We start from the raw sequence: 57,671 nt of genomic DNA, 5'->3' as shown, positions 1-57,671 counted from the left end.
CCCGCCACGTTAATCTGAATCGCCGGAACGGTAGTGGTGGTGTTGTTGGTCACCAGCGAGGCGGCGTTTTGCACCAGCGAGCTGGCATCAATGCGGATTTTACCGGTTGAGGCGATCACGTCATTATTCAGCGTGATGCCCGCCAGGGCGTTCATGATAATGTCGTTTTTCGCCTGAACGCCGGAAGTGGACTTGTTCAGGGTGATATTCTTGCCGGAGAGCGACAGGTTCTTCTCGCTCGACAGGCTGGCGAGCGTAATGTCGCCATCCGCGCTGATGTCCAGGTCGCTGCTGGCGATAATGCCGCCAGCATGGCGGACGCCCGCCCCGGATTCGGTGCTGATCAGCTGGATCTTGCCGCCGTACATGGAGCCAAGCGCGCTACCGTCGATAGCAACGGCCGGACCCCGCCCGTCGCCTTTGTTACGCACGGTGTGGCTACGGGTCGCAAGATCGTAATCGTTCTGGCCCGCCAGCACTTTGATGTCTGCTTTACCGGCAATTTCGCCTTCCAGCTGCGCGCTGCGGCTTACGATGTCGAAGTAGCCCAGCCCGTCGGTATTAATGCCCTGACCGGTGACGGATACCGCCCCTTTTTCGACTGCCAGCTTATAGGAGCCGTCGTTATTTGCCTGCACCTTACCGGTGCTGAGGGTCAGGCTGTTGGCATTGATGGTGGTTGCGCCGTTCACGCTAATGCCGTTTTCGTTGGCAATGATGATGTCGGCCTTTTTACCGAAAACTTCCATCGTGCCGTTAATGTAGGACGCTTTCGCGCCCGTCACTTCGCTGATAATGGCGCTGGCTTCGTGCTGCAGCTGGGCGTTTTTTACCGCATAGCCGCCAATTTTCGTCACGCCGTCCTGCATGCTGTTGTTAAAGATCATCCCCTGTTTTTCAACGTTAAACTCGTTGAATTTATTCATGGAGATACCTTTCGCATTAGGATCGGCAATATTGACCACCGGCGTACCGTTGGCCGCCTGGCCCATGGTTGGACCTTTAGCCTGACGTGTATCAGGCGTTGTTGCCGCATCAGCGGTGGCCGAGAGAATGCCTGCCAAAGACAGATATAAAGGACAGAGCCGCTGATGCAAATTGCGCGTGGTTATTTTTCCGCTGCGTGTGTTTTTGTTTTTCATTATTCTTCCCTTTGTTAGAAGTTAATTTCCGTTTTGTAATAAACCACCGTGTTATCGATGGTTTCTTCTTCCATTGAGTCTGGTTTTTTAACGGGCCATCCTGCCATCACATAGGAAGAGAAATGGCTGCCAGTGGCTTTAACACCCACGGATGCGCCCATCATGAATTGGCTGTCGCAGACATTGACGCCTTTCGGGCAATTATCTTTTGTAAAGCCAAAGTCGTAGCCAATATAAGGCGTCAGCTGGTAAATACCGGCCAGTCCAATATCGAAAGGAAACTGCAGGCTGTTGGCAATCCACGCGCCGTTGTCGCTCATCACGTTGTCGTCTTTGAAACCACGAACGGTGTATTCATCGCCGATAGTGACTTTGGCATCACTCACCAGCACATCCGGCGTGTACTGAAAACCGCTGTTCAGCTCATAGGTCATGCCGAGTCTGCCGAACTTGGCGAGCGGGCGCGTCCAGGAGGCAATACCGTTGTACTTCATGTAATCGACGTCGAAACCTTCCAGGTCTTTATCGCCATCGCGGGCGGAACCAAACCACGGCACCGCCGCGGTGACGCTCAGATCGCCATAGAACCAGCCGCCGCCCATTGCGCCAACGTAGGTCAGGCCCGACGCCAGCGAGGTGTAGGTTTTTGAGCTAACGTCAATGCGCGCGTTTTCGATGCCGTTGTAGTTATCCCGGCGTTCGACCTTCATCCAGGCGCTGGTTTTACCCGTTGCGCCACGCACCAGCATGCGGCTGATACGCAGGGATGCACGTTCGGAGGTACCATCGGAATCGTAAATGCCGAAACCGCCGTCGATGCCTTTTTCGTATTCAGATTTGTAATAGCTGGTATCAAAACCCCAATAGCCCAGCGGCACGCTGTAGCTAAATGACCAGGAGTCCTGCTTATCATTCGTATTTTTCAGGTCGTTCCAGGAGTAATACGCATTAAAGATGTCGTTCAACCCGGCAATATTCTTTGCCGTCAGGCTGCCGTAATATTGCTGCCAGCCGTCTGATTTATTCCCGGAGTTATTTAACCCCGCCGCCGCGTCAAGCGGGAATGAGGGCTGACGAATCAGGTTAAGATCGGAATAACCATTAATGATTGAGGGCTCGACGTGAATATTATCCCCCTGCGATACCCGCATCAGGTTCTCAACCATCTGGTCGACATCCTGCATATTCAGGATCTTGTCTTTGGCAAACGGGTAGGCAGTAAAAAGACGCGTGCTATCACGCAGCCCCGGCGCCTGGCCGTTAACCTTAAAAGCGTTGATCTTTCCCCACAGCACGCGAAGCTTGAGCGTACCGCTCTTGATGTTGCCGGGATCGATGCTGATAAGTGTGGTGGCATAGCCACGGGAAATATAAAAATCCGTTAACTCTTTCACTAAGGTGAAGATGTCAGATTTGCCCAGATCTTTACCCAGATAGCGCTGGACGATCTCCTCGCGCTGCGGCGAACCGTCGAACAGATGATCGTCGAGGATCTCGATGTGGGTTACGTTGAACTTCCACGATGAGTCAGCCGGCAGGCCGGACTCCGCGTCTTCTCCACGACTGGCGCGCTGTTGTTGCAACAACGCTTCCGTTCTTTTCGCCTCTTCAATCAGATACTGGTTGCTCTGCCGCTCCAGGCGGTCAAGCTCCTGCTTGTTCTGAACAGAGGGCAGCGTGGCGGCATGGGCCACCTGCAGTAAAGGCAGTAAGAACAGGACTTTTTTCATTTTAAAATGACAACGCATCTCTCTCTCCCTGAGCGTTATTTAATGCGAACGGTGTATTGAACGGCGCCGACAACTCTGCCGGGGGTGAGGGCGGTCTTACGATCGACCCCACTGCCAACGTAGATTTGTGCCTGATAGTTTTTGGTGAGCGTGGAGGCGGTATAGATCTTCTCATTACCCAACACGATCGCGGATCCGTACTTCTCAAAAAGGCGAATACTAAAATTGCTTGCATAACCGTCGCCGCTTTCAACGCCGATCACGCCGGACAACGCGCCTAATGGGGTGTTAATTAAGGAGTTGAAGGTGATGCCAATATCTTCCGTGGAAGGGCAACCCACGGTGATGCTGAAATCTTTTTTAACACCCTGAAAACTGTCGTTGTTTTGAAAGTCGGCGATGTTATAGGTGCCCAAATCGATGTTTGTTGCCGAGGGGTAGATTGTGCACGCGGCGGTAATCACCTTTATGGCAACACCAAAGTTGATGGCCATAATCGGCAGTTTTTCGCTCGCATCGGCGGTCGGGATCACCATTGCTTCAGCCACCTTACCGGCTGGAATGACGTATTCCCCTTCAGGCATCGCGCCGGTCTGGACCATTTCCACCAGCACCGTGCTGTTTCTCACCCCGCAGCCGGTGGAACAGGTGGTCGGCGAACCCGAGTTACCCGGCAGCCAGGAAGATTCGGTCTGCGTAGGCCAGCGCATGCGAATACCAATCCCCGGGATTTCGGTGTTATAGACATGATCAAGCTGCGAACGGATATAGCTTCGCGAGTAGCTTGAATGCCATGAGGATTGTGTGGAGGCGTCACAGGTGTAGCTAACGTCCGGCACCTGGTAGGACTTGCTCCATAAAACTTTGCCGACCTCACGCTGCTTAATGACGTTAAGCGTGATGTCGTCCATGATATTCAGCGTCGCCAGAGGGGACGTGCGGGTGCACAACGCCGCATAGGCGCTGGTGCATGTTAAAGATAAAAACGCCGTGGATAAAAGAATCAGCGCAGCCGTAAAGATCCGTCTCATGGTGTTGCCCCGTTATTGATGCAGGTAATTTCAGTAGCCTTAAACGCCTCTTCCTCGGATGGCTGATCCTCAGCGCCTTGTTTCACATAACGCGCAACGCACTGTGCGGGCTGTTTATTTTTCTTCCACTGGAGGGTGAAGTCGTTTTGGCCTTCCTTGAGCGACACCATCGCCACGCCGTTTTGCCCGACCATGCCGATGGCGTTGTGCGATGCATCCAGCACCGACGCACCGAAGGGGATCACCTCCCCGGAAGGCTGCACAAAGCGCACAAAGCTCTGGCTATTGGCCTGGGTGTCCATTTTGATCAGCACGGCCGCGCCGGAGGTAGGCACGATGGTTCGGCGGGTATCGTCTACCTCGACGGTATACGCGGTGCCTTTCGGGTCGGCGTACACCTCGTTGTACTTGTAAGGCACCAGATACCCGACAATGCCGTAGCCGTTGTCTTTGATGACGGCCTGGGAATCCGGGTAGATGCGGGAGCCTTCTGCGCCTTTTGCTTCTACGATGCCGATGGTGTCTGCCAGGGTAGGTACCAGGTTGATGCCGCCTTCATGCACCACCACGCCGCCGTTCAGGTTGACCCCACCCATAAAGGAATCCCGGGACTGGCTGTAGGTCATCCCGCCCGAGGCGCTTTCGCCCGTGTAGGAGAGGTTCATGCCGAAGTTGGTTTCCGGCGTGTTGGACTGGCTGAAATAGCCGCCAAAGCCAAACTGCGAGCGTTCCCCGGCGGAGCCGTTCAGCGAGGTACGGAAGTTAGCTTCATCACTGTTATAGCTGAAGTTCGCCCCCAGGCGAGCCTGCTTCTCGTAGTGGTGGCCGAGCGGCATACTCATGTTCAGATAGAGCGTATCTTCGTGGCCGCCATCGTCGTTATTGGTCCGGCCAAGGGAGATCCCCCAGGTCGTGATGCCAAACTGGTTGTTGTAGCCCAGCACGAAGTTCGACTTTTCATTCCGGCCCTGTTCGTTGTTCCAGACGTTGCCCACAAAACCACTGACGTAGAAGCTTCCCCAACCGGCGGGAAGCGTCTGGTTGATGTTGGCTTCCAGGCGCTCGCGATAGCGTTCCGGGAGATAGTCATCCTCATCGGCTTCAATCGAGCGCTTCAGGCTGACCGCATCGCTCAGGGAGTAGAAGTTCGCGCTGGAGTAGCGATAGCCAATCAGGCTGAAGTTCGTCCCGGTGGTCGGGAGCGTCTTCGCCAGGCTAATGCGCAGGCTCATATTGCAGAAGGTGCCGCAGTCGGCGGTGTCCGGCTGTCCCTCGAAGCGGGTAAAGGAGCGCGTCACGTCCACGCCTAGCGCGCCCAGTCGGGTGTTAATCGCAAAACCGGTCATCAGCGACGAGTAGTCGCCTTCGAACGCGCTCTGCCCGCCAACGTATCCGGTAAAGTTATTGAATAAGCCGTACTGAAACGTGCCCTCAACCGCTTTCGGGTCCTCTTTCAGCCAGGTATCGCGAATTTCACCGGCGGCCACAGAGTAGCGAGAGTAACCTTCGCGCAGCAGCTGCGGCACGCTGGAGTAGGGGACCACGAAGTAGGTCTCTTTGCCGTTGGTCTCTTTTACGGTGACCTCAAGATCGCCGTTATAGCCGGTCGCATAGAGATCGCTGATGGCGAACTCCCCTGGCGGCACCACCTTTTCATACAGAGTGTTGCCAGCCTGCTTGATGGTCACCGTGGCATTGCTGTTGGCGATGCCGCGCACCACCGGAGCATAGTTGCGGACGGAGTCGGGAAGCATGCGATCGTCCGTGGCGAGACGAACGCCACGCAGGGCAGTGGTGTCGAAAAAATCCCCAGTGGTATTCATATCGCCCAGCACAATCTGCGATTGCAGCGGCGCAATCGCCCGCTCTGCATAGGCCTGGATATGCTGCACGCCGGTATTTTCAGTGTCGCTGCCGGAACTCAGGCTGTCGTAAGTCGTAAAGCGCCACGCGCCCAGCGCAAGGGTGTTGTGCAAATTGCTGTAGAGATAGGTCGCGTTATCCTGGGTGGGGCGATAACGTGAACTGGTAGCGCTCAGCGTATAGGAGGACATCAGCGCCGGCACGCCGTTATCCCATAACTCCGGGCTTACGTAACCCGCAGGCGTGTTAAGCAGCATCGCCTGGGGAATAGTGACATCCAGCTGTTCTTCTACCGCGTTATAATTAACCGTCGCGCCTTTAATCAGCTCAGGAAGAATAATGCAGCTATTCAGCTTCCAGTCAGGAGGAAGTTTTGATGTGTCGACGTCAAAGCGGACGACCATTTCGGGCGTCATGCAGGCGTTAAATCCCTGCTCGTTATTTGCCGCCACAAAGGTGACGGGCCAGGTATCAACAGGCTTGAGATTGCTATATACCTCAAGCGTATATTTACCCGGCTGTATTTTTTCTACGCCGTCAAATTGCGTCAGATCGATTCCGCTATCGTAATACTTCATAAACCCATGAGAAAATGTCATCGGCTTACTGGCATCACTGGCAAAAACTGTGGATGGTGCGCTTGTCACCGAAATGACAAAGCCACTCACCACCCAGAGAGTGTAAGTTTTTTTGAAAAACATCGACATATCACCGTCCTGGTCAATATCCTTGCTAATCAGAAGTTATACGTGCGCTTAATATAGGCACCCAGATCGGTAATATAATTGTATTGGAATGTCCCTTTTCCCTGCACGGCATTAACCTGCGGGAAGTGATACACCATCGTGCTATATGGCGCGATCATCTCTCCATCAATCATGACATCTTTGCCCTGAGCATCTTTGAGCCAGACGTTCGTCATGCTTACATGGAAAGGAGAATTATTTGTTCCAACGACGTCATAACCTTTGGCGGTTTTTTTCAATTGCCAGGTTAATTCGTCCGCCGCTTTCATCGGGTTACCTTTCAGGCCAACCGGACGATAGAAAAATTTAATCAGCGTTCTGAACGCCATTTTTAGCTGATTTTTATCCGCGTCTTCTGCCATTTCAGGTGGAATATCCAGGACGTTGAGCCACAGTACCGTCTCACGATCTTTTGGATATTTCGCCGCTGCGCCTTCCGTCTGGAATATACGGAACACTTTCCCCTTTTGGCCGTTAATTCTGGCCGCCGGTGGGGTGATAAAGAAAGGCACATCTTCTTTGGCGATGCCGTCAGTCTTATCGGTGCTGGAAAGCCACACCTGAACCAGTTCGGGCGTTTTGCTGACGTTGTTAATACGAATCGTTTGTTCTTTCTCCCCGGCGTTAAATGCCACGCGGGTCGTCATAATTTGAATCGTTGCACTGGCCGCAAAGGAAAAGGCCAGCGTCGTCATGAATACAGAAGATATAACAAATTTTTTTAACATCTGGCCTAATCCTTTAGGTATTACTCTCAGCGGTTAATGCCGCTAAATGCGCGATTACTGATATTTAATGGAGTACACAACCTCGGTAGATACCTGGCCGGCAGTAGATGCCCCGCCCGTCGCGACATATTGTGCCCAGTAATCAAAGCGAGCCGTATTACCAGAAACCGTAACGGTTTTAGCGTTATTGTTTGCGGTATTCAGGTTCAGAATGGCTTTTGAAGAATCCAGTAAACCAACCTGAACTTTCTCCGCACCGCCTGACGCTTTCGCCACGGTATTTTTCAGGTTACCGGTGGTGGCATCAATATTGGTGCTTTGCGCCAGTTCGAAAAATACGTTGGCAATTTTGCCATTGGTGCAGTTTGCGCCGCTTAAGGTAATGTGGAATGGTGTGTCGCCTGCGCGCTGTCCATCCGTTGCAAGCGCGGTAGCACTAATAGAAGGTAAATGAACGGTAAAATCAGGGGTAGAAGAGTCGCCCTGTGCGTCGCCGCCGGTAATAGTACAGGTGGCGTCGCTGATAGTACCTTCAAAAGTAATAGTGCCATCTTCTGCTGCCGCGGCGGTACCGATGGTTGAAAGAACGGTCAGGATTGCCAGCTTAGACAACTTATTCATAAAAATATCCATATCATGTCATTGGGGGGGGTATTGTATAGAGGTCATCTCCTCCACCGCTATCGTCCAGGCCTAAATATATTCCTAGTTTTAAAATGATATATTTATTAAATTTATGAGTTATTTTTTGCTTCGGACTTTTATGAACAAATGATGCGGAAAAATGGCTGGCTTTAGAAAATATAAATTATAAAAATGAATTTTATTTGCGCGGTGAATATTTGGGGGTCGTATAAGTCTGGTAACGCGATTGATTTCTGTTTTGAAAAGTGAGCTTGAATCTTCACCTTCCAGAGGCTAGCATTAGGCAAAAGCAGTAAGGACATCAATCCCTTCCTCGTCGGGTTTAACGACGCGGAGGGGATTTTTTTTCATCTGTATCTAATGCAACGACTTTATAAGAGGTCAGGACATGAGCACTTTAGGTCATCAGTACGATAACTCCCTGGTATCTAACGCGTTTGGTTTTTTACGTTTACCAATGAACTTCCAGCCGTACGACAGCGACGCTGACTGGGTCATCACCGGCGTTCCATTCGACATGGCCACCTCCGGTCGTGCCGGTGGCCGTCACGGCCCGGCGGCAATTCGTCAGGTATCCACTAACCTGGCCTGGGAGCACAACCGTTTCCCGTGGAACTTCGACATGCGCGAGCGCCTGAACGTGGTGGACTGCGGGGATCTGGTGTATGCCTTTGGTGACGCGCGTGAGATGAGCGAAAAGCTGCAGGCCCATGCCGAGAAGCTGCTGGCTGCCGGTAAGCGCATGCTCTCCTTCGGCGGCGACCACTTCGTAACCCTGCCGCTGCTGCGCGCCCACGCCAAACACTTCGGTAAAATGGCGCTGGTGCACTTCGATGCGCACACCGACACCTACGCGAACGGCTGTGAATTCGATCATGGCACCATGTTCTTCACCGCGCCGAAAGAAGGGTTAATCGACCCGAATCATTCCGTGCAGATCGGAATCCGTACCGAGTTCGATAAAGACAATGGTTTCACCGTGCTGGATGCCTGCCAGGTGAACGATCGCGGCGTGGACGACATCATCGCCCAGGTGAAGCAGATCGTTGGCGATATGCCGGTGTACCTGACCTTTGATATCGACTGTCTGGATCCGGCGTTTGCACCGGGTACCGGTACGCCGGTCATCGGCGGGCTGACCTCCGACCGCGCCATCAAGCTGGTGCGCGGCCTGAAAGATCTGAACATCGTGGGCATGGACGTGGTGGAAGTTGCACCGGCATACGATCAGTCCGAGATCACCGCGCTGGCTGCGGCGACCCTGGCGCTGGAAATGCTTTACATCCAGGCCGCGAAAAAAGGCGAATAACCTTTACGCGCTGAGTGCTGCTGCGCGACGCATGCGCAGCAGCAACACGCCGCCCGCCAGCAGGGTGATCGCCTGCGACACGACCAGCACCGAAAAGCCCGAGCTGACCGACCCCATCGATTTCATCACCATCCCCATCAGCAGCGGAATAAAAGCGGCGCAGAGATTACCGATGCCATTAATAATGCCGTACGCGCTGCCGACCGCCTCCCGCGCCGCGTGATGCTGGATCACCGCAGGAATGGCCGCCCCCTGAAGCCCCCAGAAGATATTTGCCGAGAGCATAAACAGCGCAAGCCACACCGGCTGGTGGCTCAGCATCAGCGCGATGACGGACAACGCCGTCAGCAAGCCGCCCACCACAAACAGCACCGGGGCCTGCTCCGGGCGCATTTTATCGAGCAGCACGCCGCCGAGAAATTTTGAGCCAAGGCTTAACAGGAAGGGGACCGCGGCAAGCAGCCCGGTCGCGTGCAGCGAGAAGTGATGCTCATCGCGCAGCCAGGCGGGGAGCCATGCGCTGCTGCCCCAGAGATAGCTCAGCGTGGCGATTTCAACCAGCAGGATCAGGCCAAGCAGCGGGGTTTGCCAGGCGAGCGTAAAAGTCTGCATAAAACCCGGTTTTAGGGTGGCCTTCACCTCACGCGGCGCGGGGAGAAAACGCCAGACCGCGCCGCCGCCCAGCACCAGGTTGATTGCCGCCAGCGCGTAAAACGATCCGGCCCAGCCGAGGTGCGCCATTAGCCAGGTGACCAGCGGAAAACCGATCGCCAGCCCCAGCGAAACGCCCAGGGCGGTCACGGCGTTGGGTTTGCCGATCGCCTCCGCGCAGAAGTTATCGCTGATAAAGCGCGTTTTCAGTGAAAAGAGCGGCCCTTCGGCAACCCCTAAAATCACGCGCGCGATGAGCATTCCCATCAGCGATCCGAGCAACGGTGAAATGGCACACACCGCAGCCCAGATGGCAATGCTGACCAACAAACCCTGCCGATAATGCAGTTTGCTTTCGATAACCGGCGTTAAGAGTAACGCGGAAAAACCATAGCCCAGGAGAAAGCACGTCATCAGCATTCCCTGTAACATTCTGTTTTCATTTAACTGAAAGTGTTCGGCAAATTCCGGGTTTAAAATCATCACCGAAATATTTACCCTGTCGACATACGAAATAATAATCAGCAATAACAATGCCATCGTACCTTGCCATCTTGCCGTCATCATGCCCGCCTTATGAATTGATTTTTTATTAAAGTGATTGTCACGCAGGTAAAATGGTTCACCAGTGAAACTCTTTGTTTATAAACAGTAAATGCAAAATTCGTTTCACAGGTGAAACACCCAGGTCATCCCTTTTATTTATTTCTAATGATCAAAGATAAAATAAGTCAATATCTTTTAGAGAACATTTCTTCCCATCACTAAAACGTATTCCCTCACGCCTGAATAATGAAAATTTCATATCGCTGCATTTTTTCGTGATCCTTTGCACACTTAGTTAATTAATTGCCATTCGGTTAACAAATTCTTCACATTGGCGCTTGACGAAAGATTCATCGCTTTTATATTGACCGTATTAAATAAGAAACAGAGTTTCATATATGAAACAAAAGCCTGGAGGATCGTGATGAGCTGGATAGGCGTATGTGACGCAGAACAAGTACAGGAAGATTTCCCATTTAGCGGCAACGTCGAGGGTAAAGAGATCGGCGTTTATTTAATTGACGGTGAATATTACGCGCTGGAAGACGTCTGTCCGCACGCCTACGCGCTGCTGAGCCAGGGCTTTGTGGAAGACGGCAAAGTGGAGTGCCCGCTGCATGAGGCGGTTTTTGACGTCAAAACCGGCCAGTGCCTGCACGGCCCCGGCGGTCGCAACCTCAACCGCTACCCGGTTCGGGTCTTTGAAAACCAAATCCAGATTACCTTTGTCGAGGAGACCGTGGCATGAGCGAGACCCTGAACTTTAACCCGGCGTTGCCGGAAAGCCGCCAGTTTACCCCTCCGGCAGAGGGCGGTAACGGCGCGATCCACAAGCCGGGTGAATACCAGAACCTAATCTGGCAGACCCGCAGTCGCGAGCCGGAAAACTGGGAGCTCCACCTTATCGCCACCCTGGAAGAATTGTTTGAGCAGGGCGCGGAAACCCTGCCGGAGCTGGTGAACGGCCTGAACGCCGTTCGCCTGCACGACCAGCAGGGCGAGCCCTGGAGCGAGAACAGCTTCCAGGCATTCTTACAGGTTAACGGCTACTGAGGACAACGCGATGACGACTCCCGTACAACACTATCTTGATAAAGGTCTGCGCGGCCTCTGGTATCCGGTTCTGGCGAGCTGGGAAGTGCAGTCTGCGCCGGTGGGCATTACCCGCCTCGGCGAGCAGATTGTGGTCTGGCGTAACAAAGACGGCCAGGTACAGGCGCTGGAAGATCGCTGTCCCCACCGCGGCGCACGGCTGTCGATGGGCTGGAATCTCGGCGACCGCATCGCCTGCTGGTATCACGGCGTGGAAGTGGCGGGTAACGGCGAGGTGAAAGATGTGCCTGCGGTGGACAAATGCCCGCTGGTCGGCCAGCAGTGCGTACGCAGCTACAACGTGCAGGAGGCACACGGGGCCATCTTCCTGTGGTTCGGCGTTACCGCTGGCCAGCAGCCGGACGAGCTGAGCTTCCCGGATGAACTCGCCGACACCGACAATTTCAGCAACTTCCTCTGCACCGCCGGGTGGAAATGCAACTACCAGTACGCGCTGGAAAACGTGATGGACCCGATGCACGGTACCTATCTGCACTCGTCGTCGCACTCGATGGCGGAAGGGGACCGCAAGGCGGACATGGTGCTGCAGCCGACCAAAACCGGCTTCATCTTTGAGAAAAAAGGGCAGAGCGGCATCAACTTCGACTGGGTGGAGCTGGGCAACAGCGGCACCTGCTGGATGCGCCTGTCCATTCCTTATAAGAAGCGTTTCGGGCCGGGCGGCCACTTCTTCATCGTCGGCATGGTGGTGCCGGAAGATAACGACAACTGCCGCGTCTTCTTCTGGCGTATCCGCCGGGTGCAGGGCTGGCAGCGCGACATGTGGCGCTTCATGTACCGCAACCGCCTGGAGAAACTGCACTGGGAAGTCCTCGAGCAGGACCGCGTTGTGCTCGAAAGCCTCGCCCCGAACGCCCGCGAGCATGAATACCTGTACCAGCACGACGTCGGTCTCTCCCGCCTGCGCCGTATGATGCAAAAGGCGGCGAAAGAGCAGCTGGCGATGCGTGAAGAACAGCAGGGAGCCGCCTGATGAACGGCCTGCTGAACGGGAAACGCATCGTGGTGACCGGTGCTGCGCGCGGCCTGGGCTATCACTTCGCCAAAGCCTGCGCGGAGCAGGGGGCGGCGGTGGTAATGTGCGATATCCTGAAAGGCGAGCTGGCCGAAAGCGCGCACGGGCTGCGTAAGCAGGGCTACGCGATCGAATCCCACATTATCGATCTGGCCGATCCGCACGCCATTGAGCAGGTATTCAGCGCCATCGGCGAGCAGGGCCAGATTGACGGGCTGGTGAATAACGCGGCCATGGCGACCGGCGTGGGGGGCAAAAACATGTTCGATTACGATCCGGATCTCTGGGATCGGGTGATGAGCGTGAACGTCAAGGGCACCTGGCTGGTGACGCGCGCCGCCGTGCCGCTGCTGCGCGCGGGGGCCGGGATTGTGAACGTCGCTTCCGACACCGCGCTGTGGGGCGCGCCGCGCCTGATGGCCTATGTCGCCAGCAAGGGCGCGGTGATTGCCATGACCCGCTCGATGGCCCGTGAGCTGGGTGAAAAACGTATCCGCATCAATGCCATCGCGCCGGGGCTAACCCGCGTCGAGGCGACCGAGTATGTGCCCGCCGAACGCCATCAGCTGTACGAAAATGGCCGCGCGTTAACCGGCGCGCAGCAGCCGGACGATGTGACGGGCAGCGTGGTCTGGCTGTTAAGCGATCTGTCGCGGTTCATTACCGGGCAGTTGATTCCGGTCAACGGCGGTTTTGTCTTTAACTGAGGCCTGATGAATATGGAAAACGATCGTGAAGTGAAGTATCTCGTGCCGGGGCTGGAGCGCGGTCTCCAGCTGCTGTTGGCCTTCGGCGAGCAGCACCGCGATCTGACCTTTGCCGAGCTGCACCGGCTGGTGGACATGCCAAAAGCCACCGCCTACCGCGTGGTGCAGACGCTGGAATACATGGGCTTTCTGGAGCGCAACGCGCGCACCAATACTTTCTCGCTCGGCATGAACGTGCTGCGCCTGGGCTTTGAATACATCGCCTCGCTGGATGTGGCCCAGGTCGGCCAGCCGGTTATCGAACAGTTGCGCGACGTCAGCCAGTGCAGCAGCCATCTGGCGATCCGCGACGGGCGCGACATCATCTACGTCGCCCGCGTCAGCGCTGCCGGTTCGCGCATCAACCAGGTGAGCATTGGCACCCGCCTGCCGGTGCACTGCACCTCGCTTGGCCGCATGCTGCTGACCGACATTTCGCGCGCTGACTTTGAACACCTGTTCCCGCACGAGCGCCTGCCGGGCAACACGCCGGGGCAGCTTCACGACCGCGAAGCGCTGTGGCAGATGGTGCAGCAGGACAAAGCCCGCGGGTTTGTCATCGGCGAATCTTTCTTCCGTCACGGTATCTCCTCCATCGTCTATCCGGTGTATGACCGCAGTGGACGGGTGGCAGCGGTGGTCAGCATTCTGGTGCCGTCGGAGGAGATCCCCCAGCCCGACCGCGAGCGCCTGCAAAACGAGGTCCGTCTGGCGGCGGATAAAATCTCTGGCTTCTTAGGGTATTTGTCACAGGCCAGTTAAATCAGTGAGTTAACGTCAGGCGCTTTGCTGCGTCGGGCATGTTTTACGCCCAATTTGGGCCAGATGAGGCAACGAACGATGAGTGTAACCGGAATTGAAAAGCTGGAATTTGGCGTCGACAACCTGACGCACTGCGCCAAATTCATGCGTGATTTTGGCCTGACGGGCGATGCCAGCGGCCAGCGTTTTACCACCCTGAGCGGCGCGCGCGTCGAGCTAAACCCGATTGACAGCCCCGACCTGCCGCCGGCGTTTGAAGCGGGCAACACCCTGCGCCGCATGACCTGGGCGGTGACAACTCAGGACGAGCTGGATGCCTTGCGCCCGACGCTGGCGCAGCAGCCCGGTTTTCGCCAGGTGGGCGATGCGCTGGAGTGCCGCGATCCGAACGGCATGACCCTGCGCGTACAGGTGAGCCAGCAGGTGCCGGTTGAGCTGAACGTCGAGCCGATTAACCAGTGGGGCGACGCCCGCCGCATCGACACGCCAAGCCCGGTGTATGACCGCGCCCAGCCGATCAACGTCGGCCACGTGGTGTTCTTCGTCGAGGAGCTGGCGGCGGTAGAACAGTTCTACCGCGAGGTGCTTGGCTTCCAGGTATCCGACCGCTACATCAACCGCGCCGTGTTCCTGCGCTGTGGCCCGCGCGGTGGCCATCACAATCTGTTCCTGCTTCAGCTACCGAACCGCAAGCGCGGCCTGAACCACGTCGCCTTTACTGTGCGCGACATTCACGAGGTGATCGGCGGCGGCATTGCGATGAATAAAAACGACTGGAGCACCTTTATCGGGCCGGGCCGCCATCCGGTGTCGTCCGCCTACTTCTGGTACGTCAACAGCCCGACCGGCGGCGCGTTTGAGTACTACACCAACGACGACTACCTGACCGAAAACTGGCAGCCGCGCGAGCTGGAACACTCCCTGATCTCCTTCACCGAATGGGCGGTAGAGGGCGGGATTGACCATGACACGCGCCGCCAGCAGAAAAAGCCGGAGGCGGTATGACCTCGCGCATTGTCATTATCGGCGGCGGCCAGGCGGGTGGCTGGGCGGCGAAAACCCTGCGCGACGAGTGCTTCGACGGCGAGATTTGCGTGGTGGCGGAAGAGGAGTGGGATTTTTATGAACGTCCGCCGCTCTCGAAAGCCGCGTTGCTGAACGCCGATGCCGCGCTGCCGCGCCTGTTTTCGGAAGACGCTCAGCAGGCGCTGAATCTGACCTGGTACCGCCCCTTGCGCGCCATGCAGATCGATCGCGCCGCGAAAAGGGTACATTTGAGCAACGGCGAGCTTCTTAGTTACAACATCCTTTTGATTGCGACCGGTGGGCGGGCGCGTCTGCCGGGCGAGGCGTGGGGAAAACATCCGCAGGTCTACACCCTGCGCCACTGGCAGGACGCGCAGCGTCTGAAGATGCGTCTGGCGCAAAGCAACACCCTGGCGATTGTCGGCGGCGGCTGGATCGGCCTGGAGATTGCCGCCTCGGCGCGTAAAAGCGGCGTGGCGGTCACGCTGTTCGAGCAGCAGCCTGCCCTGTGCATGCGCTCGGTAAGCGGCGAGGTGTCCCGACAGCTGGAGCGGATCCACCGCGAGCAGGGCGTGGATATCCGCACTGGCTGCGGCGCGCTGGAGCTTGACGATCACCACGGTCTGCCGGTGATCCACTGCGACGGCAAACGCGAAACCTTCGATGCGGTAGTGGTGGGGATCGGCGTCGATCTGAACCTTGAGCTGGCCCGCGACGCCGGGCTGAACACCGACCGCGGGATCGTGGTCGACGCGCAGGGACGCACGTCGGATCCGGCCATCTTTGCCGCGGGCGATGTGGCGCAGCATCACCACTACGGGCTGTGTATCCAGTCGTGGGCCTTCGCCCAGAATCAGGCGGTGGCGACGGCGAAAGCGATGCTTAACCCCGACGCGCCGGGCTACGACGACGCGCCGTGGCTGTGGTCGGATCAATATCAGCACAACATTCAGATCCTCGGCATTCCGCAGCCTGACGGCAAAACCGTCGTTCGTGATAACGCGCTGTTCTTCTCGCTGGACGACGGCGGACGGTTGACGCAGCTGGTGGCCTTTAACGACGCGCGTACCGTCAAGCTGGCGAAGCGCTGGATGGCGGCGGGACGAGACTTATCGGACGTGCCGCTGAACGATCCGGCCTTTTCACTGATGTCACTGCGATAGCTAACCCGCACCCGTAGGGGGAGACATGACCACATTCGAGACCAACGCCGCGCCCGCAGAGGCGAGCGGCGAGGGGACCCGCACGCCTGAAAACGCGGTGCGCTGGGCTATCCCGCTGTCGCTGCTGGCCTGCGTACTGCTGGCGTTTTTCGACAAAATCAGCATCGCGGCGCTGTTTTCCGATGGCCATTTCCAACAGGCGATGGGCATCGATTTCGACACCACGCGCCTCGGCATCCTGATGAGCGCTTTTCTGCTGAGCTACGGCTTTTCATCGGTCCTGCTCAGCGGGCTGGGGGACAAAATCCCGCCGCTGCGCCTGCTCACCGGCATGATGGCGGTGTGGTGCGTGCTGATGGTGGCGATGGGCTTCACCCATAACTACACGGTGATGATTGTCCTGCGCATTCTGCTGGGCATCGCCGAAGGGCCGCTGTTCCCGCTGGCGTTCGCTATCGTGCGCCATAACTTCCCGCAGCATCTGCAGGCACGCGCCACCATGCTGTGGCTGCTCGGCACGCCGGTGGGGGCGGCAATTGGCTTCCCGCTCTCCCTCTGGCTGCTCAACACCTTCGGCTGGCAAAGCACCTTCTTTGTCATGGCGATGCTCACCGTGCCGGTGCTGATCTTCGTGCGCATTGGCCTGCGCGGTATTCGTCTCGACGTGAAGCCGACAACCGCGCAGGCGTCACAGGACGAGCGGCGTGCGGCCCGGCGCGAGCTGTTTGTCAGCCCGCACTTCTGGGTAATCTGCGTCTTTAACGTTGCGTTTCTCACCTACCTGTGGGGGATCAACGGCTGGCTGCCGGGCTACCTGATCAAGGGCAAGGGTATTCATCTGGAGCACGCGGGCTGGCTGTCGTCGATGCCGTTTATCGCCATGCTGGCGGGCGAGGTGATTGGCGCCTGGCTCTCGGACCGCGTCGATAAGCGCGCGGCCGCCTGTTTTATCTCCATGGCGGGCGCAGCCGTCGGGCTGACGGCGGTGATGCACCTTGATACGCCCCTGACGATTATCGCGGCAATGAGCTTTAGCACCTTTATGTGGGGCACGGGCGCGCCGAACATTTTTGCCCTGCTGGCGAAGGCCACCCATCCCCGGGTGAGCGCGACGGCGGGCGGCATTTTCAACGGGCTGGGGAACTTTGCCGGGGCGCTGTCGCCCGCGGTGATGGGGGCGCTTATCGCCTTCACCCACAGCATGGATTCCGGGCTGATTTTTCTGGCGGTGATGGCGGCGGTGGGCTGCGTCCTGTTACTGCCGCTGCTGAGACGTTACTGAGGAGAGTGTCATGACTGATTCAACCGTAACTGCAAAACCGGGCGTTAAGCCTGAGCATCTGACCATGGAAGAGTGGGTCGAGTCGCGCATTGCGCGCTTTGAAGGCCGCAAGTACGACTGGAACGCCCTGAAGTTCCAGGCCGACTATGACCCGAAATACCGCCGCGCGCAGATGCGCTATATCGGCACCGGCGCAACCGGCGTGGCGAACGACACCAATACCGTTCAGGCCGACCACTTCACCTTCTCCACCATGGTATTGCCGTCGAAGTGCGAAGGGCCGCTGCACCTGCACGACGACGTGGAAGAGGTCTTCTTCATGCTCAAAGGGCAGATCACCCTGATGATCCAGGACGGCGACAACTACACCGAAACCGTGCTGCGCGAGCGCGACCTGATCTCCGTTCCGCCGGGAATCTACCGCGGGCTGTTTAACCACGGCGAAGAAGAGGCGCTGATGTGCGTGATGCTGGGAACCAACAAGCCGGAAATCCCAACCTATCCGGCCGATCACCCGCTCTCTAAAGTGAAGCGCGGGTAAGGGGGCGGTATGACGGGCTTTCGCGAACAGGGAAGCGGCACTCCGCTGATGCTGCTGCACGGTATCAGCTCCGGCGCGGCCTCCTGGCATAAGCAGATGGCGCTGAGCGGTTTTCGCGTGCTGGCGTGGGACATGCCCGGTTATGGCGAAAGCCCAATGCTGGCGACCGAACGCGCGAACGCGGGCGATTACGCCGACGCGCTGGCAGCGATGCTCGATCGCGCGGGCGTCTGGCAGGCGGTGCTGGTCGGGCACTCGCTGGGGGCGCTGGTCGCCAGCGCCTTTGCCGCGAAATTTCCGCAACGCGTGCTGCATCTGGTGCTGGCGGACGCGGCGCAGGGCTACGACCAGGCCGCGCCAGAGCAGCGCGAGCAGGTGTGGCGCAACCGCGAGCAGCAGATCGCGCTGGGCGGCGACATACTCGCCCAGACCCGCGCGGCGAAGCTGTTGCGCCCCGGCGCGCGCGTGGAGGACATCGCGACCGTTGCGACGGGCATGCGTGCCCTGCGCCCGGAAGGCTATCTCGCCGCCGCGTGGATGCTGGCGCACGACGATATACACGGCTGGCTGACGCGCTATTCGGGCACCTTTGAAGTCTGGTGCGGCGAACAGGATGCTATCACCCAACCCGAGCTGGTGCAGGGGCTGGCGCTGCGCTACGGCATGCCGTTCACCGCCATTCCGCAGGCCGGACACGCCAGCTATCTCGATAACGCGGCGTTTTTTAATCAACAGCTTTTACGTATTCACCAGGAGATAGGCGATGAATGCACACATTGACGGACGCGTAGCGGTAGTCACCGGCGGATCGTCCGGCATTGGCTTTGAAACGCTGCGCCTGCTGCTGGGCGAGGGGGCAAAAGTGGCTTTCTGTGGCCGCGATCCGGACCGGCTCGCCAGCGCGCACGCGGCGCTGCAAAACGACTACCCCGAGGGGGAGATCTTCGCTTACCGCTGCGACGTGCTCGACGCCGATGAGGTGCAGGCTTTTGCCCAGGCGGTTCAGGCGCGCTTTGGCGCGGCGGATATGCTGATCAATAACGCCGGGCAGGGCTACGTGGCGCACTTCAACGACACTCCGCGCGAGGCGTGGCTGCACGAAGCCGAGCTGAAATTGTTTGGGGTGATCAACCCGGTGCAGGCGTTTCAGCCTCTGCTGGAGCAGTCCGATATCGCCTCGATCACCTGCGTCAACTCCCTGCTGGCATTGCAGCCGGAGGAGCACATGATCGCCACCTCCGCCGCCCGCGCCGCGCTGCTGAACATGACGCTGACGCTCTCAAAGGAGCTGGTGGGCAAAGGTATTCGCGTCAACTCCATTTTGCTCGGCATGGTGGAGTCCGGCCAGTGGCAGCGCCGCTTTGAGAACCGGGCTGATAAAAGCCAGAGCTGGGCGGCGTGGACGGCGGATATTGCGCGCAAGCGGGGCATACCGATGGCGCGCCTCGGCAAGCCGCAGGAGCCTGCACAGGCACTGCTGTTTCTCGCCTCGCCGCTGGCCTCGTTTACCACCGGTGCCGCGCTGGACGTTTCCGGCGGCTTCTGCCGTCACCTGTAAGGACGCATCATGAAAAAAATCATGTTAATTGGCTTTGGCGCGATGGCGCAGGCGGTAATTGAGCGCCTGCCTGATGGCGTCAGCATCGGCTGGATCGTGGCGCGCGAGGCTCACCACGAGGCCATTCGTGCGCAGTTCGGCGGTGCGGTAGCGGCGCTGGCCTCGCCGGTGGACTGCGCTGAAGCGCCCGACCTGGTGCTGGAGTGCGCCAGCCAGCAGGCGGTGGCGCAGTACGGCGAAGAGATACTGCATCGCGGCTGGCATCTGGCCGTGATATCCACCGGTGCGCTGGCGGACAGCGCGCTGGAACAGCGTCTGCTCAGCGCGGGCGGAAAACTCACGCTGCTCTCTGGCGCGGTGGCGGGCATCGACGGGCTCTCCGCCGCCAAAGAGGGCGGCCTGGAGCGTGTGACCTATCGGTCGCGCAAAAGCCCGGCCAGCTGGCGCGGCAGCTACGCCGAGCAGCTTATCGATCTTAACGCGGTGTCGCAGGCGCAGGTGTTTTTTGAGGGCAGCGCCCGCGAGGCGGCGCGGCTGTTCCCGGCGAACGCCAACGTGGCGGCGACCGTGGCGCTCGGCGGCGTCGGGATGGATGACACCCGCGTGCAGCTGATGGTCGATCCGGCGACGACGCGCAACACCCACACGCTGCACGTCGAAGGGCTGTTTGGCGAGTTTCATCTGGAGTTGAGCGGCCTGCCGCTTGCCAGCAACCCCAAAACCTCCACCCTGGCGGCTCTGAGCGCGGTGCGCGCCTGCCGCGAGCTGGCCCTGAGCTGAGGAGTCACGATGGACGATCTGAAGATTTTTATCGGTGGCCACTGGCGACACGGCGGCGGCAACCTGATGCAGAGCCAGTTCCCGGCGGACGGCTCAATCAACGCGACGCTTAACGCCGCAAGCCTGGACGATCTGGAGGACGCCATCGACGCAGGCGAACGTGCGTGGCGCGATCCGGACTGGCGCAACCGCCTGCCGCACGTGCGGGCGAAGATCCTGCACAAGGTGGCCGATCTGATTGAATCCCGCATCGATGAACTGGCGCAGATGCAGAGCCGCGATAACGGCAAGCCGCTGGCGGAAGCGCGTGGCCTGGTGATGAGTGCGGCGGGCACGGCGCGCTATTTCGCCGCCGCCTGCGAGCTGCTGGAAGGCGAACTGCCCACGCCGCGCCAGCCCGATCTCCTGACGCTGAGCCGCTACGAGCCGCTCGGCGTGGTGGCGGCCATCACGCCGTGGAATTCGCCGATTGCCAGCGAAATGCAGAAGGTTGCTCCGGCCATTGCCGCCGGAAATGCGGTGATCCTCAAACCTGCCGAGGCCACGCCGCTGATGGCACTGGAGCTGGCGCGTATTTTTGAACAGGCCGGGCTGCCCGCCGGGCTGCTGAGCGTGCTGCCGGGCAAAGGCTCGGTGATTGGCGACGCGCTGGCGCGCCACCCTCGCGTGCGGAAAATTTCCTTTACCGGCGGTACGACCACGGGGCGGCATCTGGCGCACGTGGCGGCGGAAAAGCTGATCCCGGCGTCGCTGGAGCTGGGCGGGAAATCCCCGACCATCGTGCTGGAAGATGCGGACGTCGAGCAGGCCGCGCGCGGGATCTGCTACGGCATTTTCAGCTCGGCGGGGCAGGCGTGCATTGCCGGTTCACGACTGTTTATGCACGAGAGCATTTACGCTCCGCTGATGGCGCGGCTGCTGGAGCTCACGCGCGGCCTGCGCGTCGGGCATCCGTTTGCCGACGGTACGCATATCGGGCCGCTGATTAACGACAGGCATCGCCAGAGCGTGCAGGCGTACGTAGAGCTGGCGCAACGCGAAGGAGGCCGCGTGCTGTGCGGCGGGGAGATCCCGGCCGATCCGGCGCTTGCCAGCGGAAGCTTCTTCCAGCCAACAATCATCGAGGGTCTGACCAACGCCGCCCGCGCCTGTCAGGAGGAGATCTTCGGCCCGGTGCTGGTGGCGATGCCGTTCAGTGACGAGGCGGCGCTGATCCGCGAGGCCAATGACTCGGTGTACGGCCTGGCGGCGGGCATCTGGACGCGTGATACCGGACGCGCCCTGCGCCTGAGCGAGCAACTGGAAGCGGGCACCGTGTGGATCAACACCTACAAAGTGTTTGCGATTTCGACCCCGTTTGGGGGCTTTAAAGAGAGCGGTCTGGGCCGCGAAAAGGGCATTCAGGGGCTGAAAGCCTGGATGCAGCAAAAGAGCATTTATCTGGCGACGGGTAATAGCGTCAACCACTGGTGCGACTGAGAAAGGGTGAGCAATGAGCGAAATGATAACCGTCGGCGACGCCATCGCCAGAACGCTGGAGCAGTATCAGGTTGAGGCCATCTACGGCGTCATCTCTATCCACAACCTGCCCATCGCGGATGCGGTGGGGCAGCGGGGCAACATCCGCTTTGTGCCCGCGCGCGGCGAAGCGGGTTCAGTCACCATGGCCGACGCCCACGGACGTTTTTCCGGCCTTGGCGTGGCGCTGACCAGCACCGGCGCAGGGGCGGGCAACGCGGTAGGGGCGCTGGTGGAAGCCATGAACGCCTGTACGCCGCTGCTGCACCTGACCGGCCAGGTTGAAAAAGCCTGGCTGGATGCCGACACCGGGTTTATCCACGAAACCCGCGATCAGCTGACCTTCCTCAAGGCCAGCTCGAAACGGGCCTGGCGCATCAGCAATGCTCACCAGGCGGTCGCTATTCTCCATAAGGCCATTCAGGAGGCGCAGACGCCGCCGTGCGGGCCGGTTTCGGTGGAAATTCCGATTGATATTCAGGGGGCGAAGATCCCGGCCTCGCTGGTGACGGCACCGGTGAAATCCTCCGCGCCGGACACCGTTGATAACGCTGTGGTCGAGGCGCTCTGGGCGCAGCTTAAGCAGGCGAAACAGCCTCTGCTGTGGCTGGGCGGCGGGGCTCTGGGAAGCGCTGATGCCGTGCAAAAGCTGGCGGATGCGGGCGTCACGGTGATCTCCAGCACCCACGCGCGCGGCGTGCTGCCGGACAGCCATCGCGCCAGCCTGCGGGCGTTCCATAATTCACCGTCGGTCGAGGCGCTGATCGCCCGGTGCGACTTTACGCTGGTGGCAGGCTCGCGCCTGCGCAGTAACGAAACCCGCTCATGGACGCTCGAGCTGCCGCATCCCCGCGTGCAGATTGATATCGATCCGGCGGCGGCGAGCCGTAACTATCTGATGGATAACACCCTGGTCGCCGACTGTTCTGTGCTGCTGGCGGCGCTGGCGAACAAAGCGCAGGGGCGCGAATGGGGCAATGCCCAGTGGGATGGGCAGGTTCAGCAGGCGGTGGCAACAGCAGAGCAGGGGCTGCGTGAGCAGTGCGGGGCGTATGCGAAGCTCAACGATGCGATTGAAAAGGCGCTGCCGAACGACGGCCTGCTGGTGCGGGATATCACCGTTTCCGGCAGCCTGTGGGGCAGCCGTTTGTTCCGCGCTAACGGCCCGCTGATGAACATTCACTCTCTGGCGGGGGCGATTGGTATGGGGCTGCCGATGGCGATCGGCACCGCGATTGCCAACCCGCAGCGCAAGGTGGTGGGGCTGGTGGGCGACGGCGGCCTGAGCCTTAACCTGGGCGAGTTGGCAACGCTTGCCCAGGAGAAAGCGAACGTGACGCTGCTGATCATGAACGACGGCGGCTACGGCGTAATGCGCGGCATCCAGGATAAGTATTTCGGTGGTCGTCAATATTACAACGAACTGCACACGCCGGACTTTACCCTGCTGGCGCAGGCGATTGGCCTGCAGGCTTGGAGCGTGGAGCGGGCCGAGGATTTTGACGCGGTGATGACGGAGGCGCTGTCAATGCCGGGGCCATCGGTGGTGGAGGTGCGGATGGGGCAGATTGGCGCGCTGAAGTTTGCCGGGCCGCCGCAGAAGTCGCTGTATTGATATGGTGGATATCGCCCGGTGGCGCTGCGCTTACCGGGCCTACGTTTGTTGAGGTGCGGACTGTTTTCCCTCACCCCGGCCCTCTCCCAAAGGGAGAGGGTGATCGCGTTCCCTCTCCCTTTGGGAGAGGGTTAGGGTGAGGGGACAAACTCAGAACACCTTAAACGGATATTCCACATACGCGCGGATCTCATCCCCGCCGACGTTATAGTCGCTGGCGTTGCTGGAGACGCGCAGCACGGAGTAGCGCAGCTTCAGCGTCAGGTCTTTTGCCGGGCCGTCCTGCACCTGATACTGGACCTGGTTAAACCACTCGTGCTCTTTACCATTGCTGGTTTCAGACGTTTTGATGTTATCGCCGCGCACGTAGGCCGTGGTCCAGCTCAGGCCCGGCAGGCCGAGCCCGGCGAAGTCCAGGCCGTAAGACGCCTGCCATGAGCGTTCATCTTCCCCGTTAAAGTCAGACCAGTAGGAGTTCGCCAGCCAGATGGTGTTACCGCCGTCACCCACGCCGCCGCGATCGCGATAGCCACCGTAGTTATAGCCGGTGCTGCCGCTGCTCTGCTGATACGCCACCTTAAAGGTATGAACGTCCCAAATGTAGCTCGCCGCCAGGCTCCAGATGGTATTACTGCGCCCGGTGTCGAGGCTGTCTGCGTAGCGTTGATCCAGACGCGAGTTATAGCCGTTAAAGTCCAGAATCAACTGCTGCCCGGTGCTGAACGGCTGGTTGAAGTTTATGCCCAGATACTGTTTATTCATCACCTCTTCGTTGTGAGAGGCGTACAGCGCGCCGCTGAACTGGTCGTTGAACTGGTAGCTTGCGCCGCCGAAGGTCAGGCTTTTCAGGCCGCTGTCGTGGCGGTCATCGCTTTTACGCTGCTGGTCAGTGAAGTAGCCAGCGTTTACGTCCAGGCCGTCGATCTCTTTCGAGGTCAACATCGTGCCGGTGTAGCTTTCAAACAGCAGACGCGAGCTGTCGGCGGTGACAATCGGCAGCGCCGGGCGCTGGTTGCCGTAGCTCAGCACGGTATTTGAAAAACGCATTTTTGCCGTGGCGCCAAATTTTGCCAGGTCGGATTTTGCCCGGCCATCGTCTTCCTGTCTGAAGAAGTCGATACCGCCCGCGCCGCTCTTGCCGCGCCCGCCGTCGAGACGCACGCCGTACTGGGCGATACCGTCGATGCCAAATCCTACCCGCCCTTGGGTATAACCGGATTCAAAGGTCGCGATGAGCCCCTGACCCCATTCAGCTTTGTCCTGCTGGCCCTGATGGTAGTCCCGGCTGATGTACGCGTTACGGAAAAACAGGTCCAGATGGCTGTCATCAATAAAACCCTGGCTGTCAGACTGCTGGCTTGCTACGGCGGGAAGGGCCGAAAATAAACTTAATGCGATTAACGATAATTCTTTTTTCACGGAGGGAACGTCTCTGTCTGGATATATTAATTTGTATTGCTGCACATTGGATAATTACCGGAAAGGTTAATGATTGCAATCAATAAGTGACCAGGCGTTTCAGTGGGCGAGGGCAGGCGTGGCGCGGTGTTGAGGGGCGTTACCGATACGTGCGGTTATATTAGCAATTCATGCGAAATAAAAAGGAGGCCATTACGCCTCCTTTCAGGATTATTTAATTCCGTCTGCCGCCATGCGGTCGCGAATATGCTGCGCACGTTCAACGGAGGCCGGGTGATCGTCAAACATTGAGCTTTGACGACCCTCTTCCAGCTTCGCCAGTTTTTCAAAACTGGTGGCCAGGCCTGATGGATTAATTCCGCGTTTGCGCAACAGATCGTAGGAGTAGTCGTCGGCCTCAGACTCCTGACGCTGGGAGAACTGGGAATTCACCAGTTTTTCACCCATATCGCCAATCTGCGACTGGGAGAGGCTGCCGACGATCCCGCCCGCAGAGGCTGCCGCCGCGCGAACCGCGTTGGTTCCGAGCGCGACCTGCATCCCTTTCTTGACGTGACCAAGCGCAACGTGGCCCATTTCGTGGCCGATAACCGCTTCCACTTCGTTGTCGGTCATGATGTCCATCAGTCCGCTGTAGACGCGGATGCAGCCGTTCGCCATTGCGAAGGCGTTCACGTCTTTTGCCACGTAAACCTTGTAGTTCACCGGCTGGCCGTTGATGTTGTCACCAAGCGCAGAAGCAATCTTGTTCAGACGCTGCGTGTAGGTGCTGTTAGCCGGGGCGATAGTGGCTTTTGCATCCATATCTTTACAGGCCTCGTCGCTCAGCGCTTTCACCTGCGCGTCGCTCAGGGAGTATGCCTGGAAGGCCTCTGCGCCTGAGCTCATCAGGCCGTTAGAGTCCATATTCTGACAGCCGCTTAGCAGGAGCGTTGTTCCCAGGGCCAGCACTATTGCACGCATTTTCATGATGTTGCTTCCGTACTCGTTAACATGAATTAAATCCGAAAAATGCACCGTCAGCGAAGCCGGTGTCGCGCTAAGTATAAGGAATATCTGCAGGGGCGGGCGAGAAGATTGCGCAACTTGCGAGCATGTTCCAGAGATTTCTTAAGCGGCAAAAGAATGGTCCATGTACATGCCCTACGGCTTGGGTTACATTGTTGGCACTTTTTTCCGGCGTAGCCCAAAACGCGCTGTCGTCAAGGGCATGGCCTTTAACAGTCCGATCTGGAGTTAAAATGTCCTCACGTAAAGAGCTTGCTAATGCTATTCGTGCGCTGAGCATGGACGCAGTACAGAAAGCCAAATCCGGCCACCCGGGTGCCCCTATGGGCATGGCAGACATCGCCGAAGTCCTGTGGCGTGATTTCCTTAACCACAATCCGCAGAACCCAGCATGGGCTGACCGTGACCGTTTCGTGCTGTCCAACGGCCACGGCTCTATGCTGATCTATAGCCTGCTGCACCTCACCGGCTACGATCTGCCTATTGAAGAGCTGAAAAACTTCCGTCAGCTGCACTCTAAAACTCCAGGTCACCCGGAAGTGGGTTACACCGCAGGCGTTGAAACCACCACCGGCCCGCTGGGTCAGGGTATTGCCAACGCTGTGGGTATGGCGATTGCTGAGAAGACGCTGGCAGCGCAGTTCAACCGTCCTGGTCACGACATCGTTGACCACTTCACCTACGCCTTCATGGGCGACGGCTGCATGATGGAAGGCATTTCTCACGAAGTGTGCTCCCTGGCCGGTACCCTGAAGCTGGGCAAACTGGTTGCGTTCTATGACGACAACGGTATCTCCATCGACGGTCACGTTGAAGGCTGGTTCACCGATGACACCGCTGCACGTTTCGAAGCTTACGGCTGGCACGTGGTGCGTGGCGTTGATGGTCACGATGCTGACTCGATTAAACGTGCAGTAGAAGAAGCACGCGCAGTAACGGACAAACCGTCCCTGCTGATGTGCAAAACCATCATCGGCTTCGGCTCTCCGAACAAAGCGGGCACCCACGATTCCCACGGTGCGCCACTGGGCGACGCGGAAATTGCACTGACCCGTGAGCAACTTGGCTGGAACTACCCAGCATTCGAAATCCCGTCTGAAATCTATGCGCAGTGGGATGCGAAAGAAATGGGTCAGGCGAAAGAGTCTGCGTGGAACGAGAAATTCGCTGCCTATGCGAAAGCCTTCCCTCAGGAAGCGGCTGAGTTTACCCGTCGTATGAAAGGCGATATGCCGTCTGACTTCGATGCGAAAGCCAACGAGTTTATCGCTAAGCTGCAGGCGAACCCGTCCAAAATCGCGAGCCGTAAAGCGTCCCAGAATGCGATCGAAGCGTTCGGTCCATTGCTGCCTGAATTCCTCGGCGGCTCCGCTGACCTGGCACCATCTAACCTGACTCTGTGGTCTGGTTCTAAGCCAATCAACGAAGACACTGCCGGTAACTACATCCATTACGGTGTACGTGAATTCGGTATGACCGCGATTGCCAACGGTATCTCCCTGCACGGCGGTTTCCTGCCATACACCTCAACCTTCCTGATGTTCGTTGAGTACGCGCGTAACGCCGTGCGTATGGCTGCGCTGATGAAACAGCGTCAGGTGATGGTCTACACCCACGACTCTATCGGTCTGGGCGAAGATGGCCCAACTCACCAGCCGGTTGAGCAGGTAGCGTCCCTGCGCGTGACCCCGAACATGTCTACATGGCGTCCATGTGACCAGGTTGAATCCGCGGTAGCGTGGAAATACGGTGTTGAGCGTCAGGACGGCCCGACCGCGCTGATCCTCTCCCGTCAGAACCTGGCACAGCAGGAGCGTACGCCTGAGCAGCTGGCGAACATCGCGCGCGGTGGTTACGTGCTGAAAGACTGCGCAGGCCAGCCTGAGCTAATCTTCATTGCTACCGGCTCTGAAGTTGAACTGGCCGTCGCGGCATGGGAAAAACTGACTGCCGAAGGCGTGAAGGCGCGCGTGGTATCCATGCCGTCTACCGATGCGTTCGACAAGCAGGATGCGGCATACCGTGAATCCGTACTGCCTAAAGCGGTTTCCGCTCGCGTGGCGGTGGAAGCCGGTATCGCGGACTACTGGTTCAAATACGTGGGCCTGAACGGCGCTATCGTCGGTATGACCACCTTCGGTGAATCTGCTCCGGCAGAGCTGCTGTTCGAAGAGTTCGGCTTCACCGTTGAGAACGTTGTCGCTAAGGCGAAAGAACTGCTGTAACGGCTATTTTGCCCGGTGGCGCTATGCTAACCGGGCGTACAAATGGCACTAAAGTAGGCCGGGTAAGCGCTAGCGCGCCACCCGGCTTTTTTTCAGGCATTATTCCATCAGAAATGTGACCCAAGTCATATAGCTCGCTTATTCCGCTGGGCAAAAGTTCCTTTTATTCCCCGTTTCGCTTATTCTTGCTGAAGCGTTTCAGTCGATTAAATGTTCGACAAATGACCAATCAATCGCAGTTTGTGACAGGCAAGGATTCCCCTCAGAACGTAGCTGGATTACTCTTTCAGCCACCTCAAACCCAGGGATAGCTTTGCAGGAGATCTATGACCGTACGCGTAGCGATTAATGGCTTCGGTCGCATCGGACGTAACGTGGTTCGTGCTTTATATGAATCCGGGCGTCGTGCGGAAATCACCGTGGTGGCAATCAATGAACTGGCGGATGCTGCGGGCATGGCGCATTTATTGAAATACGACACCAGCCATGGGCGCTTTGCCTGGGACGTTCGCCAGGAGAGGGAGCAGCTGTTTGTCGGCGACGATGTCATTCGCGTGCTGCACGAGCCTGCTCTTGAGTCGCTACCCTGGCGCGAGTTGGGAGTGGACGTCGTGCTGGACTGTACCGGCGTGTACGGCAACCGTGAGCACGGTGAAGCACATCTGAACGCCGGTGCGAAAAAGGTGCTGTTTTCCCATCCCGGCAGTCACGACCTCGATGCCACTGTCGTTTTCGGCGTCAACCAGCATGAGCTGCAGGCCGAACACCGCATTGTCTCCAACGCCTCCTGTACCACCAACTGCATTATTCCGGTCATTAAACTGTTAGACGATGCGTATGGCATTGAGTCCGGTACCGTGACCACGATCCACTCCGCTATGCACGATCAGCAGGTTATCGACGCGTATCACCCGGATTTGCGGCGCACCCGTGCGGCGAGCCAGTCCATCATTCCGGTTGATACCAAACTGGCGGCCGGGATCACCCGAATTTTCCCGCAGTTTAACGACCGTTTTGAAGCGATTGCCGTGCGTGTTCCCACCATTAACGTGACCGCAATCGACCTCAGCGTGACGGTGAAAAAACCGGTAAAAGCCTGTGAAGTCAACCTGTTGCTGCAAAAAGCGGCACAGGGTTCATTTCATGGTATAGTTGACTATACGGAATTACCGTTGGTCTCAGTAGATTTTAACCATGACCCGCACAGTGCCATTGTTGATGGCACACAAACGCGAGTCAGTGGTGCACACCTTATCAAGACGCTGGTCTGGTGTGACAACGAATGGGGCTTTGCTAACCGGATGCTCGACACCACGTTAGCAATGGCCGCGAAAGGTTTCAGGTAGAGCGCACGTTGCGCTTGCAAAACTTTAAGAATCAACGAGAGGATTCACCATGTCTGTAATTAAGATGACCGATCTGGATCTGGCAGGTAAACGCGTTTTCATCCGTGCCGATCTGAACGTACCGGTTAAAGATGGCAAAGTGACCAGCGATGCGCGTATCCGTGCTTCTCTGCCAACCATCGAACTGGCACTGAAACAAGGTGCAAAAGTGATGGTCACCTCCCACCTGGGTCGTCCAACTGAAGGCGAGTACAACGAAGAGTTCTCCCTGCTGCCAGTTGTTAATTACCTCAAAGACAAACTGTCCAGCCCGGTTCGCCTGGTAAAAGATTACCTGGACGGCGTTGAAGTTGCTGCCGGTGAACTGGTTGTTCTGGAAAACGTTCGCTTCAACAAAGGCGAGAAGAAAGACGACGAAACCCTGTCTAAGAAATACGCTGCTCTGTGCGACGTATTCGTGATGGATGCATTCGGTACGGCGCACCGCGCTCAGGCTTCTACCCACGGTATCGGTAAATTCGCAGACGTAGCTTGTGCAGGTCCACTGCTGGCTGACGAACTGGAAGCGCTGGGTAAAGCACTGAAAGAGCCAGCACGTCCGATGGTGGCTATCGTCGGTGGTTCTAAAGTCTCCACCAAACTGACCGTTCTGGATTCTCTGTCCAAAATCGCTGACCAGCTGATCGTCGGTGGCGGTATCGCCAACACCTTCGTAGCGGCTCAGGGTCACAACGTGGGTAAATCCCTGTACGAAGCAGACCTGGTTGACGAAGCGAAACGCCTGCTGACTACCTGTGATATCCCGGTTCCAACTGATGTTCGCGTGGCCACCGAGTTCTCCGAAACCGCAACCGCGACCCTGAAATCTGTCAACGACATCAAAGATGAAGAGCAGATTCTGGACCTGGGCGACGTTTCTGCACAGAAACTGGCTGAAATCCTGAAAAACGCAAAAACCATCCTGTGGAACGGCCCAGTTGGCGTGTTCGAATTCCCGAACTTCCGTAAAGGGACTGAAATCGTTGCTAATGCTATCGCAGACAGCGAAGCGTTCTCTATCGCAGGCGGTGGTGACACCCTGGCAGCAATCGACCTGTTCGGTATCGCTGACAAAATTTCCTACATCTCCACTGGTGGCGGCGCATTCCTCGAATTCGTGGAAGGCAAAGTTCTGCCAGCAGTAGCAATGCTCGAAGAGCGCGCTAAGCAGTAAGCCATTCAAGGGCAGGGAAACCTGCCCAATTTTCAGCGCGCTTTTAAGAGCACGCACCTTTTCTAACGGCCGAAGATACAGGACTAAGCAACATGTCTAAAATTTTTGATTTCGTAAAACCTGGCGTTATCACTGGTGATGACGTACAGAAAGTGTTCCAGGTAGCTAAAGAAAACAACTTTGCTCTGCCAGCAGTTAACTGCGTCGGTACCGACTCTATCAACGCCGTACTGGAAACCGCTGCTAAAGTAAAAGCACCGGTTATCGTTCAGTTCTCTAACGGTGGTGCTGCGTTCATCGCAGGTAAAGGCGTGAAAACTGACGTTCCTCAGGGCGCTGCAATCCTGGGTGCTATCTCTGGCGCACATCACGTACACCAGATGGCTGAGCACTACGGTGTTCCAGTTATCCTGCACACTGACCACTGCGCGAAGAAACTGCTGCCGTGGATCGACGGTCTGCTGGACGCGGGTGAAAAACACTTCGCAGCGACCGGTAAGCCACTGTTCTCTTCTCACATGATCGACCTGTCTGAAGAGTCACTGCACGAAAACATCGAAATCTGCTCTAAATACCTGGCGCGCATGTCCAAAATGGATATGACCCTGGAAATCGAACTGGGTTGCACCGGTGGCGAAGAAGACGGCGTGGACAACAGCCACATGGACGCTTCTGCCCTGTACACCCAGCCAGAAGACGTTGATTACGCGTACACCGAGCTGAGCAAAATCAGCCCACGCTTCACCATTGCAGCGTCCTTCGGTAACGTACACGGCGTTTACAAACCAGGTAACGTGGTTCTGACGCCAACTATCCTGCGTGATTCTCAGGAATACGTGTCCAAGAAACACAACCTGCCGCACAACAGCCTGAACTTCGTCTTCCACGGCGGTTCCGGTTCTTCTGCTCAGGAAATCAAAGACTCCGTCAGCTACGGCGTAGTGAAAATGAACATCGATACCGATACCCAGTGGGCAACATGGGACGGTATCCTGGGCTACTACAAAGCTAACGAAGCTTACCTGCAGGGCCAACTGGGCAACCCGAAAGGCGAAGACCAGCCGAACAAGAAATACTACGATCCACGCGTATGGCTGCGTGCTGCACAGACTTCAATGATTACGCGTCTGGAGCAGGCATTCAAAGAACTGAACGCGGTTGACGTTCTGTAATTTGAGCTGCTGAAAGCGTTATAAGGCCCGCAATCGCGGGCCTTTTTTTATGGTTTTTCAATATCCTGCAATACCTGTTTTTGTGATCTGCTTGGCAATACGCATACTTTTTGTTTACCCTTTACTGACCTGCCTGTCTCGCTATGGGATGGTTTTTGTTGTTTATAAGAGCATAAGGAAAGATAAATGGAAGATCTCGGTGTTGTAGATAGCATCAATAACGCTGGCTCCTGGCTGGTGCGTAATCAGGCGCTGCTCATTAGCTACGCCGTGAATATTGCGGCGGCAATTGCCATTATTGTCGTGGGGATGATTGTTGCCCGTACCGTTTCCCGGGCCATCAATCGCGTCATGCTCACTCGCCACATTGACGCCACGGTTGCTGATTTCCTGTCAGCGCTGGTGCGCTATGGCATTATCGCGTTTACCCTCATTGCGGCATTAGGCCGGGTTGGCGTTCAGACCGCCTCCGTTATTGCCGTGCTGGGTGCCGCCGGTCTGGCCGTTGGTCTGGCGCTTCAGGGCTCGCTCGCTAACCTGGCGGCTGGCGTTCTGCTGGTCACCTTCCGTCCGTTCCGCGCGGGTGAATATGTCGATCTGGGCGGCACGGCGGGCACTGTGCTGAACGTGCAGATTTTCTCCACCACGCTGCGTTCGGCGGACGGTAAAATCGTTATTGTGCCGAACAAGAAAGTCATCGACGGGAACATCACCAACTTCTCCCGTGAGCCGGTTCGCCGCAATGAACTGGTGATTGGCGTGGGTTACGATTCCGATACCGAGCTGGTTAAAAAGCTCATCACCGATATTATCGAGTCTGACGAACGTATCCTGAAAGATCGCGAAATGACCGTACGCCTGAACGAGCTGGGCGCATCGTCAATTAACTTCGTGGTGCGTATCTGGAGCAAGAGCAGCGATCTGCAGAACGTTTACTGGGACGTGCTTGAGCGCATCAAACGTGATTTTGACGCCAACGGCATCAGCTTCCCGTATCCGCAGATGGACGTGAACTTCAAACGCGTAAAAGAAGCCGAATAACGCGTGTCGATTCAGTCAACGCCCGCCGGAAAAGCGGGCGTTGTGCTTTATGGCTGTTTGCGCGCGCTTTCCTCCAGAAGCTGGCTTACCTCGCGCATCAATGTGCCCGCGTCCGCATTACCTTTTCTTTCCTGCTGAATCACCCACTCACGTTGTACTGCTTGATACTGAGTCACTCTCTGCCATTTCTCCAGCTCGCCACGGCTAAGAAGATGAAACTGAGCGCCTTCCTTTTCCAGCATAGCGGTCAGAGATGCCAGCCCCTTGTCCAGGGTCGCGCCGAGCTGTTTCTCTGTGATGTTAGCCGCGCGATAAATAGCCTCTCGATCCTGCCCGGACATGGCGTTCCAGGTGTCTTTATTCATCACCAGAAGATAGACATGTCCAAGCCAGAGCGCTGGGGAAGAGTAGATATAAGGTGCCTCGCGCTGAGCATGAATGTCATACCCGCTGTCGAGGTTGACCATCAGCCCGTTCAACTGTCCGGCGCGCAACGCGTCGGTAATGTTGTCGTTCCAGGGCATTGCCATGGTGGTTGCGCCAGCGTTGCGTAAAAATGACTGATGCCAGAAGCTGGCGGTTCGCCACGTTGTTCCCTCTAACTGACTTAACTTCACACCTGGCTGACGCGTAAAAAAACCTACCGGATAACCCAGGAAGAACTGCAAATTTACCAGGTTATTTTGCTCCAGTTCCTGGGCAAACTGTGGATGTTGCCCGAAGACGCGATGAAAGAACGTCACCTGTGCATCACCGTTATCTGGCCCCAGAGGGAAGCTTTTAAATATCTGATGCAGCGGAAGTTGTTCAGCCGTATATTCGGGCACGACAATGCCGATGTCAGCTTCTTTACCTTGACTCAGCGTCCTTAGCGCATTGTAGCTACTTGATATTTCCCCGTTCCAGTGGGCATCAATTTTCAGGCGCCCTTGCGACTCTTTTTCGATCTCACGAAAGAAAACCTGTTTGATAAATTGAGTGCGCATATTGCCGTACGGTTCGTGGTCAGTGTACCGCAGGATCTTTTCCGCGCTCGCGGTGGCCGGAAAGGCAGATAACAGCGCGAATGTGGCATAGACGAACGCTGCAAGGCCTTGATGCTTCATAGTTTTCCAGGAGAAGTTTAGTGAGTCAGGGAGCGCATAAGGATACGCCGGTTAATGGAGCAGGGGACTTGATAAAATCTGAATATTGCACCCTGCACAGGGTTTTATTAATTGTTCTAATTAATCATTAAAATTATCAATTTTCTCTAATGTCTCGCTCGCAGTATAGTTTGCATATAGAGAAAACCTGATGAGAGTTATGCTATGTTATCTTATTATTTTCAAGGGCTTGCGCTAGGCGCAGCAATGATCCTTCCTCTCGGCCCGCAAAATGCGTTTGTCATGAACCAGGGCATTCGCCGCCAGTATCATCTGATGATTGCCCTGCTGTGTGCGGTGAGCGACCTGCTGCTGATCTGCGCCGGCATTTTTGGCGGCAGCGCACTGCTGATGCAGTCGCCATGGCTGCTGGCGCTGGTAACCTGGGGCGGCGTTGCATTCCTGCTCTGGTATGGGTTTGGGGCGCTGAAAACGGCGATGAGCAGCAACCTGGAACTCGCCAGCGCCGAGGTGATGAAGCAGGGGCGCTGGAAAATTATTGCCACCATGCTGGCCGTAACGTGGCTGAACCCCCATGTTTACCTCGATACCTTCGTGGTGCTGGGTAGCCTTGGCGGACAGCTCGACGTGGAGCCTAAGCGCTGGTTTGCGCTGGGAACCGTGAGCGCGTCATTCCTGTGGTTCTTTGGCCTCGCCATTCTGGCTGCGTGGCTGGCACCGAGGCTGCGTACGGCAAAAGCCCAGCGCATCATTAATACGCTGGTCGGGCTGGTGATGTGGTTTATCGCGTTCCAGCTGGCGAAAGAGGGCGTTCACCATGTTCAGGCATTGTTCAACTAAGCGTTGTCTTATGGACATCTGAATAAGACCCGCTAAGCTTGCTGGCATGAGCCCTGTTGTTAGGGCACTCTTCGCAACATGGAGGAATAACAGTGAAGTTTAACGTGATAGCCCTGGCGGCGTTAGTGAGTTTAGGTGCGGTTTCGGCGCAGGCGAATGAACTGCCTGCGGGTCCGCACATCGTCACGTCAGGCACCGCAAGCGTGGATGCGGTACCGGATGTTGCAACCCTGGCGATTGAAGTGAACGTCGCGGCAAAAGATGCCGCGTCCGCGAAGAAGCAGGCGGACGATCGCGTTGCGCAATATCTCTCCTTCCTGGAGCAGAACGGTGTGGCGAAAAAAGATATCAACTCCGCGAACCTGCGCACCCAGCCGGATTATGACTACCAGAACGGTAAAAGCATTCTGAAAGGCTACCGCGCCGTGCGTACGGTGGAAGTCACCCTGCGCCAGCTGGATAAGCTGAACTCGCTGCTGGACGGCGCGCTGAAAGCGGGGCTGAACGAAATCCGTTCCGTCTCTCTGGGCGTTGCGCAACCGGAAAAATACAAAGACGAAGCGCGTAAAGCCGCTATTGATGACGCCATTCACCAGGCGCAGCAGCTGGCGTCCGGCTTCAAAGGCAAACTCGGCCCGGTGTATAGCGTGCGCTACCACGTCTCTAACTACCAGCCAAGCCCGATGGTGCGTATGATGAAGGCCGATGCCGCACCGGTATCCGCGCAGGAAACGTACGAACAGCCGACGATCCAGTTCGACGATCAGGTTGATGTGGTGTTCCAGCTGGAGCCAACGCAGACTCAGCAAACTGAGGCGGCTAAGGCGCAGTAATTTGCCCTCACCCTAACCCTCTCCCACAGGGAGAGGGAATTCAAGCGATTAATCCTGTCTCAACACCTTGTGACCAAATGCCAGCAGCGCGTCGGTGACGTTGCGCATCATGCGGCTTTCCGGTGCAAAACGGTGCCAGTAGAGCATCCGGCGCTGATACAGCCCCGGCGTTAAATCAATCAGCTCACCGCTTTTCAACTCTCTCTCAATCTGCAAATGCGGGATCATGCAGCAGGTGGTTCCCTGACGCGCAAGCTGCACAAAGGCCTCCGACGAGTTCACGATGTGGCACGGCACGCTGCCCGGCGGCAGGTCGAAGTTTTGCTGCAGGAAGGCCTGATGCATATCGTCGAGATGGTCGAACGCCACGGCGGGCGCTTTCAGCAGCGCGGCGCGCGTTACGCCGTTCGGGAAGTAGCGTTCGGCAAAGGCTTTTGAGCCTACAAACAGGTAGTCCAGCGCACCCAGCTGATCGACCAGACAACTTGGCAGCGCCTGAGGCTGAATACTGACCGCGCCGACCACTTCACCGCGACGCAAACGCTCCTGGGTGCGGGTTTCATCTTCTACCTGCAAGTTGAGCCGGATAGGGGAGTCGGCCAGCACCGGCGCAAGGGCAGGCAGCAGCCAGGTTGCCAGGCTGTCGGCGTTCACCGCCAGCGACAGCAGCAGCGGCGTGGAACCGGTCTGTTCATCACCCAGCCATTCATCTTCCAGCAGCTCAACCTGGCGCAGCAGGGCGAGCAGCTTTTGGCCCTGCTCGGTCGGGCGTGGCGGCACGGTACGCACCAGCAGGGGTTGTCCGAACATGTTTTCAAGCTGTTTGATACGCTGTGACACGGCGGATTGGGTGATGCACAGCTTCTGCGCCGCGCGTTCAAAACCACGTTCGCGAATGACGGCATCAAGGGCCTGTAATGTTCTGTAATCCGGACGTTTCATTGCGGGTCAATACTCCTGAATTTTACTTATTCTGCACTATGACACAATTTTCCCCTCGTGACAGACGAAATCCATTCCGCGTGTTCTATAATGCGGCCTGAGTTTTCACACCACAGGCAAAACGATCATGACGCAGGATGAACTGAAAAAAGCAGTAGGATGGGCCGCTCTCCAGTACGTACAGCCAGGTACCATTGTGGGTGTTGGTACAGGGTCAACGGCGGCACACTTTATCGATGCCCTGGGCACGATGAAAGGGCAGATCGAGGGCGCGGTATCAAGCTCCGATGCTTCCACGGAAAAGCTGAAAAGCCTTGGTATTACCGTTTTTGATTTGAACGAAGTGGACCGTCTCGGCATCTACGTTGACGGCGCGGATGAAATCAACGGCCATATGCAGATGATCAAAGGCGGCGGCGCGGCGCTGACGCGTGAAAAGATCATTGCCTCCGTTGCGGACAAATTTATCTGCATTGCCGATGCGTCCAAGCAGGTCGATATTCTGGGTAATTTCCCGCTGCCGGTCGAAGTGATCCCGATGGCGCGCAGCGCAGTGGCGCGCGAGCTGGTGAAGCTGGGGGGGCGTCCGGAATATCGTCAGGGCGTGGTGACGGATAATGGCAACGTGATCCTCGACGTGCACGGCCTGGAGATCCTCGATGCGGTGGCGCTGGAAAACGCCATCAACGGCATTCCCGGCGTGGTGACGGTAGGGCTGTTCGCCAACCGTGGCGCGGATGTGGCGCTGATCGGAACCGCTGACGGCGTGAAAACCATCGTAAAATGATCTGACGGGGGGAGCCTTCCCCCCACTAAAAAAATTTTGAACCGCTAAATTCGGTGACTTGTGTCACGTTTTTACGCCTGTTTTGCCGATCCTGCCGCTTTCGCAATCTTCCTTAGCATTTTCCTCTGCCATTTTGCCCTGTATGACTTTTCTTCAGAGTGCCGACGCAAACGTTCATATTGCTGCAATAGTTTTTTTTGATATGTTGGCTGGAGCGGATGCATATCCAGCACAACATCAGTTCAGACAAAAACAGGGTCGGGTAAATGGCAAAGGTATCACTGGAGAAAGACAAGATTAAATTCCTGCTGGTCGAGGGCGTGCATCAGAAAGCCATCGATAGTCTTCGTGCGGCAGGCTACACCAATATCGAATTTCACAAAGGGGCGCTCGACACCGACGAGCTGAAAGCGTCCATCCGTGATGCCCATTTCATCGGTCTGCGATCCCGTACCCACCTGACTGAAGACGTTATTGCTGCGGCGGAGAAGCTGGTGGCTATCGGCTGTTTCTGCATCGGTACCAACCAGGTGGATTTAAACGCGGCCGCCAGACGCGGTATTCCGGTCTTTAACGCCCCGTTCTCCAACACCCGTTCCGTGGCGGAACTGGTCATTGGTGAACTGCTGCTGTTGCTGCGCGGTATCCCTGAAGCGAACGCTAAAGCGCACCGTGGCGTGTGGAACAAACTGGCGTCCGGCTCATTCGAAGCGCGTGGCAAGAAGCTCGGGATCATCGGCTACGGTCATATCGGCACGCAGCTGGGGATCCTGGCTGAGTCGCTGGGGATGCACGTCTTCTTCTATGATATCGAAAGCAAGCTGCCGCTCGGCAATGCTACTCAGGTACAACATCTGTCCGATCTGCTGAACATGAGCGACGTGGTGAGCCTGCATGTGCCGGAAAATGCGTCAACCAAAAACATGATGGGGGCGGAAGAGCTGGCGCTGATGAAGCCGGGCTCCCTGCTGATCAACGCCGCGCGCGGCACCGTAGTGGATATTCCGGCGCTGGCAGATGCCCTGAAGCGTAAACACCTGGCGGGCGCTGCCATCGACGTTTTCCCGACCGAGCCTGCGACCAACAGCGATCCGTTCACCTCTCCGCTGTGCGAATTCGACAACGTGATCCTGACGCCGCATATCGGCGGGTCAACCCAGGAAGCGCAGGAGAATATCGGTCTGGAAGTGGCGGGCAAGCTGAGCAAATACTCTGACAACGGTTCGACGCTTTCCGCCGTGAACTTCCCGGAAGTGTCTCTACCGCTGCACGGTGGCCGCCGTCTGCTGCACATCCATGAAAACCGTCCGGGCGTGCTGACTGCCATCAACCAGATCTTCGCCGAGCAGGGCGTGAACATTGCCGCACAGTATCTGCAAACTAACTCGCAGATGGGTTATGTGGTTATTGATATTGAAGCGGATGAAGATGTCGCTGAGAAAGCACTGCAGAGCATGAAGGCGATTCCGGGGACGATCCGCGCGCGTCTGCTGTACTGATAGTGCGGGCTGTGGTGTCGGGTGGCGCTTACGCTTACCCGACCTGGAAGGTCCGGGGAGTTATGTAGGCCGGGTAAGCGTGAGCGCCACCCGGCTTTATTCTACCAGGTCCAGGTTTTGCCGGGCGTCACCACCGCAGGCAACGGGATATCCCATTTCTCTACCGGCAAGGCCTCTACAGCCTGACAATCGTGCGCATACCCTACCGGCTGAAAGCCATGCTGCTGCCAGTTTTGCAGCGTTCTGTCATAAAATCCCCCGCCCATACCCAGGCGCTGACCCTGCTCATCAAACGCCACCAGCGGCGTGATCAGCACGTCCAGACCTGCCAGCGGCAGCACATCGCGGACGTCGAGTTTGGGTTCGGTAATTTTCAGACGATTCACCACCAGTTCGCTGCGCGGATGGTAGTGCAAAAACAGCAGGTTGCCCTTGCTGAGCGGGTGTAGCACAGGCAGGTACACCTTCTTTCCGGCGCGCCAGAGCTGGTCGATAAGCGGTTGGGTATCCAGTTCACCATCAAAAGAGAGAAACAGCGCGACCGTACGCGCCATCACAACAGGAGGATACGCCATCATACGCGCGGCGGCCTGCTGGGCAAAAAGCGCTTGCTGTTCGGGGGTTAACGCACGACGACGTTGACGGATAAGCTGACGAATAGCCTGGCGAGACGCGGGTACTTCAGGGAATTGTGTCATGGTAGTCGGTAGAGAAGAGAGAGGGAATCTCCGAGATGCCGCCGCAGGCTGTAACCCTTGAACCCTTGGTTCAAGGTGAATGTGTCGTCATAGTTTTAAGGCTTCTCGGACGAACCGAGCATGCTCACCAACCATGGAGCGCCACATTCTTGTGGTATGAAATATCGGCTCAGGGGACTGGCCCGCTTGCGAACATCTCAGAGAAATTTTGTCTTCACAGTTACTCTACCATAGTCAACTGAGAAGTGTTATTCAAACTTTGGTCCCGGTCTTTCGGGATTGCGACCCTGATCAAGCAACGCCTGTTCAATGGTCTGCTGGAGCATTTTAATGCGCTGCTCCATGCTTGCCGCGTAGTCGCGGGTCTTCGTTTTTTCCTGAGTCAGTTCATAGCTGATGTTCAACGCGGCGATGAAGACCAGCTGCTCAGTATTTGTGACTCTAGTGCGTTCTTTGAGATCTTGCAACCGCTGATTCAAATCGTCCGCAGCCTGATTCAGGGCATCCCTTTGTTCAGGTGGACAATTCACTCGCAGTGAACGGCCAAAAATCTGGAGATCGACGGGTTGTGCAGACATGCCACCTTCCTGCTGATTGACTGCGCTGCCTTCGCTTACTGCCCCGGGGGCTGCGAAGGGGCGACACTATAGCTACCCTGATGTGAAGATACAAGCCCTTTTCTGGTATCACCAGGGTCCAAAGTGGTAGCATATCATGAATATCCTCCCTTTGATGACGAATGCGTATGTCTATACAGAACGAAATGCCTGGTTACAAGGATTTAAACCAGTTACTGAACCAGCAGGGAGTCGGTTTAACCCCTGCCGAAATGCACGGTCTGATCAGTGGCATACTGTGCGGCGGAAACAGCGACAGCTCATGGCAGCCGCTGATCCACGACCTGACGAACGAAGGGCTGGCCTTTGGTCATGAGCTGGCGGAAGCGCTGCGTAAAATGCACGCGGCAACCAGCGATTCACTGGAAGACGATGGCTTCCTTTTTCAGCTTTATCTGCCTGAAGGCGACGATGTCAGCGTGTTCGATCGCGCCGATGCGCTCGCGGGCTGGGTCAACCACTATCTGTTGGGGCTGGGCGTCACCCAACCTAAACTGGATAAAGTGACCGGCGAAGCGGGTGAGGCCATCGACGATCTGCGTAATATCGCGCAGCTGGGCTACGAAGAAGACGAAGATCAGGAAGAGCTGGAGATGTCCCTCGAAGAGATCATTGAATACGTTCGCGTAGCGTCACTGCTGTGCCACGACAACTTCACGCGCTCGCAGCCCACCGCGCCGGAAGTGCGCAAGCCAACCTTACATTAAGAAAAACAACGCACAGGAGGGTGTCATGGTTATGTCTACTCAAGAGTATTCTCGCCGTCGTCAGGCGCTGCTGGCAAACATGCAGCCGGGCAGCGCCGCGCTGATTTTTGCCGCGCCCGAAGTGACGCGCAGCGCCGACAGTGAATACCCCTATCGCCAGAGCAGCGATTTCTGGTACTTCACCGGGTTTAACGAGCCGGAAGCGGTACTGGTGCTGATCAAAAGCAATGACACCCACAACCACAGCGTCATTTTTAACCGCGTGCGCGATCTGACCGCAGAAGTCTGGTTTGGTCGCCGCCTCGGCCAGGAGGCTGCGCCTGCGAAGCTGGGCGTTGACCGTGCGCTGGCGTTCAGCGAAATCAACCAGCAGCTTTACCAGCTGCTGAACGGTCTGGACGTGCTCTACCATGCTCAGGGCGAATACGCCTACGCCGATGAGATCGTCTTCACCGCGCTGGACAAGCTGCGTAAGGGCGCGCGTCAGAACCTGTCCGCGCCCGCCACGCTGACGGACTGGCGTCCGGTGGTGCACGAGATGCGCCTGTTTAAGTCAGAAGAAGAGCTGAACGTGATGCGTCGGGCCGGCGAAATCAGCGCGCTGGCGCACACCCGCGCGATGGAAAAATGCCGTCCGGGGATGTTTGAATATCAGCTCGAAGGTGAAATTCACCACGAATTTAACCGTCACGGCGCGCGCTTCCCGTCCTATAACACCATCGTGGGCGGCGGCGAAAACGGCTGCATCCTGCACTACACCGAAAACGAAAGCGAACTGCGCGACGGTGAACTGGTGCTGATCGACGCCGGGTGTGAATACCTCGGCTATGCCGGAGACATTACACGCACCTTCCCGGTGAACGGCAAATTCTCGCCCGCGCAGCGCGAAATCTACGATATCGTGCTCGAATCACTGAATACCGCCCTGACGCTGTTCCGTCCGGGGACCTCTATTCAGGAGGTCACCGGGGAAGTGGTTCGCATCATGATTACCGGCCTGGTGAAGCTGGGCATCCTGAAAGGCGACGTGGACACACTGATTACCGAAAATGCCCATCGTCCGTACTTTATGCACGGCCTGAGCCACTGGCTGGGGCTGGACGTTCATGATGTCGGCGCATACGGCCCGGATCGTTCACGCGTGCTGGAGCCGGGTATGGTGTTAACCGTCGAGCCGGGGCTGTATATCGCGCCGGATGCCGATGTGCCAGACGCATACCGTGGGATCGGCATTCGTATAGAAGATGACATCGTCATCACCGAAACCGGCAACGAAAACCTGACCGCGAGCGTCGTGAAAAATGCCGACGACATCGAGGCGCTGATGGCGGCGGCACGCGGATGAGCGTGATTATCGTTGGCGGAGGCATGAATGGCGCCACGCTGGCGCTGGCCATTTCGCATTTGACCCAGGGCCAGCTGCCGGTGCATCTGGTCGAGGCCGTGGCGCCGCAGACGACGAACCACCCCGGGTTTGATTCGCGAGCCATTGCGCTGGCGCAGGGGACGTGTCAGCAGCTGTCACGCATTGGCATCTGGCAGGCTATCGCCGAGTGTGCTACAGCGATCAAGACCGTTCACGTTAGCGACCGCGGACACGCCGGGTTTGTAACCCTGGATGCCCATGATTACCGCATTGATGCTCTGGGCCAGGTTGTCGAACTGCACGACGTCGGGCTGCGGCTGTTCCGTCTGTTGCAGGACGCGCCGGGCGTAACCTTGCACTGCCCGGCCCGCGTGGCGAACGTGAGCCGCAGTGAAGAGGCGGTCAGCGTGACGTTAGAGAACGGTACCACGCTTGAAGGCCAGGTGCTGGTGGCGGCGGACGGTTCACGCTCCGCCATTGCCACCCGGTTTGGCGTGCAATGGCAGCAGGAGCCGTACGGGCAGGTCGGCGTGATTGCCAATGTCTCCACGGCGGGTGCGCACAACGGCAGAGCGTTCGAGCGCTTCACGCTGCACGGACCGCTGGCGATGCTGCCGATGTCGCACGGGCGCTGCTCGCTGGTGTGGTGCCATCCGCAGGAGAAGGCGGACGAGGTGCTCGGCTGGACAGACGACCGTTTCTGCAACGAGCTGCAAAAAGCCTTTGGCTGGCGACTCGGACGCATCACGCATGCAGGCAAACGTGCGGTTTATCCGCTATCGTTAACCACCGCATCACAATGTATTTCGCATCGCGTGGCGCTGGTCGGCAACGCCGCGCAGACGCTGCATCCGATTGCGGGGCAGGGCTTCAACCTGGGGCTGCGCGACGTCATGAGCCTGGCGGAATCGCTGGCGCAGGCATGGTCTGAGCAAAAAGACGTCGGCGGCTATGCCGTGTTGAGCCATTACCAAAACCGCCGCCGGGCCGATAAAGAGGCGACCATTGGCGTCACCGATGGCCTGGTACACCTGTTTGCTAATCGCTGGGGGCCGCTGGTTGCGGGTCGTAACCTCGGGCTGATGGCGATGGAATTGTTCATTCCGGCACGCGACGTGCTGGCGCAGCGGACTCTTGGTTGGGTCGCGCGTTAAGGAGTTATCACCGTGCAAAATGTTGATGTCGCTATCGTTGGCGGCGGAATGGTTGGACTGTCTCTGGCCTGTGGACTGCAGGGCAGCGGCCTGCGTGTGGCCGTGCTTGAGCAAAATCAGCCTCAGCCCGTCGCGCAGGATGCGCCCCCGGAACTCCGCGTCTCGGCCATTAATGCGGCGAGCGAGAAGTTGCTGACTCATCTTGGCGTCTGGTCAGATATTGTGGCCCAGCGAGCCAGCTGTTATCACGGTATGGAAGTGTGGGACAAAGACAGCTTTGGTCACATCACTTTCGATGATGAAAGCCTGGGCTATAGCCATCTCGGCCATATCATCGAAAACGCGGTGGTTCACCACGCGCTGTGGCAAAAGGCGCAGGCCTGTAGCGACGTTACGCTGATTGCACCCGCACAGCTTCAGCAGGTGGCGTGGGGTGAAAACGAAGCGTTTATCACCCTGCAAAACGGCGATATGCTGACCGCGCGTCTGATGGTCGGGGCCGACGGCGCCAACTCCTGGCTGCGCAATAAAGCTGACATTCCGCTGACGTACTGGGATTATCACCACCATGCGTTAGTGGCCACGATCCGCACCACCGAGCCGCACGGCGGCGTAGCGCGTCAGATTTTCCATAACGACGGCATACTGGCCTTCCTGCCGCTCAGCGATCCGCATCTCTGCTCGATTGTCTGGTCCCTGGTGCCTGAAAAAGCCCAGCAGATGCAGGATGCGACGCCCGATGCCTTTAACCAGGCGCTGTGCATCGCGTTTGATAACCGCCTTGGACTGTGCACGCTTGAAAGCGAGCGTCAGGTCTTCCCACTCACGGGCCGTTACGCCCGCCAGTTTGCCGCGCACCGTCTGGCGCTGGTTGGCGATGCAGCGCATACCATTCACCCGCTGGCCGGCCAGGGGGTCAACCTGGGCTTTATGGATGCGGCCGAGCTGGTTGAAGAGTTGCGCCGTCTGCACCGCGAAGGCAAGGATATTGGTCAGCATATGTATCTGCGTCGCTACGAGCGCAGCCGCAAGCACAGCGCGGCCATGATGCTGGCGGGAATGCAGGGCTTCCGCGAGCTGTTTGCCGGGGCGAACCCGGCGAAAAAAATGCTGCGCGACATTGGCCTGAAACTCGCCGACACGCTTCCCGGCGTTAAGCCTCAGCTTCTTCGTCAGGCGATGGGCCTTAACGATCTCCCTCACTGGCTTCGCTAAACACTCATTTTGATCCCCGTCACACTTTATTTTCCCGGCGCTGACGCCGGGAAAATCGTCTCGTTTGAAATAATCTAATTTCACGCGGTTTTTCGCATTAGATAATCTAATCTTACGTTTTTTTCGGAACGGAAAATCGGCCCGCTTTTCCGCACGAAATATCACCATCTGCTAAATGCTGTTAGATCATTGTTAATTTTATGCGGGTTTAATCGCATTTTCCCAGTGAATAACTCTGTAGGCTTTTTAGCGTTTTTTGGTCATAAGCTAATGTGATGACCCGTTTTACCTTATGGTTAACCGCCGGTTTCGGTGGTAAGTTCAGGTAAAAGAGAACGTTTGCGTCGGCGTCTGAAACGGAGGTCGGCGCCGGGTTTCGTGGCAATGTTGTTGCCTGTGAAACGCAAGACAGCCCTGCTTATTCAACGAGGAAAAGATGGCTCAACAGACTCCTTTGTACGAACAACACGTGTTATGCGGCGCACGCATGGTGGATTTCCATGGCTGGATGATGCCGCTGCACTACGGCTCGCAGATTGATGAGCACCACGCGGTGCGCACGGATGCCGGGATGTTCGACGTATCCCACATGACCATTGTCGACCTGCGCGGCAGCCGCACCCGGGAGTTTTTGCGTTATCTGCTGGCAAACGACGTCGCGAAGCTAAAAACGCCGGGCAAAGCGCTTTATACCGGCATGCTTAATGCCTCCGGCGGCGTGATTGATGACCTAATCGTCTATTACTTCTCCGAAGATTTCTTCCGCCTCGTTGTAAACTCCGCCACCCGCGAAAAAGACCTCTCCTGGATTTCCCAACACGCCGAACCTTACGCCATCGACATCACCGTGCGTGACGATCTGTCGCTGATCGCCGTGCAGGGGCCGAACGCGCAGGCGAAAGCCGCCACGCTGTTTACCGATGAACAGCGCCACGCTACCGAAGGCATGAAGCCGTTCTTCGGCGTGCAGGCGGGCGATCTGTTCATCGCGACCACCGGCTATACCGGTGAAGCGGGTTATGAAATTGCGATGCCGAATGAGAAAGCCGCAGGGTTCTGGCAAGCGCTGGTAGAGGCGGGCGTGAAGCCTGCGGGCCTGGGCGCGCGCGATACGCTGCGTCTGGAAGCCGGTATGAACCTCTACGGTCAGGAGATGGACGAAGGCGTGTCGCCGCTGGCGGCTAACATGGGCTGGACCATTGCCTGGGAACCGGCTGACCGCGACTTTATTGGCCGTGAAGCGCTGGAGATGCAGCGCGAGAAGGGCACCGACCAGCTGGTTGGCCTGGTGATGACCGAGAAGGGCGTGCTGCGCGGCGAGCTGCCGGTACGCTTCACCGATGCCGACGGCAATCACCGCGAGGGGGTGATCACCAGCGGGTCTTTTTCCCCGACGCTTGGCTACAGTATTGCCCTGGCGCGCGTCCCGGCGGGCATTGGCAACACGGCGGTGGTGCAGATCCGCAACCGCGAGATGCCGGTCAACGTGACCAAACCGATTTTTGTTCGCGCCGGTAAGCCGGTCGCTTAACGCTTTTTATCAGGAGAAATTTTATGAGCAATGTGCCAGCAGAACTGAAATACAGCAAAGAACACGAGTGGCTGCGCAAAGAGGCGGACGGCACTTACACCGTAGGGATCACCGAGCATGCGCAAGAGCTGCTGGGCGATATGGTGTTTGTTGATCTGCCCGACGTAGGCACCACCGTGAGCGCAGGCGACGACTGCGCCGTGGCGGAGTCCGTTAAAGCGGCCTCTGATATTTATGCCCCGGTAAGCGGTGAAATCGTCGCCGTGAACGACGCGCTGAGCGATTCGCCGGAGCTGGTGAACAGCGAGCCGTATGAAGGCGGCTGGATCTTTAAGATCAAAGCCAGCGATGAAGCGCAGGTAGCCGCGCTGCTGGATGCCACCGCGTACGAAGCATTACTGGAAGACGAATAACCGTTTTTCTCCCTCTCCCTTTGGGAGAGGGCCGGGGTGAGGGTATCCATTTTCCCCTCACCCTAACCCTCTCCCTGAGGGAGAGGGAGAATACACATTCACTGCACGTTTCAGGAACCATCGCTCATGACACAGACTTTAAGCCAGCTTGAAAACCGTGGCGCTTTCATTGAACGTCACATTGGGCCGGACGCTCAGCAACAGCAGGAGATGCTGAATACGGTTGGCGCGGATTCATTAAACGCACTGATCGGCCAGATCGTGCCGAAAGACATCCAGCTTGCCACGCCGCCTCAGGTGGGGGAGTCCACGACGGAGTTCGCCGCGCTGGCGGAGCTGAAGGCGATTGCCGGCCTCAACAAGCGCTATAAGTCTTATATTGGCATGGGCTACACCAACGTGCAGTTACCGCCGGTTATCCTGCGCAACATGCTGGAAAACCCGGGCTGGTACACCGCTTATACCCCGTATCAGCCGGAAGTGTCTCAGGGCCGTCTGGAAGCGCTGCTGAACTTCCAGCAGGTAACTCTGGACCTGACCGGACTGGACATTGCCTCCGCTTCTCTGCTGGATGAAGCCACTGCCGCAGCCGAAGCGATGGCAATGGCAAAACGCGTGAGCAAGCTGAAGAATGCCAACCGCTTCTTCGTGGCGGCAGACGTCCATCCGCAGACGCTGGACGTGGTGCGCACCCGTGCGGAAACCTTCGGTTTTGACGTGATTGTCGACGATGCCGATAAAGTGCTGGATCACCAGGACGTCTTTGGCGTGCTGCTCCAGCAGGTAGGCACCACCGGGGAAGTGCATGACTACAGCGCGCTGATCGCCGAGCTGAAATCCCGCAAAGTGATTGTCAGCGTCGCGGCTGATTTTATGGCGCTGGTGCTGTTGACTGCGCCTGGCAAACAGGGCGCAGACATTGTCTTTGGCTCTGCCCAGCGCTTCGGCGTGCCGATGGGCTACGGCGGCCCGCACGCAGCCTTCTTCGCTGCAAAAGATGAATTCAAACGCTCCATGCCTGGCCGCATTATCGGCGTGTCGAAAGACGCCGCTGGTAACACCGCCCTGCGCATGGCGATGCAGACTCGCGAGCAGCACATTCGCCGCGAGAAAGCGAACTCCAACATCTGTACTTCACAGGTGCTGCTGGCCAACATCGCCAGCCTGTATGCCGTCTTCCACGGCCCGGCTGGGCTGAAACGCATTGCCAGCCGCATTCACCGTCTGGCCGACATTCTGGCCTGCGGCCTGCAGCAGAAGGGCCTGACGCTGCGCCACGCGCACTATTTCGACACCCTGTGCGTTGACGTCGCCGATAAAGCAGCGGTGCTGGCGCGTGCCGATGCTGCAGAAATCAACCTGCGCAGCGACATCCACAACGCGGTCGGCATTACGCTGGATGAAACTACCACCCGTGACGATATCGTTAACCTGTTTAACGTACTGCTGGGCGATGCGCACGGCCTGGACATCGACGCGCTGGACAAAGACGTCGCGCACGACAGCCGCTCCATTCAGGAGAGCATGCTGCGCAATGATGCTATCCTGACGCATCCTGTGTTCAACCGTTATCACAGCGAAACCGAGATGATGCGCTATATGCACTCTCTGGAGCGCAAAGATCTGGCGCTGAACCAGGCGATGATCCCGCTGGGCTCGTGCACCATGAAGCTGAACGCCGCGGCCGAGATGATCCCTATCACCTGGCCTGAGTTCTCTGAACTGCACCCGTTCTGCCCGGCTGAGCAGGCGGAAGGCTATCACCTGATGATCAACCAGCTCTCCGACTGGCTGGTGAAGCTGACCGGCTACGACGCGCTGTGCATGCAGCCTAACTCCGGCGCGCAGGGGGAATACGCGGGTCTGCTGGCGATTCGCCATTATCATGAAAGCCGCAACGAAGGGCATCGCGATATCTGCCTGATCCCAAGCTCCGCGCACGGCACCAACCCGGCATCTGCTCAGATGGCAGGTATGGACGTGGTGGTGGTCGCCTGTGACAAAAACGGCAACATCGATCTCGCCGACCTGCGGGCGAAAGCCGAGCAGGCGGGCGAGAAACTTTCCTGCATCATGGTGACCTACCCGTCGACCCACGGCGTGTATGAAGAGACCATCCGCGAGGTGTGCGAAGTGGTGCATCAGTTCGGTGGCCAGGTTTACCTCGACGGCGCGAACATGAACGCCCAGGTGGGCATTACCTCGCCGGGCTTTATCGGCGCGGACGTGTCGCACCTGAACCTGCACAAAACCTTCTGCATTCCGCACGGCGGTGGCGGCCCGGGTATGGGACCGATCGGCGTGAAGGCGCACCTGGCACCGTTTGTGCCGGGCCACAGCGTGGTGCAGATTGAAGGGATGCTGACCCGACAGGGCGCGGTCTCTGCGGCACCGTTTGGCAGCGCCTCTATCCTGCCTATCAGCTGGATGTATATCCGCATGATGGGCGCGGAAGGGCTGAAGCAGGCAAGCCAGGTGGCGATCCTCAACGCCAACTACATTGCCACGCGCCTGAAATCTGCCTTCCCGGTGCTCTATACCGGCCGTGATGGCCGCGTGGCGCACGAGTGCATCCTTGATATTCGTCCGCTGAAAGACGCGACGGGCATCAGCGAGCTGGATATCGCTAAACGCCTGATCGACTACGGTTTCCACGCCCCAACCATGTCCTTCCCGGTGGCAGGCACGCTGATGGTGGAGCCAACGGAGTCGGAAAGCAAAGCCGAGCTGGACCGCTTCATCGACGCGATGCTGGCCATCCGCATGGAGATCGATCGCGTGCAGGACGGCGAGTGGACGCTCGACGACAACCCGCTGGTCAACGCGCCGCATACCCAGCACGAGCTGGTGGCGGAGTGGACCCACGGTTACTCCCGCGAGCTGGCGGTCTTCCCGGCGGGCGTGGCAAACAAATACTGGCCGACCGTGAAGCGTCTTGATGATGTCTACGGCGACCGTAACCTGTTCTGCTCCTGCGTGCCGATGAGCGAATACCAGTAATTCTGTTGCTGTAGTAACGTAGGCCGGGTAAGGCGAAGCCGCCACCCGGCTTTTTTATTGGGAGAAGACAATGGCAATTGCATTGGTTACCGGCGCCAGCCGCGGGATTGGTAAAGCCACCGCGCTGCAGCTGGCAAGCGAGGGCTACACCGTGGCGGTGAACTTTCACCACAACATCAAGGCCGCGACGGACGTGGTCAATCAGATTGTTGAGGCGGGCGGCAAAGCTTTTGCCGTGCGCGCCGACATCAGCGATGAAGCGCAGGTGCTGGCCATGTATGACAGCATCGATCGCGAAGGCGAACCGCTTATGGCGCTGGTGAATAACGCCGGCATACTGTTTGAACAATCGACCATCGAAAACCTGTCGGCCGAGCGCATCAACCGCGTGCTCGCCACCAACGTGACGGGCTACTTTCTCTGCTGTCGCGAAGCGGTAAAACGCATGTCGTTTAAACATGGCGGCAAAGGCGGGGCGATAGTGAATGTTTCATCCGCAGCTTCGCGTCTGGGCGCGCCGGGTGAATATGTGGATTACGCGGCCTCCAAAGGGGCAGTGGATTCGCTGACTACCGGTTTATCGCTCGAGGTGGCGGCACAGGGCATTCGCGTCAACTGCGTACGCCCTGGCCTGATTTATACCGATATTCACGCCTCGGGCGGCGAGCCGGGACGCGTGGATCGGGTCAAGTCCATGCTGCCGATGCAGCGCGGCGGCCAGCCGGAAGAGGTGGCGCAGGCGATTGTCTGGCTGCTCAGCGAGAAGGCGTCGTACGTGACGGGCAGTTTTATTGAACTGGCGGGCGGGAAATAAACGCCGGGTGGCGGCTTCGCCTTACCCGGCCTACGATTCGCAGGTTTGTAGGCCGGTGCAAGCGTAGCGCCGCCCGGCGTTACGGCGTTAAAGTTGCTCGCCGTTGCTGGCGATCACGGTTTTGTACCATTCAAAACTCTTCTTACGCGAACGGGACATATCGCCGGTGCCGTCGTCGTGCTTGTTCACGTAGATAAAGCCGTAGCGTTTGCTGTACTGGCCGGTGGTGAAGGAGACGCAGTCGATGCAACCCCACGGGGTGTAACCCATCAGGTCGACGCCGTCGTAAGTGACCGCCTTCATCATCTCTTCAACGTGCGCGCGCAGGTAGTCGATACGGTAATCATCGTTAATGCTGCCGTCCTCTTCCACCTTGTCGTACGCGCCGAAGCCGTTTTCCACGATAAACAGCGGCTTCTGGTAGCGCTCATACAGCTCGCACAGGGAGTAGCGCAGGCCCACCGGGTCAATCTGCCAGCCCCAGTCAGACGCCTTGACGTGCGGGTTCGGTACGCTGCCTTCAAAACCTGAGATGGCATCGCCCGTGCCGCCTTCCGCTTTCACCGCGTTGGTCATGTAGTAGCTGAAACCTAAGTAGTCACAGGTGCCTTCGCGCAGGATCTGCTCGTCGCCGGCTTCCATGTTGATGGAGAACCCGCGGCGCTCCCACTCGTTGAGCACGTAAGACGGGTAATAGCCACGCAGCTGGACGTCGGTAAAGACATAGCGCTCGCGCATGGATTCCTGGGCAAACATCACGTCCTCTGGTTTGCATGAGAACGGGTAAAGCGCCACCATCGCCAGCATGCAGCCGACTTTCATTTCCGGGTTAATACGTCGCGCTGCCTTCACCGCCAGCGCGCTGGCCACGAACTGGTGGTGCAGCACCTGGTACATGGTCTCTTCCGGATTATCATGCTCGGTATAGACCACGCCGGAGCAGCAGTAGCCGAACAGCGGCGCGCGCCAGTTGCGCTGGTTATTGATCTCGTTGAAGGTCATCCAGTATTTGACCTTATTTTTGTAGCGCTCAAACACCACTTCGGCGAAGCGTACAAAGAAGTCGACCACTTTACGGTTGGTCCAGCCGCCGTATTCCTGCACCAGATGCAGCGGCATTTCAAAGTGGGAGAGGGTGATCACCGGCTCGATGTTGTATTTCAGCAGTTCATCGAACATGTCATCGTAGAACTTCAGCCCCTCTTCATTCGGCTGGGTTTCATCCCCTTTCGGGAAGATGCGCGTCCAGGCAATGGAGGTGCGGAAACATTTGAAGCCCATCTCGGCGAACAGTTTGATGTCTTCTTTGTAGTGGCCGTGGAAGTCGATGGCTTCATGGTTTGGATAGTATTTTCCTTCCACCACGTCCTGAGTGATTTCGCGCGGGACGCCGTGGGCACCCCCGGTCAGAACGTCACAAATGCTCGGCCCTTTGCCGCCTTTGTTCCAGCCGCCTTCAACCTGGTGAGCGGCAACCGCGCCGCCCCATAAAAAGTCTTTCGGTAAGGTCAATTTTTTCATCGATGCTATTCTCAATAAATGACAACTGAATTCGAGTCTAGCAAAGCGAAATTAAATGTCACGATATAACAATTTCAGCAAAATGTGATTTGTCACAGCGAAAAAACAGGGTGTTTTATTACGTTAATTTCTTCGCCAGTTTGCGCCCGAGTGACTCCAGAATATAGATGACCGGAATTTGCGTGGTGATATCGTACACGCCGCCGATGCGCGTCTGGGGCACATGCCATGAAAGGTTAAAGTCGGCAAGCTTTGCCAGCCGGGAGTGTTCGTGGCTGGTGATGGAGAGCACTTTGCAGCGGTGCAGGCTGAACTGGCTGGCAAAGCGGAGGATCTCCTCGGTTTCGCCGGAAACGGACAGAACGATTGCCAGGGCATTTTTTGCCATATCGTTAGTGACCGGAAAATAAGGATCGTCAATATGGTTGCTGAATTTGCCAATATTAGAAAAGAAGCGAGCACCATATTTAGCCAGCGAGCCAGAGGTACCTGCTCCGACAAATATAATACGCTCGGATGACAGAATAATATCCACGGCATTATCTAACAGGGTGTCGAATTCTTCGTTATTTACGCTCTTAAAGAAACTGATGATTTCACTGGCACCGAAATTGGCCTGCTGCGGTTCGTTCTGCTCCAGATAGAGCTTAAAGCGCACGCGGAATTCCGAGTAGCCTTCACAGTTAAGCTTGCGGCAAAAACGCAGGATGGTGGTCGTGGATACGCCAGCTGCATCCGCCAGTTCACGGATGGTCATGTACATCACTTTGTCACGATTTTTGATGACATAGTTGTAGACCATCATCTCAAGATTATTGAGGCTGGCTATGGCGGAGTGGGTAAACATGCTCACAATGGCAAAACTCATATTCAGACATCTTATGAGAATCATACCATGCAGCCCTGAGAGGACATGCACTTTTATGGTATTGATTATCAATAGCTTACCGATAAATAGAACACCTGTTAGGTGAAATTATCTGTCATTGCGCTGATTTTAAAAGATAAATCTGGAATGTGCATTTTTTTTAGCTAACAGGTGTTCACTGGAAAAATTCTCAGTTAGCATGGTTACACGATGAATAATCATCTTTCGTTTTCCCGGAGTTACCTATGGTGAGCAAACCATCAATTGCACAGGGATATTCACTGGCTGAGGAAGTAGCCAACAGCATTAGCCACGGCATCGGGCTGGTGTTTGGCATAGTCGGACTGATATTGCTGCTGGTGCAGGCAGTCGATACCAACGCCAGCGCGATGGCGATTACCAGCTACAGCCTGTATGGCGGGAGTATGATCCTGCTGTTTCTGGCCTCGACGCTGTATCACGCCGTTCCGCATCAGCGCGCTAAAACCTGGCTCAAGAAATTTGACCACTGCGCGATCTATCTGCTTATCGCAGGGACGTACACGCCTTTCCTGCTGGTGGGCTTAAACTCGCCGCTGTCGCGCGGGCTGATGATTGTTATCTGGAGCCTGGCGCTGCTGGGGATCCTGTTCAAGCTGACCATCGCGCACCGGTTTAAAGTGCTGTCGCTGGTGACCTATCTGACGATGGGCTGGCTGTCGCTGATTGTGGTGTATCAGCTGGCGATCAAGCTGGCGGTAGGGGGCGTGACGCTTCTGGCCGTGGGCGGCGTGGTCTACTCGCTGGGTGTGATTTTCTACGTCTGCAAGCGTATTCCGTACAACCACGCAATCTGGCATGGGTTTGTGCTTGGCGGCAGCGTGTGCCACTTCCTGGCGATCTATTTGTATGTCGGGCAGGTGTAGTTTTTTACACCGTCCGGGCGGTTGCCCTCACCCACAGGGAGAGGGAGAACACCAAAACCACAGGCCCGGTAAGCACAGCGCCACCGGGCGATACAGCATCACTCTTCCAGCGAATACGGCAGCGGCTCGATGCTCAGGGTATTGGCATCATCCCGCACGCGGAATACGCTGTCGGCTTCCATATCGTTATTCATGACTACCTGAACCAGCACGCGGCCGTCGTCCAGCTGTACGGCGGCTAATACGGTGCCGGTACGGCGCCAGTTATCACCCATCTTCAGCTCAATATCTTCACCTGCTTGTGGAACGCGTCCGGCATGTCCCGCCAGGGTCCACAGCGCGCGCTTGTTCGCCCCACGGAATTTAGCGCGAGCCACCATTTCCTGGCCGGTATAACAGCCTTTCTTAAAGCTGATGCCCCCCAGCGCCTGCAGGTTAGTCGCCTGCGGAATAAACTGGGCGCTGTTTGCAGCGTCGATTACCGGCAGACCCGCTTCGATATTCAGCGCCAGCCACTGCTGGCTATTGTTGAACTGCGCTTCACCGCGCAGGGCCTCGGTAACGCGTTCAGCCGTTGCCTCGTCGGTCACCAGCAGAAAACGTTCGGCCGGATGTTCAAACCACAGCAGGGAGGTAACGCCTTCGCTGACCAGCGGTTTGTCAGCATCCGGAAGCGCGGCAAACAGGTTTTTCAGCGCGGCGCGCGCCTGGAAACCCGCCACGCCCAGCAGAACATGTTCATCATCCGGGGCGATGGTGACTTTGGAAAAGACCGCGTACTTTTTCAGTTCGGCCAGTTGGGCATCGCGCAGGCTACGGCGTTCGATAAAGGCAAAACCGTCCTGACGACGGAACAGACGCAGGTTGCTCCACATCTTGCCTTTAGGATCGCAGTGCGCCGCCAGCAAATGCTGATGCTCGGTCAACTGGGCGACGTCAGCCGTCACCTGACCCTGCAGGTATTTTTCGCTGTCCGCACCGGTGAGCGTCGCCAGTGCCCAGTCATCAAGAGTAATAAGCGTCAGCGGCAGACGCGCGGAGGCGGCAGGCTGGCGAGGAGAAAATGGTGTAAATGCCATAAGGATGTCCTGAATTGCTTAACGCTTTGATAATGCCTAATGGTAAAAGAGACTGTCGGCATTGCAAGTGCTTTCAGCAGGCCATTCGTGCCATCGAAGACTTCTGCGTAGTGCCACGCAAAATTATGTAATCCGTTGTCTTAGTGGGGGATAATCTGGCAGCCCGCTTCCAGGTCGTAATATTCCAGTAAAGAAACGGTCAAAAACACGTTACACTAGCGAGTGTTCCCACAAAGAAATAAAGCACCTGTAATGGGATACCGACTGTGCCAAATGTAATGCAGGAAACAGAACATGGATATTAACAACAAGGCCCGTATTCACTGGGCGTGCCGTCGCGGTATGCGTGAACTTGATATCTCCATCATGCCGTTCTTTGAGTATGAGTACGACACCCTGAGCGACGACGATAAGCGGCTCTTTGTGCGCCTGCTCGAATCAGACGATCCGGATTTATTCAACTGGCTGATGAATCACGGCAAACCCGCCGACACCGAGTTGCAACGGATGGTGCAATTAATTCAAACACGGAATCGGGAACGTGGTCCTGTGGCAATCTGAACTTCGCGTCTCATGGCGCTCGCAGTGGATGTCTTTATTGCTCCACGGCCTGGTCGCAGCCTTTGTACTACTGATGCCGTGGCCCCTTAGCTACACGCCTCTGTGGTTGCTGCTGCTGTCATTTGTAGTGTTTGACAGCGTGCGCAGCCAGCGCCGGATTAATGCCCGTCAGGGTGAGATCAAACTGCTGATGGATTCCCGCCTGCGCTGGCAGGGAAAAGAGTGGGACATCATCGGTACGCCGTGGATGCTCAATTCCGGCATGATGCTGCGCTTGCGAAGCGTGGATGGAGAGCGTCGGCAGCACCTGTGGCTGGCGGCTGACAGTATGGACGCTGCCGAGTGGCGGGATCTGCGCCGGACGATGTTGCAACAGCCGACGCAGGATTAACGGCGCGCTAGCTGAACTGCTCGGCCATTTCACCCAAAATTTGTTCGCACCAGTTTTGCAGGCGCTCGTCGCTGAGATCGTACTGATTGGTTTCATCCAGCGCGAGCCCGACAAAGAGCTGGCCGTCGGCGACGATCGGCTTTTTACTGGTGAACTCGTAGCCTTCAGTGGGCCAGTAGCCGATAAATTTCGCCCCTTTTGGTGCCAGCTTGTCGTGCAGCATTCCGAGTGCGTCCAGGAACCACTCGCCGTAGCCCAACTGGTCGCCCATGCCGTACATCGCAATGATTTTGCCGTCAAGATTAAGCGTATCGAGTTGGTCCCAGATGGCTTCCCAGTCTTCCTGGATCTCACCGAAATCCCAGGTCGGGATACCGAGGATCAGCACGTCGTACTGCTCCATCAGCGCGGGGGCATCATCTTTCAGGTTATGCAGCGTTACCAGTTCCGGGCCAATGATGTCGCGGATTTTTTCCGCCGCCATTTCGGTGTAGCAGGTGCTGGAGCCGTAAAACAGACCAATATTCATCGCGTAACTATCTCAATTCTTGCTATGACATTGCGCGTAGTGTACCAGAAACCGATGGCAATCAGGCATAATGGGAAGATTGCAGAATCAAAGGGGCCGATGTGGAAAAGGATCTCGCACTTGTCGAACAGTTTCTTGATGCGCTGTGGCTGGAGAAGAATCTGGCCGAAAATACGCTCAGCGCCTACCGACGGGACCTCACCATGCTGGTGGAATGGCTGTCGCGCAGAAAACTCTCACTTGAGACCGTGCAACACGACGATCTGCAGGCGCTGCTGGGCGAGCGCGTGGACGGAGGCTACAAAGCCACCAGCTCCGCGCGTCTGTTAAGCGCCATGCGTCGCCTGTTCCAGCATCTTTTCCGCGAGAAGATCCGCGCGGACGATCCTAGCGCGCTGCTGGCATCACCCAAGCTTCCGCAGAGGCTGCCTAAAGATCTCAGCGAAGCACAAGTTGAGAGATTATTACAGTCGCCCGCGGTTGACCTGCCGCTGGAGTTACGCGATAAAGCCATGCTTGAGTTATTGTATGCAACCGGCCTGCGCGTCTCTGAGCTTGTTGGGCTAACGATGAGCGATATCAGCCTGCGTCAGGGCGTGGTGCGCGTCATCGGTAAAGGTAACAAAGAGCGTCTGGTGCCGCTGGGCGAAGAGGCGGTGTACTGGCTGGAGACCTATCTGGAACACGGTCGGCCATGGCTTCTGAACGGCGTATCTATCGATGTTCTCTTCCCGAGCCAGCGCGCGCAGCAGATGACGCGACAAACGTTCTGGCATCGCATCAAGCATTACGCCACACTGGCAGGTATCGACAGTGAAAAGCTGTCGCCGCACGTTTTGCGTCATGCCTTCGCGACGCATCTGTTAAACCACGGCGCGGATTTACGCGTGGTGCAGATGCTGTTAGGACACAGCGATCTTTCAACGACGCAAATTTACACCCATGTCGCGACGGAACGCCTGCGGCAGCTACACCAACAGCACCACCCTCGTGCGTGAGTGCAGACGAATTGTAACAGGATCAACTATGAAAAAGTCTTTCGCGCTGTTCACTTTGCTGGCAGCTTCTTTTACCGGTTTTGCCCACGCTGACGATGCCGCCATTAAACAATCGCTGACCAAACTGGGCGTGACCAGCAGCGACATTCAGCCTGCACCGGTTGCAGGGATGAAAACGGTATTGACCAACAGCGGCGTGCTGTACGTGACCGAAGACGGTAAACACATCATCCAGGGCCCAATGTACGACGTAAGCGGCGCGCAGCCGATCAACGTGACCAACCAGCTGCTGATGAAAAACCTGAACGCGCTTGAAAAAGAGATGATTGTCTATAAAGCCGCGCAGGAAAAACACGTAATTAC

At 57.2% G+C, this 57,671-nt stretch carries 54 protein-coding genes and 1 other RNA gene (2 of these 55 only partly in view); 37 read left to right on the top strand and 18 right to left on the bottom strand.

Annotation, left to right across the window (positions count from 1 at the left end):
• The 6 genes from FFS28_RS14820 to FFS28_RS14795 form a co-directional block, all read right to left on the bottom strand.
• Positions 1-1,142 carry part of the coding region annotated (locus FFS28_RS14820) for a two-partner secretion domain-containing protein (protein WP_137849923.1) on the bottom strand (this coding region is incomplete at its 3' end). Its footprint begins 7,149 nt before the window's first position, so 1,142 of the 8,291 annotated nt are shown.
• A gap of 14 nt (positions 1,143-1,156) precedes the next feature.
• A complete protein-coding gene (locus FFS28_RS14815) occupies positions 1,157-2,890 on the bottom strand; it encodes a ShlB/FhaC/HecB family hemolysin secretion/activation protein (protein ID WP_137849922.1) in 1,734 nt (577 codons plus the stop codon).
• 17 nt (positions 2,891-2,907) lie between these two features.
• Positions 2,908-3,903, bottom strand: coding sequence for a fimbrial protein (locus tag FFS28_RS14810; RefSeq protein ID WP_137849921.1), 996 nt, complete (start codon positions 3,901-3,903; stop codon positions 2,908-2,910).
• Positions 3,900-6,467 carry a fimbria/pilus outer membrane usher protein gene (locus tag FFS28_RS14805; protein ID WP_283204943.1) on the bottom strand — a complete coding sequence of 856 codons (2,568 nt, stop codon included), beginning with the start codon at positions 6,465-6,467 and terminating at the stop codon, positions 3,900-3,902. The genes FFS28_RS14810 and FFS28_RS14805 overlap by 4 nt, the downstream gene beginning before the upstream one ends.
• Before the next feature lie 35 nt (positions 6,468-6,502).
• Complete coding sequence (locus FFS28_RS14800) at positions 6,503-7,240, bottom strand: fimbrial biogenesis chaperone (RefSeq protein WP_137849919.1); 738 nt, start codon at positions 7,238-7,240, stop codon at positions 6,503-6,505.
• A 54-nt stretch (positions 7,241-7,294) separates the two neighbouring features.
• Positions 7,295-7,861, bottom strand: coding sequence for a fimbrial protein (locus FFS28_RS14795; protein WP_502704969.1), 567 nt, complete (start codon positions 7,859-7,861; stop codon positions 7,295-7,297).
• 412 nt (positions 7,862-8,273) lie between these two features.
• Here FFS28_RS14795 and speB point away from each other — a divergent pair, with 412 nt between their 5' ends.
• On the top strand, positions 8,274-9,194 hold the full coding sequence (gene speB / locus FFS28_RS14790) for an agmatinase (protein ID WP_058608614.1): 921 nt from the start codon (positions 8,274-8,276) through the stop codon (positions 9,192-9,194).
• A 3-nt stretch (positions 9,195-9,197) separates the two neighbouring features.
• Here speB and FFS28_RS14785 read toward each other — a convergent pair whose 3' ends face one another.
• Positions 9,198-10,409, bottom strand: coding sequence for an MFS transporter (locus FFS28_RS14785; protein ID WP_137849930.1), 1,212 nt, complete (start codon positions 10,407-10,409; stop codon positions 9,198-9,200).
• A 406-nt stretch (positions 10,410-10,815) separates the two neighbouring features.
• Here FFS28_RS14785 and FFS28_RS14780 point away from each other — a divergent pair, with 406 nt between their 5' ends.
• The 14 genes from FFS28_RS14780 to FFS28_RS14715 all read left to right on the top strand — a co-directional run bounded on the left by FFS28_RS14780 (position 10,816) and on the right by FFS28_RS14715 (position 23,510).
• Positions 10,816-11,139 carry a Rieske (2Fe-2S) protein gene (locus FFS28_RS14780; RefSeq protein WP_013098654.1) on the top strand — a complete coding sequence of 108 codons (324 nt, stop codon included), beginning with the start codon at positions 10,816-10,818 and terminating at the stop codon, positions 11,137-11,139.
• Positions 11,136-11,444: a recombinase-like helix-turn-helix domain-containing protein gene (locus FFS28_RS14775; RefSeq protein WP_006178427.1), complete on the top strand. Its 309-nt coding sequence runs from the start codon at positions 11,136-11,138 to the stop codon at positions 11,442-11,444. Before FFS28_RS14780 ends, FFS28_RS14775 begins: the two co-directional genes overlap by 4 nt.
• Before the next feature lie 10 nt (positions 11,445-11,454).
• Complete coding sequence (locus FFS28_RS14770) at positions 11,455-12,477, top strand: Rieske 2Fe-2S domain-containing protein (RefSeq protein ID WP_137849917.1); 1,023 nt, start codon at positions 11,455-11,457, stop codon at positions 12,475-12,477.
• A complete protein-coding gene (locus FFS28_RS14765) occupies positions 12,477-13,226 on the top strand; it encodes an SDR family oxidoreductase (RefSeq protein WP_137849916.1) in 750 nt (249 codons plus the stop codon). Before FFS28_RS14770 ends, FFS28_RS14765 begins: the two co-directional genes overlap by 1 nt.
• Before the next feature lie 12 nt (positions 13,227-13,238).
• Complete coding sequence (locus tag FFS28_RS14760; RefSeq protein ID WP_058608646.1) at positions 13,239-14,027, top strand: IclR family transcriptional regulator; 789 nt, start codon at positions 13,239-13,241, stop codon at positions 14,025-14,027.
• A 78-nt stretch (positions 14,028-14,105) separates the two neighbouring features.
• Positions 14,106-15,032, top strand: a complete 927-nt coding sequence (locus tag FFS28_RS14755; protein WP_058608611.1) for a VOC family protein — start codon at positions 14,106-14,108, stop codon at positions 15,030-15,032.
• Positions 15,029-16,216, top strand: coding sequence for an NAD(P)/FAD-dependent oxidoreductase (locus tag FFS28_RS14750; protein ID WP_137849915.1), 1,188 nt, complete (start codon positions 15,029-15,031; stop codon positions 16,214-16,216). The genes FFS28_RS14755 and FFS28_RS14750 overlap by 4 nt, the downstream gene beginning before the upstream one ends.
• Before the next feature lie 25 nt (positions 16,217-16,241).
• Entirely contained in the window at positions 16,242-17,498 is a 1,257-nt protein-coding gene (locus tag FFS28_RS14745) for an MFS transporter (protein WP_137849914.1), read from the top strand.
• Between the two features lie 10 nt (positions 17,499-17,508).
• The gene (locus FFS28_RS14740; protein ID WP_006178420.1) at positions 17,509-18,039 is read left to right on the top strand and encodes a cupin domain-containing protein; all 531 of its coding nucleotides are present in this window, start codon (positions 17,509-17,511) and stop codon (positions 18,037-18,039) included.
• Between the two features lie 9 nt (positions 18,040-18,048).
• Positions 18,049-18,819, top strand: a complete 771-nt coding sequence (locus FFS28_RS14735; protein WP_137849913.1) for an alpha/beta fold hydrolase — start codon at positions 18,049-18,051, stop codon at positions 18,817-18,819.
• The gene (locus FFS28_RS14730) at positions 18,803-19,597 is read left to right on the top strand and encodes an SDR family oxidoreductase (protein ID WP_137849912.1); all 795 of its coding nucleotides are present in this window, start codon (positions 18,803-18,805) and stop codon (positions 19,595-19,597) included. The genes FFS28_RS14735 and FFS28_RS14730 overlap by 17 nt, the downstream gene beginning before the upstream one ends.
• 9 nt (positions 19,598-19,606) lie before the next feature.
• On the top strand, positions 19,607-20,377 hold the full coding sequence (locus FFS28_RS14725; protein ID WP_058608607.1) for an aspartate dehydrogenase: 771 nt from the start codon (positions 19,607-19,609) through the stop codon (positions 20,375-20,377).
• 9 nt (positions 20,378-20,386) lie between these two features.
• Positions 20,387-21,856: an aldehyde dehydrogenase gene (locus FFS28_RS14720; protein WP_137849911.1), complete on the top strand. Its 1,470-nt coding sequence runs from the start codon at positions 20,387-20,389 to the stop codon at positions 21,854-21,856.
• A 13-nt stretch (positions 21,857-21,869) separates the two neighbouring features.
• Complete coding sequence (locus FFS28_RS14715) at positions 21,870-23,510, top strand: thiamine pyrophosphate-binding protein (RefSeq protein ID WP_137849910.1); 1,641 nt, start codon at positions 21,870-21,872, stop codon at positions 23,508-23,510.
• Positions 23,511-23,660: 150 nt separating this feature from the next.
• Here the strand turns inward: FFS28_RS14715 and FFS28_RS14710 are convergent, their stop codons facing one another.
• Positions 23,661-24,929: an OprD family outer membrane porin gene (locus tag FFS28_RS14710; protein WP_137849909.1), complete on the bottom strand. Its 1,269-nt coding sequence runs from the start codon at positions 24,927-24,929 to the stop codon at positions 23,661-23,663.
• A gap of 210 nt (positions 24,930-25,139) precedes the next feature.
• On the bottom strand, positions 25,140-25,898 hold the full coding sequence (gene loiP, locus FFS28_RS14705) for a metalloprotease LoiP (RefSeq protein ID WP_006178411.1): 759 nt from the start codon (positions 25,896-25,898) through the stop codon (positions 25,140-25,142).
• Positions 25,899-26,170: 272 nt separating this feature from the next.
• On the opposite strand from loiP, the gene tkt reads away from it, so the two are divergent.
• The 5 genes from tkt to mscS all read left to right on the top strand — a co-directional run bounded on the left by tkt (position 26,171) and on the right by mscS (position 32,934).
• Positions 26,171-28,162 (top strand): transketolase, encoded by a 1,992-nt coding sequence (tkt, locus tag FFS28_RS14695; RefSeq protein WP_006178410.1) that lies wholly within the window; start codon positions 26,171-26,173, stop codon positions 28,160-28,162.
• Between the two features lie 326 nt (positions 28,163-28,488).
• Positions 28,489-29,508 carry an erythrose-4-phosphate dehydrogenase gene (gene epd, locus FFS28_RS14690; protein WP_006178403.1) on the top strand — a complete coding sequence of 340 codons (1,020 nt, stop codon included), beginning with the start codon at positions 28,489-28,491 and terminating at the stop codon, positions 29,506-29,508.
• Positions 29,509-29,557: 49 nt separating this feature from the next.
• Positions 29,558-30,721, top strand: a complete 1,164-nt coding sequence (gene pgk, locus FFS28_RS14685) for a phosphoglycerate kinase (protein WP_137849908.1) — start codon at positions 29,558-29,560, stop codon at positions 30,719-30,721.
• Positions 30,722-30,813: 92 nt separating this feature from the next.
• The gene (gene fbaA, locus FFS28_RS14680; protein ID WP_137849907.1) at positions 30,814-31,893 is read left to right on the top strand and encodes a class II fructose-bisphosphate aldolase; all 1,080 of its coding nucleotides are present in this window, start codon (positions 30,814-30,816) and stop codon (positions 31,891-31,893) included.
• A 186-nt stretch (positions 31,894-32,079) separates the two neighbouring features.
• On the top strand, positions 32,080-32,934 hold the full coding sequence (gene mscS, locus FFS28_RS14675; protein WP_006178399.1) for a small-conductance mechanosensitive channel MscS: 855 nt from the start codon (positions 32,080-32,082) through the stop codon (positions 32,932-32,934).
• A 47-nt stretch (positions 32,935-32,981) separates the two neighbouring features.
• On the opposite strand, the gene dctP is transcribed toward mscS, so the two are convergent.
• Positions 32,982-34,040 (bottom strand): TRAP transporter substrate-binding protein DctP, encoded by a 1,059-nt coding sequence (gene dctP / locus FFS28_RS14670; RefSeq protein WP_137849906.1) that lies wholly within the window; start codon positions 34,038-34,040, stop codon positions 32,982-32,984.
• A 204-nt stretch (positions 34,041-34,244) separates the two neighbouring features.
• Here dctP and argO point away from each other — a divergent pair, with 204 nt between their 5' ends.
• Both argO and FFS28_RS14660 read left to right on the top strand, forming a co-directional pair.
• Positions 34,245-34,880, top strand: coding sequence for an arginine exporter ArgO (gene argO, locus FFS28_RS14665; protein WP_006178397.1), 636 nt, complete (start codon positions 34,245-34,247; stop codon positions 34,878-34,880).
• Positions 34,881-34,972: 92 nt separating this feature from the next.
• On the top strand, positions 34,973-35,713 hold the full coding sequence (locus FFS28_RS14660) for an oxidative stress defense protein (protein ID WP_006178396.1): 741 nt from the start codon (positions 34,973-34,975) through the stop codon (positions 35,711-35,713).
• A gap of 48 nt (positions 35,714-35,761) precedes the next feature.
• Here FFS28_RS14660 and argP read toward each other — a convergent pair whose 3' ends face one another.
• Positions 35,762-36,655 carry a DNA-binding transcriptional regulator ArgP gene (gene argP, locus FFS28_RS14655; protein ID WP_006178395.1) on the bottom strand — a complete coding sequence of 298 codons (894 nt, stop codon included), beginning with the start codon at positions 36,653-36,655 and terminating at the stop codon, positions 35,762-35,764.
• Positions 36,656-36,782: 127 nt separating this feature from the next.
• Here argP and rpiA point away from each other — a divergent pair, with 127 nt between their 5' ends.
• A complete protein-coding gene (rpiA, locus tag FFS28_RS14650; protein ID WP_101737021.1) occupies positions 36,783-37,442 on the top strand; it encodes a ribose-5-phosphate isomerase RpiA in 660 nt (219 codons plus the stop codon).
• 266 nt (positions 37,443-37,708) lie between these two features.
• Positions 37,709-38,941, top strand: a complete 1,233-nt coding sequence (gene serA, locus FFS28_RS14640; RefSeq protein WP_006178392.1) for a phosphoglycerate dehydrogenase — start codon at positions 37,709-37,711, stop codon at positions 38,939-38,941.
• A 101-nt stretch (positions 38,942-39,042) separates the two neighbouring features.
• On the opposite strand, the gene FFS28_RS14635 is transcribed toward serA, so the two are convergent.
• The 3 genes from FFS28_RS14635 to zapA form a co-directional block, all read right to left on the bottom strand.
• Positions 39,043-39,639 (bottom strand): 5-formyltetrahydrofolate cyclo-ligase, encoded by a 597-nt coding sequence (locus tag FFS28_RS14635; protein WP_137849905.1) that lies wholly within the window; start codon positions 39,637-39,639, stop codon positions 39,043-39,045.
• A gap of 23 nt (positions 39,640-39,662) precedes the next feature.
• Positions 39,663-39,846: non-coding RNA, 6S RNA (gene ssrS / locus FFS28_RS14630), on the bottom strand.
• A 41-nt stretch (positions 39,847-39,887) separates the two neighbouring features.
• Positions 39,888-40,217 carry a cell division protein ZapA gene (gene zapA, locus FFS28_RS14625; RefSeq protein ID WP_006178390.1) on the bottom strand — a complete coding sequence of 110 codons (330 nt, stop codon included), beginning with the start codon at positions 40,215-40,217 and terminating at the stop codon, positions 39,888-39,890.
• Positions 40,218-40,384: 167 nt separating this feature from the next.
• Here zapA and FFS28_RS14620 point away from each other — a divergent pair, with 167 nt between their 5' ends.
• The 8 genes from FFS28_RS14620 (at position 40,385) to FFS28_RS14585 (ending at position 50,456) form a co-directional block, all read left to right on the top strand.
• The gene (locus FFS28_RS14620) at positions 40,385-40,963 is read left to right on the top strand and encodes a YecA/YgfB family protein (RefSeq protein ID WP_072208719.1); all 579 of its coding nucleotides are present in this window, start codon (positions 40,385-40,387) and stop codon (positions 40,961-40,963) included.
• A gap of 31 nt (positions 40,964-40,994) precedes the next feature.
• Entirely contained in the window at positions 40,995-42,308 is a 1,314-nt protein-coding gene (gene pepP / locus FFS28_RS14615; RefSeq protein WP_137272805.1) for a Xaa-Pro aminopeptidase, read from the top strand.
• Complete coding sequence (ubiH, locus tag FFS28_RS14610; RefSeq protein ID WP_137849904.1) at positions 42,305-43,483, top strand: 2-octaprenyl-6-methoxyphenyl hydroxylase; 1,179 nt, start codon at positions 42,305-42,307, stop codon at positions 43,481-43,483. Before pepP ends, ubiH begins: the two co-directional genes overlap by 4 nt.
• A 12-nt stretch (positions 43,484-43,495) precedes the next feature.
• On the top strand, positions 43,496-44,698 hold the full coding sequence (ubiI, locus tag FFS28_RS14605; RefSeq protein WP_137849903.1) for an FAD-dependent 2-octaprenylphenol hydroxylase: 1,203 nt from the start codon (positions 43,496-43,498) through the stop codon (positions 44,696-44,698).
• A gap of 436 nt (positions 44,699-45,134) precedes the next feature.
• Positions 45,135-46,229, top strand: coding sequence for a glycine cleavage system aminomethyltransferase GcvT (gene gcvT, locus FFS28_RS14600; RefSeq protein ID WP_088208583.1), 1,095 nt, complete (start codon positions 45,135-45,137; stop codon positions 46,227-46,229).
• Between the two features lie 23 nt (positions 46,230-46,252).
• Entirely contained in the window at positions 46,253-46,642 is a 390-nt protein-coding gene (gene gcvH, locus FFS28_RS14595; RefSeq protein WP_006178383.1) for a glycine cleavage system protein GcvH, read from the top strand.
• A gap of 126 nt (positions 46,643-46,768) precedes the next feature.
• Entirely contained in the window at positions 46,769-49,642 is a 2,874-nt protein-coding gene (gene gcvP / locus FFS28_RS14590) for an aminomethyl-transferring glycine dehydrogenase (RefSeq protein WP_137272728.1), read from the top strand.
• Between the two features lie 70 nt (positions 49,643-49,712).
• On the top strand, positions 49,713-50,456 hold the full coding sequence (locus tag FFS28_RS14585; protein ID WP_006178381.1) for an SDR family oxidoreductase: 744 nt from the start codon (positions 49,713-49,715) through the stop codon (positions 50,454-50,456).
• Between the two features lie 87 nt (positions 50,457-50,543).
• Here the strand turns inward: FFS28_RS14585 and FFS28_RS14580 are convergent, their stop codons facing one another.
• Complete coding sequence (locus FFS28_RS14580) at positions 50,544-51,977, bottom strand: 6-phospho-beta-glucosidase (RefSeq protein ID WP_058608594.1); 1,434 nt, start codon at positions 51,975-51,977, stop codon at positions 50,544-50,546.
• Between the two features lie 118 nt (positions 51,978-52,095).
• Positions 52,096-52,824, bottom strand: a complete 729-nt coding sequence (locus tag FFS28_RS14575; protein WP_137849929.1) for a MurR/RpiR family transcriptional regulator — start codon at positions 52,822-52,824, stop codon at positions 52,096-52,098.
• A gap of 266 nt (positions 52,825-53,090) precedes the next feature.
• Between FFS28_RS14575 and trhA the strand changes: the two genes are divergently transcribed.
• The gene (gene trhA / locus FFS28_RS14570; RefSeq protein WP_137849902.1) at positions 53,091-53,750 is read left to right on the top strand and encodes a PAQR family membrane homeostasis protein TrhA; all 660 of its coding nucleotides are present in this window, start codon (positions 53,091-53,093) and stop codon (positions 53,748-53,750) included.
• A gap of 98 nt (positions 53,751-53,848) precedes the next feature.
• On the opposite strand, the gene ygfZ is transcribed toward trhA, so the two are convergent.
• Positions 53,849-54,829, bottom strand: a complete 981-nt coding sequence (gene ygfZ, locus FFS28_RS14565; RefSeq protein ID WP_058608593.1) for a tRNA-modifying protein YgfZ — start codon at positions 54,827-54,829, stop codon at positions 53,849-53,851.
• A gap of 294 nt (positions 54,830-55,123) precedes the next feature.
• Here ygfZ and sdhE point away from each other — a divergent pair, with 294 nt between their 5' ends.
• Together sdhE and FFS28_RS14555 are read left to right on the top strand one after the other, a co-directional pair.
• Positions 55,124-55,390 (top strand): FAD assembly factor SdhE, encoded by a 267-nt coding sequence (gene sdhE / locus FFS28_RS14560; protein ID WP_006178375.1) that lies wholly within the window; start codon positions 55,124-55,126, stop codon positions 55,388-55,390.
• Entirely contained in the window at positions 55,371-55,781 is a 411-nt protein-coding gene (locus FFS28_RS14555; RefSeq protein WP_058608592.1) for a protein YgfX, read from the top strand. Before sdhE ends, FFS28_RS14555 begins: the two co-directional genes overlap by 20 nt.
• Before the next feature lie 7 nt (positions 55,782-55,788).
• On the opposite strand, the gene fldB is transcribed toward FFS28_RS14555, so the two are convergent.
• Entirely contained in the window at positions 55,789-56,310 is a 522-nt protein-coding gene (gene fldB / locus FFS28_RS14550; RefSeq protein ID WP_006178373.1) for a flavodoxin FldB, read from the bottom strand.
• A 101-nt stretch (positions 56,311-56,411) separates the two neighbouring features.
• Here fldB and xerD point away from each other — a divergent pair, with 101 nt between their 5' ends.
• Positions 56,412-57,308, top strand: coding sequence for a site-specific tyrosine recombinase XerD (gene xerD / locus FFS28_RS14545; protein ID WP_006178372.1), 897 nt, complete (start codon positions 56,412-56,414; stop codon positions 57,306-57,308).
• Between the two features lie 28 nt (positions 57,309-57,336).
• Positions 57,337-57,671, top strand: the 5' end (the start) of a protein-coding gene (gene dsbC, locus FFS28_RS14540) for a bifunctional protein-disulfide isomerase/oxidoreductase DsbC (protein ID WP_137849901.1). It continues 379 nt past the right edge of the window; the window shows 335 of its 714 coding nt (coding positions 1-335); its start codon is at positions 57,337-57,339; the stop codon falls past the right edge of the window.

This window comes from Enterobacter sp. 2VL, assembly GCF_005503595.1.
GTDB classification, from domain to species: domain Bacteria; phylum Pseudomonadota; class Gammaproteobacteria; order Enterobacterales; family Enterobacteriaceae; genus Enterobacter; species Enterobacter cancerogenus.
The sequence above is the reverse complement of the archived record's forward strand: the minus strand, read 5'-3'. Positions and strand labels throughout refer to the sequence as shown.

Coding starts and splice junctions, on each gene's coding strand:
- FFS28_RS14575 (WP_137849929.1), bottom strand. CDS start 52,824: ATGTTTACCCACTCCGCCATAGCCAGCCTCAATAATCTTGAGATGATG.
- speB (WP_058608614.1), top strand. CDS start 8,274: ATGAGCACTTTAGGTCATCAGTACGATAACTCCCTGGTATCTAACGCG.
- rpiA (WP_101737021.1), top strand. CDS start 36,783: ATGACGCAGGATGAACTGAAAAAAGCAGTAGGATGGGCCGCTCTCCAG.
- FFS28_RS14775 (WP_006178427.1), top strand. CDS start 11,136: ATGAGCGAGACCCTGAACTTTAACCCGGCGTTGCCGGAAAGCCGCCAG.
- pepP (WP_137272805.1), top strand. CDS start 40,995: ATGTCTACTCAAGAGTATTCTCGCCGTCGTCAGGCGCTGCTGGCAAAC.
- FFS28_RS14585 (WP_006178381.1), top strand. CDS start 49,713: ATGGCAATTGCATTGGTTACCGGCGCCAGCCGCGGGATTGGTAAAGCC.
- epd (WP_006178403.1), top strand. CDS start 28,489: ATGACCGTACGCGTAGCGATTAATGGCTTCGGTCGCATCGGACGTAAC.
- FFS28_RS14715 (WP_137849910.1), top strand. CDS start 21,870: ATGAGCGAAATGATAACCGTCGGCGACGCCATCGCCAGAACGCTGGAG.
- FFS28_RS14760 (WP_058608646.1), top strand. CDS start 13,239: ATGGAAAACGATCGTGAAGTGAAGTATCTCGTGCCGGGGCTGGAGCGC.
- FFS28_RS14635 (WP_137849905.1), bottom strand. CDS start 39,639: ATGACACAATTCCCTGAAGTACCCGCGTCTCGCCAGGCTATTCGTCAG.
- FFS28_RS14720 (WP_137849911.1), top strand. CDS start 20,387: ATGGACGATCTGAAGATTTTTATCGGTGGCCACTGGCGACACGGCGGC.
- loiP (WP_006178411.1), bottom strand. CDS start 25,898: ATGAAAATGCGTGCAATAGTGCTGGCCCTGGGAACAACGCTCCTGCTA.
- FFS28_RS14800 (WP_137849919.1), bottom strand. CDS start 7,240: ATGTTAAAAAAATTTGTTATATCTTCTGTATTCATGACGACGCTGGCC.
- FFS28_RS14580 (WP_058608594.1), bottom strand. CDS start 51,977: ATGAAAAAATTGACCTTACCGAAAGACTTTTTATGGGGCGGCGCGGTT.
- serA (WP_006178392.1), top strand. CDS start 37,709: ATGGCAAAGGTATCACTGGAGAAAGACAAGATTAAATTCCTGCTGGTC.
- FFS28_RS14805 (WP_283204943.1), bottom strand. CDS start 6,467: ATGTTTTTCAAAAAAACTTACACTCTCTGGGTGGTGAGTGGCTTTGTC.
- gcvH (WP_006178383.1), top strand. CDS start 46,253: ATGAGCAATGTGCCAGCAGAACTGAAATACAGCAAAGAACACGAGTGG.
- fldB (WP_006178373.1), bottom strand. CDS start 56,310: ATGAATATTGGTCTGTTTTACGGCTCCAGCACCTGCTACACCGAAATG.
- FFS28_RS14750 (WP_137849915.1), top strand. CDS start 15,029: ATGACCTCGCGCATTGTCATTATCGGCGGCGGCCAGGCGGGTGGCTGG.
- FFS28_RS14815 (WP_137849922.1), bottom strand. CDS start 2,890: ATGCGTTGTCATTTTAAAATGAAAAAAGTCCTGTTCTTACTGCCTTTA.
- FFS28_RS14810 (WP_137849921.1), bottom strand. CDS start 3,903: ATGAGACGGATCTTTACGGCTGCGCTGATTCTTTTATCCACGGCGTTT.
- FFS28_RS14735 (WP_137849913.1), top strand. CDS start 18,049: ATGACGGGCTTTCGCGAACAGGGAAGCGGCACTCCGCTGATGCTGCTG.
- ygfZ (WP_058608593.1), bottom strand. CDS start 54,829: ATGGCATTTACACCATTTTCTCCTCGCCAGCCTGCCGCCTCCGCGCGT.
- FFS28_RS14620 (WP_072208719.1), top strand. CDS start 40,385: ATGTCTATACAGAACGAAATGCCTGGTTACAAGGATTTAAACCAGTTA.
- tkt (WP_006178410.1), top strand. CDS start 26,171: ATGTCCTCACGTAAAGAGCTTGCTAATGCTATTCGTGCGCTGAGCATG.
- FFS28_RS14770 (WP_137849917.1), top strand. CDS start 11,455: ATGACGACTCCCGTACAACACTATCTTGATAAAGGTCTGCGCGGCCTC.
- trhA (WP_137849902.1), top strand. CDS start 53,091: ATGGTGAGCAAACCATCAATTGCACAGGGATATTCACTGGCTGAGGAA.
- FFS28_RS14730 (WP_137849912.1), top strand. CDS start 18,803: ATGAATGCACACATTGACGGACGCGTAGCGGTAGTCACCGGCGGATCG.
- fbaA (WP_137849907.1), top strand. CDS start 30,814: ATGTCTAAAATTTTTGATTTCGTAAAACCTGGCGTTATCACTGGTGAT.
- FFS28_RS14740 (WP_006178420.1), top strand. CDS start 17,509: ATGACTGATTCAACCGTAACTGCAAAACCGGGCGTTAAGCCTGAGCAT.
- FFS28_RS14765 (WP_137849916.1), top strand. CDS start 12,477: ATGAACGGCCTGCTGAACGGGAAACGCATCGTGGTGACCGGTGCTGCG.
- pgk (WP_137849908.1), top strand. CDS start 29,558: ATGTCTGTAATTAAGATGACCGATCTGGATCTGGCAGGTAAACGCGTT.
- sdhE (WP_006178375.1), top strand. CDS start 55,124: ATGGATATTAACAACAAGGCCCGTATTCACTGGGCGTGCCGTCGCGGT.
- FFS28_RS14745 (WP_137849914.1), top strand. CDS start 16,242: ATGACCACATTCGAGACCAACGCCGCGCCCGCAGAGGCGAGCGGCGAG.
- mscS (WP_006178399.1), top strand. CDS start 32,080: ATGGAAGATCTCGGTGTTGTAGATAGCATCAATAACGCTGGCTCCTGG.
- FFS28_RS14755 (WP_058608611.1), top strand. CDS start 14,106: ATGAGTGTAACCGGAATTGAAAAGCTGGAATTTGGCGTCGACAACCTG.
- gcvP (WP_137272728.1), top strand. CDS start 46,769: ATGACACAGACTTTAAGCCAGCTTGAAAACCGTGGCGCTTTCATTGAA.
- dctP (WP_137849906.1), bottom strand. CDS start 34,040: ATGAAGCATCAAGGCCTTGCAGCGTTCGTCTATGCCACATTCGCGCTG.
- FFS28_RS14785 (WP_137849930.1), bottom strand. CDS start 10,409: ATGACGGCAAGATGGCAAGGTACGATGGCATTGTTATTGCTGATTATT.
- ubiH (WP_137849904.1), top strand. CDS start 42,305: ATGAGCGTGATTATCGTTGGCGGAGGCATGAATGGCGCCACGCTGGCG.
- gcvT (WP_088208583.1), top strand. CDS start 45,135: ATGGCTCAACAGACTCCTTTGTACGAACAACACGTGTTATGCGGCGCA.
- FFS28_RS14795 (WP_502704969.1), bottom strand. CDS start 7,861: ATGAATAAGTTGTCTAAGCTGGCAATCCTGACCGTTCTTTCAACCATC.
- zapA (WP_006178390.1), bottom strand. CDS start 40,217: ATGTCTGCACAACCCGTCGATCTCCAGATTTTTGGCCGTTCACTGCGA.
- argO (WP_006178397.1), top strand. CDS start 34,245: ATGTTATCTTATTATTTTCAAGGGCTTGCGCTAGGCGCAGCAATGATC.
- FFS28_RS14780 (WP_013098654.1), top strand. CDS start 10,816: ATGAGCTGGATAGGCGTATGTGACGCAGAACAAGTACAGGAAGATTTC.
- argP (WP_006178395.1), bottom strand. CDS start 36,655: ATGAAACGTCCGGATTACAGAACATTACAGGCCCTTGATGCCGTCATT.
- FFS28_RS14725 (WP_058608607.1), top strand. CDS start 19,607: ATGAAAAAAATCATGTTAATTGGCTTTGGCGCGATGGCGCAGGCGGTA.